This window comes from Rhizobium sp. SRDI943 (assembly GCF_057653695.1).
Map to the genome: position 1 here is coordinate 2,730,233 of NZ_CM172787.1, position 54,335 is coordinate 2,784,567.

Annotated in this window: 58 protein-coding genes, 1 tRNA gene and 1 pseudogene (1 of these 60 cut by a window edge); 29 read left to right on the plus strand and 31 right to left on the minus strand. The window is 61.5% G+C overall.

The features are described 5' to 3' along the window. Both AC245Y_RS14150 and AC245Y_RS14155 read right to left on the minus strand, forming a co-directional pair. Positions 1-338 carry the 5' portion of an ester cyclase gene (locus tag AC245Y_RS14150; RefSeq protein WP_026157420.1) on the minus strand. It extends 79 nt beyond the left edge of the window, so only the first 338 of its 417 coding nucleotides appear in the window; it begins with the start codon at positions 336-338; the stop codon falls past the left edge of the window. Positions 339-426: 88 nt separating this feature from the next. Next, positions 427-1,002: a transglutaminase-like cysteine peptidase gene (locus tag AC245Y_RS14155; protein WP_017994630.1), complete on the minus strand. Its 576-nt coding sequence runs from the start codon at positions 1,000-1,002 to the stop codon at positions 427-429. A 192-nt stretch (positions 1,003-1,194) separates the two neighbouring features. Here AC245Y_RS14155 and AC245Y_RS14160 point away from each other — a divergent pair, with 192 nt between their 5' ends. Continuing rightward, positions 1,195-2,253, plus strand: coding sequence for a hypothetical protein (locus AC245Y_RS14160; protein WP_222005051.1), 1,059 nt, complete (start codon positions 1,195-1,197; stop codon positions 2,251-2,253). Between the two features lie 156 nt (positions 2,254-2,409). Here the strand turns inward: AC245Y_RS14160 and AC245Y_RS14165 are convergent, their stop codons facing one another. The 3 genes from AC245Y_RS14165 to znuC are packed head-to-tail and all read right to left on the minus strand — an operon-like array spanning position 2,410 to position 4,527. After that, positions 2,410-2,808 (minus strand): Fur family transcriptional regulator, encoded by a 399-nt coding sequence (locus AC245Y_RS14165; protein WP_011652680.1) that lies wholly within the window; start codon positions 2,806-2,808, stop codon positions 2,410-2,412. Further along, positions 2,805-3,620 carry a zinc ABC transporter permease subunit ZnuB gene (znuB, locus tag AC245Y_RS14170; protein ID WP_012758157.1) on the minus strand — a complete coding sequence of 272 codons (816 nt, stop codon included), beginning with the start codon at positions 3,618-3,620 and terminating at the stop codon, positions 2,805-2,807. The genes AC245Y_RS14165 and znuB overlap by 4 nt, the downstream gene beginning before the upstream one ends. Then, positions 3,613-4,527: a zinc ABC transporter ATP-binding protein ZnuC gene (gene znuC / locus AC245Y_RS14175; RefSeq protein WP_017994632.1), complete on the minus strand. Its 915-nt coding sequence runs from the start codon at positions 4,525-4,527 to the stop codon at positions 3,613-3,615. The genes znuB and znuC overlap by 8 nt, the downstream gene beginning before the upstream one ends. Positions 4,528-4,629: 102 nt before the next feature. On the opposite strand from znuC, the gene AC245Y_RS14180 reads away from it, so the two are divergent. The 3 genes from AC245Y_RS14180 to AC245Y_RS14190 all read left to right on the plus strand — a co-directional run bounded on the left by AC245Y_RS14180 (position 4,630) and on the right by AC245Y_RS14190 (position 7,154). After that, positions 4,630-5,658 carry a zinc ABC transporter substrate-binding protein gene (locus AC245Y_RS14180; protein ID WP_017994633.1) on the plus strand — a complete coding sequence of 343 codons (1,029 nt, stop codon included), beginning with the start codon at positions 4,630-4,632 and terminating at the stop codon, positions 5,656-5,658. Between the two features lie 117 nt (positions 5,659-5,775). Next, positions 5,776-6,981, plus strand: a complete 1,206-nt coding sequence (gene zigA, locus AC245Y_RS14185) for a zinc metallochaperone GTPase ZigA (protein WP_017994634.1) — start codon at positions 5,776-5,778, stop codon at positions 6,979-6,981. Further along, the gene (locus AC245Y_RS14190; protein ID WP_012758161.1) at positions 6,978-7,154 is read left to right on the plus strand and encodes a hypothetical protein; all 177 of its coding nucleotides are present in this window, start codon (positions 6,978-6,980) and stop codon (positions 7,152-7,154) included. Before zigA ends, AC245Y_RS14190 begins: the two co-directional genes overlap by 4 nt. Before the next feature lie 275 nt (positions 7,155-7,429). On the opposite strand, the gene AC245Y_RS14195 is transcribed toward AC245Y_RS14190, so the two are convergent. After that, positions 7,430-7,738 carry an RcnB family protein gene (locus AC245Y_RS14195; RefSeq protein WP_012758162.1) on the minus strand — a complete coding sequence of 103 codons (309 nt, stop codon included), beginning with the start codon at positions 7,736-7,738 and terminating at the stop codon, positions 7,430-7,432. A 525-nt stretch (positions 7,739-8,263) separates the two neighbouring features. Here AC245Y_RS14195 and AC245Y_RS14200 point away from each other — a divergent pair. Then, entirely contained in the window at positions 8,264-8,647 is a 384-nt protein-coding gene (locus tag AC245Y_RS14200; protein WP_012758163.1) for a VOC family protein, read from the plus strand. Positions 8,648-8,825: 178 nt separating this feature from the next. Then, entirely contained in the window at positions 8,826-10,157 is a 1,332-nt protein-coding gene (locus AC245Y_RS14205; protein WP_012758164.1) for a hemolysin family protein, read from the plus strand. A 15-nt stretch (positions 10,158-10,172) separates the two neighbouring features. Here AC245Y_RS14205 and chrA read toward each other — a convergent pair whose 3' ends face one another. After that, entirely contained in the window at positions 10,173-11,594 is a 1,422-nt protein-coding gene (chrA, locus tag AC245Y_RS14210; RefSeq protein ID WP_012758165.1) for a chromate efflux transporter, read from the minus strand. Position 11,595: 1 nt separating this feature from the next. Beyond that, entirely contained in the window at positions 11,596-12,411 is an 816-nt protein-coding gene (locus AC245Y_RS14215) for a chromate resistance protein ChrB domain-containing protein (RefSeq protein ID WP_017994636.1), read from the minus strand. Between the two features lie 75 nt (positions 12,412-12,486). Here AC245Y_RS14215 and AC245Y_RS14220 point away from each other — a divergent pair, with 75 nt between their 5' ends. Both AC245Y_RS14220 and AC245Y_RS14225 read left to right on the plus strand, forming a co-directional pair. Then, entirely contained in the window at positions 12,487-12,681 is a 195-nt protein-coding gene (locus AC245Y_RS14220) for a hypothetical protein (protein WP_017994637.1), read from the plus strand. A gap of 108 nt (positions 12,682-12,789) precedes the next feature. Beyond that, positions 12,790-13,098, plus strand: coding sequence for a hypothetical protein (locus AC245Y_RS14225; protein WP_003541169.1), 309 nt, complete (start codon positions 12,790-12,792; stop codon positions 13,096-13,098). A 211-nt stretch (positions 13,099-13,309) separates the two neighbouring features. Here AC245Y_RS14225 and AC245Y_RS14230 read toward each other — a convergent pair whose 3' ends face one another. Then, positions 13,310-13,612 carry a hypothetical protein gene (locus AC245Y_RS14230; protein ID WP_017994638.1) on the minus strand — a complete coding sequence of 101 codons (303 nt, stop codon included), beginning with the start codon at positions 13,610-13,612 and terminating at the stop codon, positions 13,310-13,312. A 317-nt stretch (positions 13,613-13,929) separates the two neighbouring features. On the opposite strand from AC245Y_RS14230, the gene AC245Y_RS14235 reads away from it, so the two are divergent. Then, the gene (locus tag AC245Y_RS14235; protein WP_017994639.1) at positions 13,930-14,139 is read left to right on the plus strand and encodes a hypothetical protein; all 210 of its coding nucleotides are present in this window, start codon (positions 13,930-13,932) and stop codon (positions 14,137-14,139) included. A gap of 76 nt (positions 14,140-14,215) precedes the next feature. Here the strand turns inward: AC245Y_RS14235 and AC245Y_RS14240 are convergent, their stop codons facing one another. From AC245Y_RS14240 to AC245Y_RS14260, 5 genes are all read right to left on the minus strand, one after another. Then, positions 14,216-14,578, minus strand: coding sequence for a hypothetical protein (locus AC245Y_RS14240; RefSeq protein WP_128407907.1), 363 nt, complete (start codon positions 14,576-14,578; stop codon positions 14,216-14,218). Positions 14,579-14,667: 89 nt separating this feature from the next. Next, positions 14,668-14,743: transfer RNA gene (locus tag AC245Y_RS14245), tRNA-Lys, on the minus strand. A gap of 302 nt (positions 14,744-15,045) precedes the next feature. Next, complete coding sequence (locus AC245Y_RS14250; protein WP_011652693.1) at positions 15,046-15,957, minus strand: PhzF family phenazine biosynthesis protein; 912 nt, start codon at positions 15,955-15,957, stop codon at positions 15,046-15,048. 165 nt (positions 15,958-16,122) lie between these two features. Then, positions 16,123-16,896, minus strand: coding sequence for an NUDIX hydrolase (locus AC245Y_RS14255; protein WP_017994641.1), 774 nt, complete (start codon positions 16,894-16,896; stop codon positions 16,123-16,125). After that, entirely contained in the window at positions 16,893-18,002 is a 1,110-nt protein-coding gene (locus tag AC245Y_RS14260) for an endonuclease/exonuclease/phosphatase family protein (RefSeq protein ID WP_017994642.1), read from the minus strand. The genes AC245Y_RS14255 and AC245Y_RS14260 overlap by 4 nt, the downstream gene beginning before the upstream one ends. 198 nt (positions 18,003-18,200) lie before the next feature. Here AC245Y_RS14260 and AC245Y_RS14265 point away from each other — a divergent pair, with 198 nt between their 5' ends. Beyond that, positions 18,201-18,563, plus strand: coding sequence for a DUF4189 domain-containing protein (locus tag AC245Y_RS14265; RefSeq protein ID WP_012758174.1), 363 nt, complete (start codon positions 18,201-18,203; stop codon positions 18,561-18,563). A 707-nt stretch (positions 18,564-19,270) separates the two neighbouring features. Here the strand turns inward: AC245Y_RS14265 and AC245Y_RS14270 are convergent. The 4 genes from AC245Y_RS14270 to AC245Y_RS14285 form a co-directional block, all read right to left on the minus strand. Continuing rightward, complete coding sequence (locus AC245Y_RS14270; protein WP_017994643.1) at positions 19,271-20,290, minus strand: ABC transporter ATP-binding protein; 1,020 nt, start codon at positions 20,288-20,290, stop codon at positions 19,271-19,273. Further along, positions 20,278-21,972 carry an ABC transporter permease gene (locus AC245Y_RS14275; protein WP_017994644.1) on the minus strand — a complete coding sequence of 565 codons (1,695 nt, stop codon included), beginning with the start codon at positions 21,970-21,972 and terminating at the stop codon, positions 20,278-20,280. The genes AC245Y_RS14270 and AC245Y_RS14275 overlap by 13 nt, the downstream gene beginning before the upstream one ends. A 7-nt stretch (positions 21,973-21,979) precedes the next feature. After that, complete coding sequence (locus tag AC245Y_RS14280) at positions 21,980-22,957, minus strand: ABC transporter substrate-binding protein (protein WP_017994645.1); 978 nt, start codon at positions 22,955-22,957, stop codon at positions 21,980-21,982. Between the two features lie 289 nt (positions 22,958-23,246). Continuing rightward, on the minus strand, positions 23,247-24,014 hold the full coding sequence (locus tag AC245Y_RS14285; RefSeq protein ID WP_017994646.1) for an alpha/beta fold hydrolase: 768 nt from the start codon (positions 24,012-24,014) through the stop codon (positions 23,247-23,249). A gap of 228 nt (positions 24,015-24,242) precedes the next feature. Between AC245Y_RS14285 and AC245Y_RS14290 the strand changes: the two genes are divergently transcribed. From AC245Y_RS14290 to AC245Y_RS14300, 3 genes are all read left to right on the plus strand, one after another. Then, a complete protein-coding gene (locus AC245Y_RS14290) occupies positions 24,243-24,713 on the plus strand; it encodes a MarR family winged helix-turn-helix transcriptional regulator (protein ID WP_012758178.1) in 471 nt (156 codons plus the stop codon). Positions 24,714-24,936: 223 nt separating this feature from the next. Further along, complete coding sequence (locus tag AC245Y_RS14295; protein ID WP_012758179.1) at positions 24,937-25,995, plus strand: aldo/keto reductase; 1,059 nt, start codon at positions 24,937-24,939, stop codon at positions 25,993-25,995. Between the two features lie 203 nt (positions 25,996-26,198). After that, positions 26,199-27,230, plus strand: coding sequence for a DUF2278 family protein (locus AC245Y_RS14300; protein ID WP_017994647.1), 1,032 nt, complete (start codon positions 26,199-26,201; stop codon positions 27,228-27,230). A gap of 38 nt (positions 27,231-27,268) precedes the next feature. Here the strand turns inward: AC245Y_RS14300 and AC245Y_RS14305 are convergent, their stop codons facing one another. Continuing rightward, complete coding sequence (locus tag AC245Y_RS14305; protein ID WP_017994648.1) at positions 27,269-28,489, minus strand: aminotransferase-like domain-containing protein; 1,221 nt, start codon at positions 28,487-28,489, stop codon at positions 27,269-27,271. Between the two features lie 205 nt (positions 28,490-28,694). On the opposite strand from AC245Y_RS14305, the gene AC245Y_RS14310 reads away from it, so the two are divergent. The 6 genes from AC245Y_RS14310 to AC245Y_RS14335 all read left to right on the plus strand — a co-directional run bounded on the left by AC245Y_RS14310 (position 28,695) and on the right by AC245Y_RS14335 (position 31,988). Next, a complete protein-coding gene (locus AC245Y_RS14310) occupies positions 28,695-29,795 on the plus strand; it encodes a branched-chain amino acid aminotransferase (RefSeq protein WP_012758181.1) in 1,101 nt (366 codons plus the stop codon). 340 nt (positions 29,796-30,135) lie between these two features. Then, the gene (locus AC245Y_RS14315; protein ID WP_017994649.1) at positions 30,136-30,345 is read left to right on the plus strand and encodes an AbrB/MazE/SpoVT family DNA-binding domain-containing protein; all 210 of its coding nucleotides are present in this window, start codon (positions 30,136-30,138) and stop codon (positions 30,343-30,345) included. Then, positions 30,345-30,722 carry a type II toxin-antitoxin system VapC family toxin gene (locus AC245Y_RS14320; RefSeq protein WP_017994650.1) on the plus strand — a complete coding sequence of 126 codons (378 nt, stop codon included), beginning with the start codon at positions 30,345-30,347 and terminating at the stop codon, positions 30,720-30,722. Before AC245Y_RS14315 ends, AC245Y_RS14320 begins: the two co-directional genes overlap by 1 nt. A gap of 118 nt (positions 30,723-30,840) precedes the next feature. Beyond that, entirely contained in the window at positions 30,841-31,092 is a 252-nt protein-coding gene (locus AC245Y_RS14325) for a ribbon-helix-helix domain-containing protein (protein WP_026157421.1), read from the plus strand. After that, on the plus strand, positions 31,076-31,411 hold the full coding sequence (locus AC245Y_RS14330; RefSeq protein ID WP_017994652.1) for a type II toxin-antitoxin system RelE/ParE family toxin: 336 nt from the start codon (positions 31,076-31,078) through the stop codon (positions 31,409-31,411). The genes AC245Y_RS14325 and AC245Y_RS14330 overlap by 17 nt, the downstream gene beginning before the upstream one ends. Continuing rightward, positions 31,401-31,988, plus strand: coding sequence for a class I SAM-dependent methyltransferase (locus AC245Y_RS14335; RefSeq protein ID WP_017994653.1), 588 nt, complete (start codon positions 31,401-31,403; stop codon positions 31,986-31,988). Before AC245Y_RS14330 ends, AC245Y_RS14335 begins: the two co-directional genes overlap by 11 nt. A gap of 49 nt (positions 31,989-32,037) precedes the next feature. On the opposite strand, the gene ilvC is transcribed toward AC245Y_RS14335, so the two are convergent. Next, positions 32,038-33,057: a ketol-acid reductoisomerase gene (ilvC, locus tag AC245Y_RS14340; RefSeq protein WP_012758188.1), complete on the minus strand. Its 1,020-nt coding sequence runs from the start codon at positions 33,055-33,057 to the stop codon at positions 32,038-32,040. A 49-nt stretch (positions 33,058-33,106) separates the two neighbouring features. Further along, complete coding sequence (locus AC245Y_RS14345) at positions 33,107-33,772, minus strand: TetR/AcrR family transcriptional regulator (protein ID WP_017994655.1); 666 nt, start codon at positions 33,770-33,772, stop codon at positions 33,107-33,109. A gap of 141 nt (positions 33,773-33,913) precedes the next feature. Here AC245Y_RS14345 and AC245Y_RS14350 point away from each other — a divergent pair, with 141 nt between their 5' ends. Next, positions 33,914-34,393: a hypothetical protein gene (locus tag AC245Y_RS14350; protein WP_017994656.1), complete on the plus strand. Its 480-nt coding sequence runs from the start codon at positions 33,914-33,916 to the stop codon at positions 34,391-34,393. 22 nt (positions 34,394-34,415) lie between these two features. Then, on the plus strand, positions 34,416-34,781 hold the full coding sequence (locus tag AC245Y_RS14355) for a DUF4087 domain-containing protein (RefSeq protein ID WP_017994657.1): 366 nt from the start codon (positions 34,416-34,418) through the stop codon (positions 34,779-34,781). Positions 34,782-34,864: 83 nt separating this feature from the next. On the opposite strand, the gene AC245Y_RS14360 is transcribed toward AC245Y_RS14355, so the two are convergent. The 3 genes from AC245Y_RS14360 to AC245Y_RS14370 form a co-directional block, all read right to left on the minus strand. Continuing rightward, a complete protein-coding gene (locus tag AC245Y_RS14360; RefSeq protein WP_017994658.1) occupies positions 34,865-36,547 on the minus strand; it encodes a hypothetical protein in 1,683 nt (560 codons plus the stop codon). Then, on the minus strand, positions 36,547-37,605 hold the full coding sequence (locus AC245Y_RS14365; protein ID WP_017994659.1) for a glycosyltransferase family 2 protein: 1,059 nt from the start codon (positions 37,603-37,605) through the stop codon (positions 36,547-36,549). Before AC245Y_RS14365 ends, AC245Y_RS14360 begins: the two co-directional genes overlap by 1 nt. A 91-nt stretch (positions 37,606-37,696) precedes the next feature. Next, positions 37,697-38,605, minus strand: a complete 909-nt coding sequence (locus AC245Y_RS14370; RefSeq protein WP_003541220.1) for an AraC family transcriptional regulator — start codon at positions 38,603-38,605, stop codon at positions 37,697-37,699. A gap of 204 nt (positions 38,606-38,809) precedes the next feature. On the opposite strand from AC245Y_RS14370, the gene AC245Y_RS14375 reads away from it, so the two are divergent. Then, the gene (locus tag AC245Y_RS14375) at positions 38,810-39,856 is read left to right on the plus strand and encodes an NAD(P)-dependent alcohol dehydrogenase (RefSeq protein WP_017994660.1); all 1,047 of its coding nucleotides are present in this window, start codon (positions 38,810-38,812) and stop codon (positions 39,854-39,856) included. Positions 39,857-39,915: 59 nt separating this feature from the next. On the opposite strand, the gene AC245Y_RS14380 is transcribed toward AC245Y_RS14375, so the two are convergent. The 3 genes from AC245Y_RS14380 to AC245Y_RS14390 all read right to left on the minus strand — a co-directional run bounded on the left by AC245Y_RS14380 (position 39,916) and on the right by AC245Y_RS14390 (position 43,921). Continuing rightward, the gene (locus AC245Y_RS14380) at positions 39,916-41,871 is read right to left on the minus strand and encodes an elongation factor G (RefSeq protein ID WP_017994661.1); all 1,956 of its coding nucleotides are present in this window, start codon (positions 41,869-41,871) and stop codon (positions 39,916-39,918) included. Between the two features lie 210 nt (positions 41,872-42,081). Beyond that, entirely contained in the window at positions 42,082-43,347 is a 1,266-nt protein-coding gene (locus AC245Y_RS14385) for an NAD(P)/FAD-dependent oxidoreductase (protein WP_017994662.1), read from the minus strand. A 109-nt stretch (positions 43,348-43,456) separates the two neighbouring features. Next, on the minus strand, positions 43,457-43,921 hold the full coding sequence (locus tag AC245Y_RS14390; RefSeq protein ID WP_003541227.1) for an Lrp/AsnC family transcriptional regulator: 465 nt from the start codon (positions 43,919-43,921) through the stop codon (positions 43,457-43,459). A gap of 157 nt (positions 43,922-44,078) precedes the next feature. On the opposite strand from AC245Y_RS14390, the gene AC245Y_RS14395 reads away from it, so the two are divergent. The 5 genes from AC245Y_RS14395 to AC245Y_RS14415 all read left to right on the plus strand — a co-directional run bounded on the left by AC245Y_RS14395 (position 44,079) and on the right by AC245Y_RS14415 (position 48,316). Further along, complete coding sequence (locus AC245Y_RS14395; protein ID WP_017994663.1) at positions 44,079-44,798, plus strand: aspartate/glutamate racemase family protein; 720 nt, start codon at positions 44,079-44,081, stop codon at positions 44,796-44,798. Positions 44,799-45,030: 232 nt separating this feature from the next. Continuing rightward, positions 45,031-45,948 (plus strand): bifunctional helix-turn-helix transcriptional regulator/GNAT family N-acetyltransferase, encoded by a 918-nt coding sequence (locus AC245Y_RS14400; RefSeq protein ID WP_017994664.1) that lies wholly within the window; start codon positions 45,031-45,033, stop codon positions 45,946-45,948. Between the two features lie 61 nt (positions 45,949-46,009). Beyond that, positions 46,010-46,633 carry a TetR/AcrR family transcriptional regulator gene (locus tag AC245Y_RS14405; RefSeq protein WP_012758200.1) on the plus strand — a complete coding sequence of 208 codons (624 nt, stop codon included), beginning with the start codon at positions 46,010-46,012 and terminating at the stop codon, positions 46,631-46,633. Positions 46,634-46,743: 110 nt separating this feature from the next. Further along, positions 46,744-47,952, plus strand: coding sequence for an MFS transporter (locus tag AC245Y_RS14410; protein WP_012758201.1), 1,209 nt, complete (start codon positions 46,744-46,746; stop codon positions 47,950-47,952). 133 nt (positions 47,953-48,085) lie between these two features. Further along, a complete protein-coding gene (locus AC245Y_RS14415; protein ID WP_012758202.1) occupies positions 48,086-48,316 on the plus strand; it encodes a DUF6429 family protein in 231 nt (76 codons plus the stop codon). Positions 48,317-48,345: 29 nt separating this feature from the next. Here the strand turns inward: AC245Y_RS14415 and AC245Y_RS14420 are convergent, their stop codons facing one another. Further along, on the minus strand, positions 48,346-48,762 hold the full coding sequence (locus AC245Y_RS14420) for a winged helix-turn-helix transcriptional regulator (RefSeq protein ID WP_012758203.1): 417 nt from the start codon (positions 48,760-48,762) through the stop codon (positions 48,346-48,348). A gap of 123 nt (positions 48,763-48,885) precedes the next feature. Here AC245Y_RS14420 and AC245Y_RS14425 point away from each other — a divergent pair, with 123 nt between their 5' ends. Next, positions 48,886-49,791 (plus strand): SDR family oxidoreductase, encoded by a 906-nt coding sequence (locus AC245Y_RS14425; protein ID WP_017994665.1) that lies wholly within the window; start codon positions 48,886-48,888, stop codon positions 49,789-49,791. A 357-nt stretch (positions 49,792-50,148) separates the two neighbouring features. Here the strand turns inward: AC245Y_RS14425 and AC245Y_RS14430 are convergent, their stop codons facing one another. After that, entirely contained in the window at positions 50,149-50,901 is a 753-nt protein-coding gene (locus AC245Y_RS14430) for a pyridoxine 5'-phosphate synthase (protein ID WP_012758205.1), read from the minus strand. 450 nt (positions 50,902-51,351) lie between these two features. Between AC245Y_RS14430 and AC245Y_RS14435 the strand changes: the two are divergent. Next, positions 51,352-52,043 (plus strand): annotated as a pseudogene (locus AC245Y_RS14435) (MerR family transcriptional regulator). A gap of 104 nt (positions 52,044-52,147) precedes the next feature. On the opposite strand, the gene AC245Y_RS14440 reads toward AC245Y_RS14435, so the two are convergent. Then, complete coding sequence (locus AC245Y_RS14440; RefSeq protein WP_003560862.1) at positions 52,148-53,275, minus strand: ATP-dependent DNA helicase; 1,128 nt, start codon at positions 53,273-53,275, stop codon at positions 52,148-52,150. Between the two features lie 73 nt (positions 53,276-53,348). Further along, positions 53,349-54,272 carry a LysR family transcriptional regulator gene (locus tag AC245Y_RS14445; protein WP_012758207.1) on the minus strand — a complete coding sequence of 308 codons (924 nt, stop codon included), beginning with the start codon at positions 54,270-54,272 and terminating at the stop codon, positions 53,349-53,351. Between the last annotated feature and the right edge of the window lie 63 nt (positions 54,273-54,335).

A 54,335-nucleotide genomic window follows, 5' to 3' on the forward strand; every position in this document is an offset into this window, starting at 1 on the left:
ACGATCTTGCCGCCGCGAAATTCGTAGATGACGTTCTCGGTGAAGGAAAGGCGCCTGCCGTTCACATCGAGGCCGAGGAATTTTGCCTTCGGCCTGCAATCGAAGCCGAGCCGGCAGGCGATGTATGGCGGATCGCAAAGAAGCATCAGCACCTTGAAATAGAGATCGGGAATCTCATCGAAGTCCCGCTCGAGCATGGTGACGTAACCCGACAGCCCGAGGCGCCGACCGTTATGAACTGCATCGTCGCCGACGAACTGCCCGAGATTGGGCCAGTCCTGCCTGTTCAGGCAGGCGATGTAGCCGCGGTATATCTTCGCGAGTTCGGTTTTCGTCACGCGATCGTCCTGGCTTGGATTCTCAGGCAAAGATAGCGCCGGCATCTGCACTTGCCAGCGGCGAGCGCGCCGCCTCGAGACTTTCAGTTCAAGAGAACTCGCCTGCACGGGGACCAGCAAGTGTCACGCGCCAGCCCGTTCGCGATTGGAAATCCTGAGTGGCCAGAAACGTATAGCCCGTGGTGCGCCAGAGCCTGACGGCGCTGGTCAGATTGTCGAGCACATAATCGCCGCCGTCCGTCCGGGCAATGAGAACGACATGGTTTTGATCGTGCGGTCCAATCACCACGGAAAGCGCCAACCTGTTCGATGGAAAACCAGCTTCGATCAGGTCCTTCATCTTCTGGAGAGCGTAGTCCTCACAGTCCCCACGGCCGGCAACCGGCAGAGACCAAACATCCTTATTTCGGGAAAACGGGCGATCTTCCGCGGGAATGATACGTCCATTTACGGCACGATTGACCTTTTGAAGTAGCGCTGTTCCTGCCTGATCATTCAGCTGTTGCGCCGCCATCCTGCCGCACAGCCACTTGTACTTGGCGCAGGCTGCGGCGAATCCCACGGGTGCGCCGATGCTTCGCGTCACAGGAAGCGATGATCCCGCAACCGCTTGAAAATGCAGAAGAATGAATAAAAAGGCAGCGAGCGAAAAGAGGCGCTTCATAGCCGATTCCTTTTATTTGTTGCGAAACAATAACATAGGCACAATAAAAATTTAGTAAAATTTTATACTTGCGAATTTAACTGTATTAGATGAATTAGACAGATTAACCATCATCTATTCTTCGTGTTAATTTATTGTTAGTGTAAGAGTTCTCCCCATTAACATTCGGTTAACCTTGGGAGATGGATTGAAATGATCAGCAGAGCAGCGAAATTCAGCATCGCCGTTGCTTCCCTTCTGGCAAGCAGCAGCTTGGCAACGGCAGCGCCGGCAGTCGTTAATTGCAAGGCCGCAGTTCGCGGAACACTCGAATACAGGCTGTGCATGCCGACCAGAGCAATTCAGTCCGATAGCAGGTTCAATCCGAACGATAACGATCGCGGCAGCCAGAACATTGGCGGCGGCAAGAAGACATCCAGCACCGGCTCCGTCGCCAGCAATGGGAATAATGGCGATGATGGTAATGGCGACGGCGACGGCAGCGGCGACGGCGACGGCAATGGCGACGGCAGCGGCGACAATGGCGGAAAGGACGATCACGGCGGCAAGGGCCATGGTCATCACGGCGGCAAGGGCGGGAAAGATCACGGGCACGGCAAGGACGGTCCGGGCCACGGTGGAAAAGACCATCACGGCGGCAAGGACCGCGATCATCACGACCACGACAAGGGCGGAGAAGATCACGATCACGGCAAAGGTGGCAAAGACGGCCCAGGCAAGGGTGGTAACGACGGTCACGGCAAGGGCGGCAAAGACGGCCCCGGCAAGGGCGGCAACGACGGCCCAGGCAAGGGCGGCAACGACGGTCCGGGCAAGGGCGGCAATGACGGTCCCGGCAAGGGCGGCAATGACGGTCCCGGCAAGGGCGGCAATGACGGTCCGGGCAAGGGCGGCAATGACGGTCCCGGCAAGGGCGGCAATGACGGTCCGGGCAAGGGCGGCAATGACGGTCCGGGCAAGGGCGGCAATGACGGTCCCGGCAAGGGCGGCAACGACGGTCCCGGCAAGGGCGGCAATGACGGCCCCGGCAAGGGCGGCAATGACGGTCCCGGCAAGGGCGGCAACGACGGTCCCGGCAAGGGCGGCAATGACGGTCCCGGCAAGGGCGGCAATGACGGTCCCGGCAAGGGCGGCAACGACGGTCCCGGCAAGGGCGGCAATGACGGCCCCGGCAAGGGCGGCAACGACGGTCCCGGCAAGGGCGGCAATGACGGCCCCGGCAAGGGCGGCTCTGAATCTAAGCCGGACTAACCCGATCGGGGCAAAAGAAAGTGAGAGGCGAGGCCGGGTTACCGGCCTCGCCCTTTTTGATCGCCGCTTTGTGATCGGCGTCTAATAACGTCGGGATCTTACGGGTCTGCCATCGCAATAGCCCGCGAGGCGATCGTCTAGCGAAGGCGAGGAAGCTTATGCCGCACAGGCCTCGCACAACCCACGGATCTCGATCGTCGTCTTTTCAGGCTTGAACTTCTGCCCGCGCACCCATTCCATAAGTCGGTGATCGACCTCGTGGTCGTGGAACTCCGTCACCTGGCCACAGCTTTCGCAAATGGCGAAGGCGACGATGCCGTGGCTGTGGCAATCGTCGCCCGGATGGGCGCAGGCGACGAACGAGTTGATGCTTTCGAGCCGGTGCACCACGCCATATTCGAGCAGCTTCTCCAGCGCCCGGTAGACCTGCAGCGGCGCGCGAAAACCGTGGTCGCGCAGCTTATCGAGGATGGTGTAGGCGCTGAGCGGCCCTTCGGCCTTTTCGAGCACGTCGAAGACCAGCGACTGGTTCTTGGTCAATTGCGGTGTCGTCATGAGCCTTGTCCTTGCATGACCGCGCGGTGGCGCCTGACCGGAAGCAGGCTGAGAATGAAGAGGATCAGCGCCGCGACCACGATCGAGGGGCCCGAGGGCGTGTCGTAGGTGAGCGAGCCGAACAGCCCGCCGACGACGGCGACCGCTCCAATCAGCGAAGCGAGCACTGCCATGATTTCCGGTGTCGGCGAGAAGCGCCGCGCCGCAGCCGCCGGAATGATCAGCAGCGAGGTGATCAGCATGATGCCGACGATCTTCATGGCAATGGCAATGACGACGGCCATCAGCAGCATGAAGAACAGCCGCGCCCGCTCCGGCCTCAGCCCCTCGGCCTCGGCGAGCTCGGCATTGACGGTCGCAGCCAGGAGCGGCCGCCAGAGCCAGGCCATTGCCACGAGCACGAACAGCCCGCCACCCCAGATTAGCGCGATGTCGGTCGTGGAAACGGCAAGGATATCGCCGAACAGGAAGGCGATGAGATCGATCCTCACCCAGCTCATGAAGGCGACCATGACGAGGCCGATCGCCAGTGTGGCATGTGAGAGGATGCCAAGCAGCGCATCGGCTGACAGCGCTTGGCGCTTCTGCAGGAAGAGCAGCAGCACCGACACGAGCGCGGCAACGGCAAAGACAGCCAGCGTCAGGTTGAGTTCGAAGAGCAGCGACAGTGCGACGCCGAGCAGCGCCGAATGGGCGATCGTATCGCCAAAATAGGCCATGCGCCGCCAGATGATGAAGCAGCCGAGCGGCCCTGTCGTCAGCGCCAGACCAACGCCGGCAAGAATGGCGCGCACGAAGAAGTCGTCAAGCATGGCGGTCCTCCGTGGCATGGGTATGCGGATGGTCATGTTCGTGGTGGTGCCCATCATGACCATCGTCGTGCTCATGACTGTGGTCATGCGCGTGATGCCCGTCATCGGGATGGCAATGGTCGGTCACCGTGCCGTCGGCATGTTGCACGCGTCCATCAGGCAGATGCGTATGATCATGGTGATGGCTATAGACGGCAAGCGTCTGCGCCGCCCGGCTGCCGAACAACTGCACATATTCCGGGCTGCGGCTGACCGACTCGGGCGTACCGCGGCAGCAGACATGGCCGTTGAGGCAGATGACCGTGTCGGTCTCGGCCATGACGACGTGGAGATCGTGCGAAATCAGCAGGATGCCGCAGCCCGTCGCATTGCGGATCGATTTGATCAGATCGTAGAGGGCGATCTCACCGGAGAAATCGACCCCCTGCACCGGCTCGTCGAGCACCAGCAGATCGGGCTTGCGCGCTATCGCCCGGGCCATCAGCGCCCGCTGGAACTCGCCGCCGGAGAGATGCTGGACCTCGGCATCGAGCATATGGGCGATACCGGCGGATTCGAGCGCCGAGAGCATATCGCGCTCGGGCAGCGGTCCGGTCAGCGTCATCAGCCGGCGCACCGAAAGCGGCAGCGTCCAGTCGATCGTGAGCTTTTGCGGAACATAGCCGACCTTGAGGCCGGCCTTGCGCTCCACCCTGCCCTGATCAGGCTTCAACACACCGATCGCCGCCTTGGCGCTGGTCGACTTGCCCGAGCCGTTCGGCCCGATCAGCGTGACGATTTCGCCGCGCGAAACGGAAAAGTCAACGCCGCGCACCAGCCAGCGGCCATTGCGCAGAACGCCGACATTTTCAAGCGAAACCAGCGGTTCGGCCCTGATACCAGCGGGGGTCTTTGCGGGAGAGAGCATCAAATTTTCCGAAAGTGCTGTTGCGTCCTGCTATTGCACACGTTATAGCATAACGCAATTGATGTAATAACATAACAATTGCAATTCAAGGGAAGCATATTGATGAAACGCGCCTTGGGGCCTGCCCTTAAAATCTTGGCCCTCCGAATGCCGGCCTTCACAATCCCGGCCCTGGCGATCCCCGCCCTACTCTTTGCCGGCACCATGCGGGCAGCCGATGCGCCTGTCGTCGTCACCTCGATCAAACCGATCCATTCGCTGGTTTCGGCGATCATGCAGGGTGTCGGCGAACCCGAATTGATCGTCGATGGCGCGGCCTCCCCGCATACCTACAATCTGAAGCCATCGAATGCCCGCGCCCTGCAGGAGGCCAAGGTGATCTTCTGGGTCGGCCCCGGCCTCGAGGCCTTTCTCGAAAAGCCGCTGCAGGCGCTGGGTCGGAATGCCAGCATCGCCGAACTCGACAATGCCCCCGGCCTCGTCAAGCTGCCTTTCCGCGAAGGCGGCGCCTTCGAGCCGCATGACGACGGCGACGAGCACGACAGCGCTTCCGGTCATGAGCACGATAAGGCCGAAGCCACGCACGGCGCCGAAGCCGACCACGACCACGGTGCCTTCGACACACATCTCTGGCTCGACCCGATGAATGCCAAGGCCATGGCGACCATGATCACCACGACACTGGTTGCCGCCGATCCCGCCAATGCACTGACCTATCAGGGCAATGCCAAGGCGCTGGACGACAGGCTGGATGCACTCGATACCGAGATCAAGGGCATTGTCGCTCCCGTCAAGGGCAAGCCCTTCATCGTCTTCCATGATGCCTACCAGTATTTCGAGCACCGCTACGGCATCCGCGTCGCCGGCTCGATCACCGTCAGCCCGGAAACCATTCCGGGCGCCGAGCGTGTTTCGGAAATCCACCGCAAGGTCGGTGAACTCGGCGCCACCTGCGTCTTTGCCGAACCGCAGTTCGAGCCGCGCCTCGTCAATGTGGTCATCGAAGGCACGCGCGCCAAGTCAGGCGTACTCGATCCCGAAGCGGCAACACTGAAGGCCGGCTCCGATCTCTACTTCACCCTCATGCGCGGCATCGCCGACAGCATGAAGGACTGCCTCTCCAGCGCATGACTGTCATGCGCCGCTCCGGAGACAGCTGAGGCGGAAAGAGGCGGACAACCCCGTTCCGCCTTTTTTCAGCACACTGAACGTAATGATATAACATTATAATGATTTGATGAGGTTCCCATGGACAACAGACTTCCCGTCACGGTGCTCTCCGGCTTCCTCGGCGCCGGCAAGACGACGCTGCTCAACCATGTGCTGACCAATCGCGAGGGTTTGCGCGTCGCGGTTATCGTCAACGACATGAGCGAGGTGAATATAGATGCCGCGTTGGTGCGCGACGGCGGCGCCAACCTCTCCCGCACCGAAGAGCAACTGGTCGAGATGACCAATGGCTGCATCTGCTGCACGCTGCGCGACGACCTCTTGAAGGAAGTGCGCCAGCTCGCCGATCAGGGCCGCTTCGATTACCTCCTGATCGAATCGACCGGCATCGCCGAGCCCCTGCCCGTCGCCACCACCTTCGAATTCCGAGACGAGAACGGCCAAAGCCTCTCGGATGTGGCAAGGCTGGATACGATGGTGACCGTCGTCGACGCCGCACATCTGCTTGCCGATTATGCCTCGGCCGATTTCCTCGCCGACCGGGGAGAAACGGCCGGCGACGGCGACAACAGAACCATCGTCGACCTGCTGGTCGAGCAGATCGAATTCGCCGATGTCGTGGTGCTGAACAAGATCGGCACGGCAGCCGAGGAAGAGCGCGACGCCGCCCGCAAGATCGTCACCGGCCTCAACCCGGATGCACGGCTGATCGAGGTGGATTTCGGCAAGGTCGCCCTGAAAGACGTGCTCGGCACCGGCCGCTTCGATATCGACAAGGCCGAGACCCATCCACTCTGGTATAAGGAACTGCACGGCTTCCGCGACCACCTGCCGGAGACCGAAGAATACGGCATCCGCTCCTTCGTCTACCGCGAAAAACGCCCCTTTCATCCGGCTAAGCTGCAGGACTTCCTCGACAGGACATGGCCAGGCGTGGTGCGCGCCAAAGGCTTCTTCTGGCTGGCGACGCGCCCGCACCATGTCGGCGAGATCAGCCAGGCGGGCGCGATCGTGCGCACCGGCAAGATGGGTCTCTGGTGGGCGGCAGTGCCACGCGAACAATGGCCTGAGGAACCGGCCTTCATGCGCGCCATCGGCCCCTATCTCGACCCCGTCTGGGGCGACCGCCGCCAGGAAATCGTCTTCATCGGCACCGATCCGATGGACGAAGCCTGGATCAGGAAGGAACTCGACGCCTGTCTGGTCGACGCCACTGTGTTTACACCGGAACGCTGGCGCAACCTGCCCGACCCCTTCGCCAGCTGGAACAGGCAGGCGGCATGACAGCGAAGGCAATCAAACGCTATCTCTGCGTCTGCCAGGAATGCGATCCTTTGCCACCGATCGAAGGGCTGCATCCGCTGACGTATAAACCGGACACAGAGACTGAAGCCCGCAAACCGAAGGGACTTCTCGGCATCATCGCCGGCCGGGTAGCTTTGCGTCGGCAGGACTAAGCGATCACAACCGACGCAGCGAGTCTGGCGCGAACGCCGCCTCACCCTCCTTCATTCCTGTACTTGTCACAGGAATCTAGTGTGCCCAAGTCTTTGAGCACGCGAGACTTCCCTCCGAATGAGAGTCATTCACGGCGCAGACGCGCCGTGGCTGGATTCCTGTGACGAGCACAGGAATGAGGAAGGATAGAGAGAACGACGATCTTATCCGAGACGGAAGCGCTTGCCGCCGCAGAGTCAAAGCCGAAGCCGCCCTTTCCTGATCTATCGACCGATCAGCGACCGGCAATAATGCTGGAGATGATGCCGCTGGTGACGCCAATCAGCAGGTAGTCATTGTCGGCCCGCACCCAGCGATAACCGCGGGGCGGAGGCGCCAGCCGGTAGCGGCGGTAGTCGTTGACATCGGAGAACCGGCGACGTTCGCTGGCGTTGACGCGGTATCCCCTCTTCCAATGCGACCGGACGACCACCTTCTTCTGCTCGACGTGGGGACGGCGGTGATCGTCGGCGCTGGCTTGGGAAACAACCATCGGGGAAAGAAGGAAGGAGGCGGAAAGAAGAGCTGCAAAAATCTTTTTCATGTGGGGTTCCTCATGTTGGGCACGTGACCAAACTAGGGCCGAAAAGATGAACCGAAACTGAAATAAAAATTAAACTTTTGTAATCAAATCCAATAGCTACGGGTCGAAGTTTATATTTTAGATTAATCTTATACATGGTAACAAATATTCTATCGCCGCAGACGGGGCATCGGCGCGGCCGGCCAGTTCGTCCTTGGAAGCCCTTGGCAGCACATCGGGGCGGGATTGAAGAAAAGACAGTTGCGGGGCATCCGAGGATGAGCCTAGGGCGGCGCGCCCTTCCTGTGCCCATCGCCTGGAAGACGCCGCCGTGGAGGGTCGCTGCGGATGGCGGCCGACGGGCATGCCCTCGATTCGATATCTTGCCTATCGCCTAAAGGTGCTCGCGATTGGCATAGCGAGATGCATAAACTTGAAACGGGCGCATAATCGAGTTCGAAGCGACGCATTAGGAACAGGAGAATTCTGCATGTCCCGTGAGGGGACGATCAGATCAAGACAACGAAGACCACAATGGAGGAAAACATGCCCGGTATCAGCATGCGCTATATCGTCGACGACGTCGACGCCGCGGTGGAATTCTACACAAGACATCTCGGCTTCTCTGTCGCGCTTCGCCCCGCGCCGAGTTTCGCCATCCTGACCAGGGACGGTTTTCGTCTGTTCGTCAGCGGCATGACGGGACCGGGCGGAGCATCTCAAGCAATGCCCGACGGGCGAAAGCCGGAGCCTGGCGGATGGAATCGTATCCAGATCGAGGTCGGAGACCTGGAGGCGAAAGTCACCGCGCTGCGCCAAGCCGGTGCGCGCTTCCGCAACGAGATCGTGCAGGGCATCGGCGGCAAGCAGATCCTGCTCGATGATCCGGCCGGAAACCCGATCGAGCTCTTCGAAGCACCCAAGCGGTGAATGGCGCGACGCCGGTCATGCGGTTGCCACGCATTTGCAGTCATCAGCAAACCGACGCAGTATTTCGATCACGGCTGCCGGCGTTGGCATCTCTCGCCGCGAGGCTGGCCGGAACGCCTTGCCACCAGTGTGCGAGCGTGTAGTTTCGGATTCCTATCAATTCGAAGGCAGGGAAAACATGTCCGATTCCGCCGGCGGGCTCTCCGACTATATCGGGATACTAGCCGTGTTTCTTCTCGTCGCCGCCAATGGCTTCTTCGTTGCCGCCGAATTCGCCCTGGTGTCAGTCAGGCGTAGCCGCGTCGCCGAACTCGCTGCGGCAGGCCGCATGAACGCCTCGGCACTTCAGCGCGCCGTCGACAATCTCGACTCCAACCTTGCAGCCACCCAGCTTGGCATCACCATCTCGTCGCTCGCCCTCGGCTGGGTTGGCGAACCGGCGCTTGCCCACCTGATCGAGCCGCTGCTGTCCTGGCTGCCCGGGCAATGGGCGACGGCGGGCGCGCATACTGTTGCCGTCGTCATCGCCTTCGTCATCATCACGGCCCTGCATATCGTGCTCGGCGAGCTCGCGCCGAAGAGCCTGGCGCTTCAACGCAGCGAGGCCACTTCGCTTGCCGTGGTGCGCCCGCTCGGTCTGTTCCTGGTGCTGTTTAAGCCGGCGATCTTTGTCCTGAACGGCATGGGCAACATGGTGCTGCGGGGCGTCGGTCTTCGCGCCGGAACCGGGGAATCGTCGTTCCATTCGCCGCAGGAGCTCAAGCTGCTGGTCGCTGAGAGCCAGGAGGCCGGCCTTCTCAACCAGGTGCAGCAGCAGCTCGTCGAGCGGGTGTTCAACATCGGCGACAGACCGATCTCCGACATCATGACCCCGCGTCTCGACATCGAATGGTTCGACGCCGACGACAGCGAGGCCGAGATCCTGAAGACCATCCGCGAATGCAGCCACGAGCAATTACTGGTCGCCCGCGGCTCGATCGACGAGCCGATCGGCATGGTGTTGAAGAAGGACCTTCTCGATCAGGTTCTCGACGGCGGCAAGGTCCGGCCGATGGAGGTGATCAAGCAGCCGTTGGTGCTGCATGAGGGCACCTCGGTCGTCCGCGTGCTCGACAGTTTCAAGGCCTCACCCGTTCGCCTCGCCATCGTCATCGACGAATATGGCAGCCTCGAAGGCATCGTCACCCAGACCGACCTGCTCGAAGCCATCGCCGGCGACCTGCCGGGATCCAACGAAGAGCCCGACATCGTCGTCAGGGAAGACGGGTCGCTCTTGATCGATGCGATGATGCCGGCCTTCGACGCCTTCGAACGGCTGGGCCTGCGCGATCGTCCGGATGCCGATTTCCATACGCTGGCGGGCTTTGCGCTGCATCAGCTCCAGCACATCCCCGAAGCCGGCGAAACCTTCGTCTTCGACAACTGGCGCTTCGAAGTGCTCGACATGGACGGCATGCGTATCGACAAGATGCTCGCGACGCGCATTCCCGCGGATGGGGCGGAGGCCTAGGGCCAAAGAAAGGCTCTAGTTCACCGCCAGCGTCCAGAGCATTCCCGCGGCTGCGCAGGCTAGCAGCGTCGCGATGACGGAAGCCTTGAAGCGGAAGATCGCTATCGCCGCGGCGGCAGACAGCGCCATTGCCGCCGGCACGGCCGATTGCAGCACGGGAATATCGAGCCGCAAGCCGCCAAGCTGGACGGTCGCAACCTCTGCAAACAGCGTGTGCAGGGCAAACCAGATAGCGAGGTTGAGGATAACCCCGACCACCGCCGCTGTTATGGCCGACATCGCGCCGGCGAGCGCTATGTTGCCGCGCAGTTTTTCGATGAACGGCGCACCGAGGAAGATCCACAGGAAACAGGGCACGAAGGTGACCCAGCTCGTCAGTATCGCCGCAAGGGTCGCAGCAAGCATCGGGTTCAGCGCTCCCGAATCCCGGTAGGCGCCCATGAAGCCGACGAACTGGACGACCATGATCAGCGGCCCCGGCGTCGTCTCGGCCATGCCGAGACCATCCAACATCTCGCCGGGTTTCAGCCAGCCGAAATGCTGCACGGCCTCCTGTGCGACATAGGCAAGCACCGCATAGGCCCCGCCGAAGGTGACGACCGCCATTTTGCTGAAGAAAAGGCCGATTTCGGTAAAGACGTTGTCAGCACCGAAGGTTGCGTAGAGCGCCGCGAGCGGCGCGAGCCAGAGGGCAAGCAGCACGGCCGAGATGCGCAGCGACCAGGCGAGATTCGGGCGCGCATGCGCCGGTATGCCTTCGCCGAGCGCCGACTCCGCATCCGACAGCACCGGGCCGCTTCCGGCCTTATGGCCGCCGCCCGTCTGAAAGGCGGCAAGCCCGAACCTGCCGCCGAGGAAGCCGGCAATGCCGGCCGCGAGCACGATCAGCGGGAACGGCACATGGAGAAAGAAGATGGCGATGAAGGCCGCGGCCGCGATACCGACCATGACGCGATTCTTGAGCGCACGACCGCCGATGCGGATGACGGCCTGCACGACGACGGCAAGCACCGCCGCCTTCAGCCCGAAGAACAGGCCGGCGACGATGCCGACATTGCCGTAAGCCGCGTAGATATAGCTGAGACAGAGGATCGACAGGAACCCAGGCATTACGAACAGCAGGCCGGCGACGAGACCGCCTGCTGTCCGATGCATCAGCCAGCCGATATAGATGGCGAGCTGCTGCGCCTCGGGTCCGGGGAGCAGCATGCAATAGTTCAGCGCATGCAGAAAACGGTGCTCACCGATCCATCGCTTCTCGTCGACAATGATCCGGTGCATGACGGCGATCTGGCCGGCAGGGCCGCCGAAACTCAGGGCGGCGACGCGCAGCCACACCCTGAAGGCATCGCCAAACGAGACGCCGTGATGATGCCCCTCTCCGGTGTCTTCCTCCGCCATTTTGCCACTGGGCGCATTATCCGTCATCTCGACCATCTCATGCTCTCTTCTTCAGCGCCGGCCAGTTGTGGGTTTCCTCGGTCGCATCGCGGCACCAGCGGAAGAAGGCGTCGTAGAGAAGCATCCCGGCCTCGAGCTGTTCCAGATCGTCGGAATACATCCTGGAGAGGCCGAGCGAGGCGGCCAGCAGGCCCGCCGCCTCGGGCGCGAGATCGAGTCTTGCGGTATCCGCCGCCCTGACGATCCGCGCCAGGCGCAGGAGCGGCTCCGATGCCAGCCCGAACTCCTCGACCATGACATCAAAGGTGCAGAGTTCGCCGCGATGGCTCCAGAACACATCATCGATATCGAAGGGCGTAGCCGCGAAGCGCTCGCTGACGGCTAAAACCTCAGGCGCCGGCACGAACAGGAATACGGCGCTCGGATCGACGAAGCGCCGGATCAGCCAGGGACAGGCAATGCGGTCGATCTTCGGCCGCGCCCGCGTCACCCAGACGGTACGTCCCTCAGCGTCGCGGCGCGGCAGCTTTTCCTCGGGCACCGCCAGTCCACCTGTGATCCAGGCTTCGAAGCCGCCTTCGAGGCTCTCGGCGTCGATCCCGGCATGGCGCAGGTAGGCGGCGACGCCATGGCTGAGCTTGCTGCCCTTCTGGCAGACCACGACGACGGAATCGGCATCGACGCTGCCCGCCCAGGACCCGACCTCGGCATGGCTTCGCCGGATCGAGCCCGGCACCAGGCGCGGATCGAGCGCGAAGTCCTCCTCGGTGCGAACGTCGATAATGCAAGGCGCACCGGGGGTTCCAATGAGGCGGTTGAGCTTGTCGGGAGAAATTTCGAGAAATGACGGCATGTCGCGTCCCTCCGTTGATCGGTTTTACTGGACGCGATTCTTCAGCATGACGCCTCGTGGGGTGATCGCGACCCCATGCAGAAATCATTCGCAAACAGACTCCGTGGTGTCAAGCGCATTGCGCCCAGGCGGCTTGCCGTCCGCACCGGCGGGCCGCCATCCATCACCGCATCCGATCAGCCGGCAGCTCTACCACCGGGTCTTCTGCCGGTCGCCCGCAAGCATATGATGGGTGAGCGGCAAAGCCGCGAATGCGCGGAACGCCAGTAAAGCGCGAAAAGTGAGTACGAAAACCCAGTCAGCACAAGCGCTTCGGCCCAGAACGGAACAAAATGCCCACTTCTGCATTCTTCTGTCACCGAAAGAGGAGAAAGTACCATGACGTACGACCCCAATAATGCCAACGACCCGAACCGCCCGCTGAACCCAAATCTGGATCTGCGCACCACGCCGAGCGCGCGCAGCAGTAATACGTGGGTTGTCTGGGTCGCTGCATTGGCCGTGATCGCTGTCGCTGCATTCGCCTATTCGCAGTGGAGCACCCCCGGCACATCCCCGGACACGACAGCCTCCACGACCCAATCAGAGCCGGCGCCGGCCAAGCCGATCGCTCCGACCGACAACAGTGCAACGCCCGCACCGGCACCGGCACCGGCCACTCCGCCGGCTGCCCCTGCCCAGCAGTAACCGCTGTTCGGCCGAAAGAAGCCGGCCCAGTGCCGGCTTCCTTTCTGCCGCGAGTTCTTGAAGAACTATAAGCAAACCCTACTTAAGGGATATCATATCTGTCTCTGACGGCTGACCACGGAGGTACTGGCAGCCGTTATCGAGGAAGGTCGGCGCGAGTTTCGCCCGGCCTTTTTTCTTCACCGTATTTGGCAACGCCTGGATCGGGATATTATTTCGGGACCCTGTTATAAAAGGACTGCGGATCGTACACGCATTCGTAGTCGAGAAGGCAAAGTTTCCCGCTGGCGTCCCTTACCCTTGCGCTGTCGTATTTGTCGCCGAGATTGCACCTGGCCGGCGGATAACGGAAGCTGCGGCCGCCAAAACCCATACGCACAAAAACCGCCTTGTCCTTGCGAATGATCTGCGCAAGCTCCTCGCAACTGTGATCCCTTGCATTGACCTCCACCGCCTCGATGGCAAGAGCTGCGGACGGAAACAACAGTGCGACGGCCAGAACAACGCTTTTCATGGAAACTCCTGAATTTGAGAGAGCCAAGGTAGGGCATCCCACCGCGTGCCGCCAGTCCGGAAACCCTCCGAATTTTACGCTTGAGAAGTCAGCTAAGGCACGAGCTCTTTGAAGGCAGCAAGACCCAGGTAGACGGGCACTCCTTCGCTACTGCCCCGGCGAGGGCATCGCTACATCCCGATCCATTAAGATGTTTGGTCTACGCTGCCGGCCATGAAACCGACGTTTGGACGCAGACACCTTGCATTGGCAGAGCCGGAGCGGACCAGGGCCGTTCCAGCACGGAAGGTTGATGCGTCGCCCGCCGGAAGTTTCGATTGGCCGAAAATCAGGCGTTACACAAAAACGCGACCTTGGTCCTGTTGATTGCTACCAAACTTTCGGTTGCGACTATTTACGTCCTTAGGCTAAACGCCTCGCATTCCTTCCAGGAATACGCAGCGCCGATCGCAGTGATGGCGGCACTGTCGTTTTTCATCGTAGCAGCTCTCTGGCTCGCAGGCATGAAACTGAGCGGCGGCGATTGAGGCAACCTCGGTTGGCGCCGTCTGAAGTTGACCGCCACCCGCACTTCCCGCTCCCTCCCTCTCTCACCGGAAGCGTCTAGGGAAAGTTATAGGGCGACGCGGGGTCGAAAACGCAGGCATAATCAAGGATGCACTGCTTTCCACCTGCATCGCGCAAACTGGTCGTAGTGCGCTTATCGCCCATGCTGCATTGGGCGGGCGGATAACGGAAACTGCGGCCGCCGAAACCGACGCGGACAAAGACCTTTTTGTTCTGGCGGATCATCTGCGTAAGCTCGCTACAGCTATGCTCGCTCGCTTTGACGTTCATGACGGCTGCGGCAAAGGCAGGCAACGGCAGAGACAATGCGACGACAAAAATAACGCTTCTCATAGACCCCTCCCGATACGCGAGAGGGAGATAGGGCGCAGGGATCGGCGCGGCCAGTCCTGCGGACAACGCGAACCGTGCCGCTCGCTTCGAGAACAGTTTCCAGCAGGCCGGAAAATCCGGCCTGAGTTCAAATACATCAATCTTTTCAAGAAATTTGGTGGGTGATGTAGGGCTCGAACCTACGACCCGCTGATTAAGAGTCAGCTGCTCTACCAACTGAGCTAATCACCCGTCCGCGCTTGGCTGCGCGGTGTGACGGGGCGTATAAACAGGATCGGCAGGCTTGTCCAGCGCATAGGCGAAATTTCTTTGGTTAATCGCGAAGATTTTTCGGCATGGCCGAAATGCCGCGCATAACGCCGAAAATCGGAATCGATTTTCGGAAAGGATCATGCGCAGATTCAAAGTGATAGAGCGTCGCTTAGCGCGTCCTTGGGCGCGGCGCTCCAATGCATGTCGCCCAAAAGTGCGCAGCGGTTTTGGGATAACGCCTTGCATAAAACAAAGACTTAAAGCGCGTCGCATGAACGAAATCAAAGGTCGAGCGTGCCGCTGGCCAGCCGCACTGCCTGGCCGCCGATCCGCGCGTTGGAAATCGCCCCGCCGTCGACATCGATATGCAAATGGATGAAGGACGGCCGGCCCATCTCGACGCCCTGCTCGATCATGATCGGATGATGCCCGTCCGTCAGCCGGTCGAAATGGTGGATCGCGCCGGAGAGTGCGGCCGCCGCCGAGCCGGTGGCCGGATCTTCGACGATGCCCATGCCGCTTGCGAACATGCGCGCATGGAACTTTGCCACGTGGTTGACGCCGCCGCGGCAGTACACATAAGCCGAGGCAAGCGCGCCATCAACGAAGGGCACAATCTTTTCCCAGAGCTGCGGATCGAATTCTACCCGCTGCGTGGCTCCGACATCGTGCACCGGAATGAGCAGGAAGGGAACGCCGGCGCTCCAGATCGACGGGACGTGATTTTCGAAGCCGATCTCGGTCACCTTCAGCGATAGCGCGTCAGCGATGCCGAGCTTGTCGAGTGGCATGATGGCCGGCTGCGATTTGCGCGGCAGGTCGAATTCGGCGAAGCTCGCCTCGCCCTCCCTCAGCCGCACCGCGCACCGCACCGGCCCGACATTTTCCTCAAGCACCGTGACGAGATCGCGCGTCGCAGCACCGTGCGCCCGTTCGGCCAGCGCCACCGCCGTGCCGACCGTCGGATGGCCGGCAAAGGGCAGCTCGCGCCCAGGTGTGAATATCCTCAGACGCGCCGCATAGGCGGGATTGGTCGAAGGCTGCACGAAGACCGTCTCGGAGAGATTGATCTCCCGGGTGATCGCCTGCATCGCCTCGTCGCTGAGATCGTCTCCATCGAAGATCACCGCCAGCGGATTGCCCGCAAGCTTTCGATCGGTGAACACGTCATAGACGCTGTAGCTTCGCGCCACATCGGCCTCCCTGAATCGTCATCGGGCCGCCAACCTGCCCGACCGGGCGAGCGAGTGCAAGGCGCTAGAACGCGTCACGTCAACCGAATTCACACGACGCGCTTTCGATCGTTACCTGACGCGTGTCGTTATCCCGAAACGCTACATGGCTTTGGGCGGCATACATCAACTCCGCTCGGCCTTACCGAAATACCAGTCGATCACAGGCAACATGGCGATGTTATAGGCATGGGCGGAGGGATCGGCCGAGCGGATCGCCACCGCGCCCGCGATCTCCTGGTCCTCGGCGACGAGCATATGCCGCTCGATCCGCTCGATCATCTCGTCCGCCGTCATGTCGAAGCGGAATAGCCGCAGCAGCGTCACCGTGCGCTTGTTATGGGTGGCGAACAGCCCCTCACCCGCGACGGATTCGGCAAGATCGAGCCCGGTCTCCTCATGGACTTCGCGGCGCATGTTCGCCTCGATGTCGCAACGCCCGTCGACGACATCCTCCGGCTCTAGCGAGCCGGCGGCGAAATAGACCTGGCCGGGATTGGCGGTATGGGCGCCCATGCGGATCGCCACCAGTGCGCCATCGGAGGTCTCGAGCACCGGATAGGCAAAGATATGAATGCCGCCCTGACGCCGCGGCTGCCGGCGCCACCACATGAAGGCCGAAAAGGGAATGACGTGGCCCTCGCCGGCAATCCCGTCTTCACCGAGCGATACCAACCGCTGGAACACCATGCGCCCGTCGAATAGCGCCGGATTGGCAGCAGTCTCCCTGACCCAGTTCTCCCGGATCGCCGCTTCTTCGGCGGCGACGAGGGGATGGGGACCGGGCAGAATGCGCAGATCCACGCCGGCAATCGGGAAGACCGTCGCCTCCGGCGGCCAGCCGGCGAAATCATCGGAAAAATTGATGTTGGTGAAATTCGCGTTCAAATTTGCATTCATGGGAGATCCAGTGTCATGACGACGGGGCAGTGATCGGACGCCTTCGGCCTGTCCCAGCCGGTGCGCGGATAACGCTCCACCTCCTGCCCGGGCGGGAAGACGGTGCGGTAGGGCTGGCCGCTGCGGATGATTTCGGGCAGGCGCCCGGCATTATGGGCGGCGAGTGCTGGCGAAAGCCAGAGATAGTCGAGTTGGCAAAGCCACTGCTCCTGTGGGCCCCGCGCGTGATAGAGCGTCCAGCGGTCGAGGGGTTCGCGGCGGCGCACGACATTTTCGGCAAAGCCGTCGCTACTGAAAACGTCGAGCGCGCTTGCGGTCTCGTTCTGATGTTCGAATCGATAGCCGGTGCCCCGGCGGCCGATGACATCGACACGCTCCTGATAATCGTTCATGTCTCCGCAGATAGCGAAGCTCTTCGTGCCTGCTTGCTCCGCCCCGAAGCGATCCTCGATGATGCGGCGCACGGCGCGCGCCTCGGCGCGGCGGATCGGCATGGTCGATTGCCGCCCGTCCAACCCGTCGCGCGGATTGCCCATCGACTTGAAATGCACGACGTAGAGCGAAAACGGCCGTCCGCCGATCAGAAGGTCGAGCTCCAGGCAATCGCGCTTGAAGATCTTGTCGTCGATGCGGTTGGTGAGCGCCAGTTCCTCGTCGAAGAGATCGAGATCGCGATAGGTCGTCATCGCATGGCTTCTGATATCCCTGAGCTCGATCTTCTGGCCATCGCGCGTTTCCTCGCGCATCAGCACGGCAACATCGATGCCGCGGCTGTCATTGCCCTCGACCAGGTATTTCTGGCGGTAGCCGTTTCCGACCATGCGGAAGAGATAGCCGTATTCGAAGGCCTGAAGGGCAGCCATGTTGTCGATTTCCTGCAGGCAGAGGATATCGGCGTCAGCGTCGGCGATCGCAAGGGCCGACATCTGCCGCGTGTCGTCGGTCGCGGCAATCACCCGCGCCTGCTCAAGCTGCTGATAGACACCCTCGCTCGACACCTGGAAAAGCTTGATGACCCGGTCCTGGCGCAGCTGGTTGCGGAAGCCGGTGAAATCGAAACGGGTGAGAAGATTTTCGACATTGAAGGTGGCGAGGCGAAGTGACATGGGAAGGATCCGGTTGCGGGCAGTACCTTATCCGGCAATTGCCGCGGGAAAAGATGGCAGGGCCAAGAAATATGCGAATATTCACTCCTCTTGGAGCCCCAGAGGCGATTGCCTGTGACTTAGGCCGCAGACATTCCGCCGCAAGCCTCGGATAGTTCTCCGCAGAGGATAATCGCCGTTCCGGCGTGGGGGCATTTCATGAAGCGGGTTCTTGCATCGTTTGCGGTTCTGACGTCCCTCGCCGGCGCGGCCCTTGCCGACACCTATGGCGCCATCGCCTACTCGCCGTCGACCAGCGCCATCGGCTGGTCCTATGCTCATGCCAACCGCGGCGACGCCGAAACCGTTGCCCGGCGCAACTGCGACAGCAGCGCCAACGATTGTCGCATCGCTATCTGGTTCCGAAACGGCTGTGGCGCGGTGGCCGTCGGCCATCGCAGCGGCTGGGGCTCCGGCTGGGGTTATGATGGCCGCGAGGCCCAGCGCCAGGCGATCCGCAGCTGCAGAAAGCAAACCGGCAGCTGCCACGTCATCCGCTGGCAATGTTCCGGCAGCGAATGATACGGCTAAACCACAAGGCGATGCATGCCGGCGAACTGGCAATCGAAATTCCAGTTTTAAGCGCTTTTTAAGCGGGCGGCTTCTTCATCTCGGACAAGGCTGTTTTCTCGACGCCGGAAAACCGGAGCGACCGACCGACAGGCCGAATGAGGCAAAAGGCTTGACGAAGACCCGCCGTTTACCCGGGCAAGCCCGGAGGCGAGACGATCAAGCGAACCGACTGCCTAGACGCATTACTTAACGGCGTTGGCTTCAGATCCCGCCGGGCGGGCTTGAGGTGGCGCCATCGTGAGGTTGGCTATGCCCACCATCAGAACTGCTCGACGAACTCCCGTTGCTCGAACCGCCATGTAATTCACTTGGCCTAAATGTTCGGGTTTTCCATCCGTCGCCCCGTTTCTGCCGCTCTAAAGATGGGCATCCCTGAAGAACGCTCGCGGCACTTAAAAGAACAGCTGAAAGCACGAAAACGGATCGGATACGCCTTACTTGAATTGGCATGCGAGTATGGTCCCTCAATAAATTATTGTCGCGCGGGCTTTACTTGACCCATCGCGCGCGTAGTGATTTAGCCGTTTGCTTCCATCACGGATTACTAGACCGAAGATATTCAACTTTTTGGCGATTCGAAAGAAGGCACCGGCGACTTCAACCTCATATCGTCGGGCTTCGATTGGTGTCACCGTAGAAGTCTAGCCCCGCCTTCCTCAAAGCCGCCAGCCGGCGCGGATGACGACGCGCACCGTCTCGCCAGGCACGACAGCCACGCGGCTGAAGGCGCGCAGTGTCTGGCTGTTGCCGAGCGTCAGTTTCACAGCATAACGCTCGCCCTCGAAGAGCACGGATTCGACAGTTGCTGGAGCCCCCTCGCCGCCGATGACCACATCTTCCGGCCGCACCAGAACATCGGCGTCATCGCTATTGGCAGCATGAAGCGCATCCTGAAGCTCGTCCCACTCCAGATGGCGTTCACGGCCCATGAGCGGCAGCGTGAGAATGGCCCCTCGCCCGATGAGCCCACCGACGATGCGCCCTTCCGGCCGTGCATAGATTTCCGCCGGCGGCGCCACCTGCAGCAGCCGCCCTTCCGACATGACGGCGACGTCGGTCGCGAGCGCCATCGCCTCGCTCTGGTCGTGGGTAACATAGATCATCGTCGCGCCCGAGCGCTGGTGGAACTCGCGAAAAGTCTCCTCCATCTCCTGTTTCAGGTGCCGGTCGAGATTGGCAAGCGGCTCGTCGAGCAGCACGACGTCGGGCGATGTCACCAGGCAGCGGGCGAGCGCCACGCGCTGGCGCTGGCCACCGGAAAGATCGGACGGACGTCGTTCGGCGTAGTCGGCGAGCCGGACGGTGCCGAGCGCGTCGCGCACCTTCGCCCGGTAGGCTTCGCCCGAGATGCCGCGCACTTTGAGAGGATAGCCGACATTGTCGGCAACACTCATATGCGGCCACAGCGCGTAGGACTGAAAGACCATCGCCATGTTGCGCCTTTCCGGCGGCAGCGACTGCGCGGCATCGGCAAGCAATCTCTCGCCGAGATGGATCGAGCCGTCGCTCGGCGTCTCGAAACCGGCGATCATCCGCAGCACTGTCGTCTTGCCGCAACCCGAAGGCCCGAGCAACGCCAGGAAGCCGCCCTCGCGCACATCGAGCGAAAAGCCGCTGACGGCGGCGCGCCCGGTGCCGAAATCCTTGCCGAGCTGGTTGAGGATCAGCCTCGCCATGGGATCACTCCTTTCGGCAGTCGTTTCGCCAGAAGTTCGAGCAGCAGCATCAGCACGACGACCATGAGGACGACGAGCACCGAGAGCGCCGAAGCAAGGTCCGAGCTGCCGCTGTCGTCGAGATTGTAGATGGCAACGCCGAGCGTCTGGGTGCCGGCAGACCAGAGCAGCGCCGAGATCGTCAGCTCGTTGCAGGCAATCAGAAAGACTAGAATAACGGAGGCGCCGGCGGCCGGCGCAATCAGCGGCACGATGATATCGGCAAGCCGGCGGGAAAAGCCGGCGCCGGAAAGCCGTGCGGCCTCCTCCAGCGCTGGATCGAGCTGGTGGAAGGCGCTGACCACAGGTTTCAGGCTGACGGCGAAGAACGAGGAGAAATAGGCGATCAGGATGATCCAGATCGTGCCATAGAGCGACACGTGGAAGATCGGGATCGGTGCTGCGAACACCAGGATGAAGCAGACTGCCATGACGATGCCGGGCAGCGAATAGGGTATCTCGATCAGGCTGGAGATGATGCGGGAAGCCGCATCCTTGCGCCGCGTCAGCGTGTAGGCTGCGAGCACCGTCACCACAAGGAGACAAAGCGCGGTCGCGCCGGCGAGCGACGGCGAGTTGATAAAGGCGGTGCGCGTCACCGCCTGCCGGAACAGGATCTCCTCAAAGGCATGCAGCGACATCGTCTTGAAAGTGAGCGGCACGCCATAGGCCGGCACCAGCGCGCCGGCGACAAGCGCGAAGAAGGGTGCTGCCAGCATGAAGAACAGGATCGCCCAGACGAGCGGTGTGAAAACAAGGCGCCAGGCGCCGAGCTCGAAGGCCGCGCTCGCCCCGGATAGCCCGATGACGCGGTAGTCGCGGCCGCGCAACGCCCGGTCCTGGATCATCAGCCCGACGACCGAGATGATGGCGATGATTGCCGAGAGCACGGCGACATCACCGAAGGTGCGGCTGGTGAAAGCGGAGAACTTGGTGAAGATCAACGTCGGCAGCGTGAAGATCGAGGCCGGAATGCCGAGAATGGCGGGAATACCGAAATTGCCTGTGCAGGAAACGAAGGAAATCGCCGCACCCGCAATGATACCGGGCAGCGACAGCGGCAGGATGATATCGCGGAACACCCGCAAGCTGGAGGCGCCGGAAAGCCGTGCGGCCTCGACGCCGTCGCGCGGCAGCGTCATCAGCCCGGCCCGAAGCGCCAGATAGACCAGCGGCGCATGCTGCACGCCATAGAGCAGCGCAATGCCGCCCACCGAATAGAGCGGCTGCGGCGAGCCGAGCGGCGGAGCGATATGCAGCGCCTTCAACAGCGGGCTGGAGGGGCCTGACATCTGCACCCAGGCAAGCGCCGTCACCTGCGGCGGGATCATCATCGGCAGCACAAAGAAGAAGCTGAGCGGCCCCTTGGCGCGGATATCGGTCAGCGTCAGCAGGAAGGCAAAGAGGCAGCCGATGACGAGCGAGATGATCGTGCCCAGAATGGCGGTGACGACGGTGTAATAGGTCGCCGACCAGAGCGAGGTTTCGCCGAGAACCGTCATCACGCCGCCATCAGCAAAGGCCGCTATTCCGACCATGGCAAGGCGGGCGAGCGGCAGCACGCTGAGGATCAGGACGATGATGACGACAAAAGGAAACAGCCAGGCGGGCTGGCTGTTTCCGGTTTTGATGTATCCGTGCATGAAAGGATCAGTTCGAGCCGTAGATGCCCGAGAAGGTCTTGAGATCCTGATCGGTATTCTTCAATGCTTCGGCCGCCTTGATCGGCAGGACCTTGATGGTGTCGCGCGCCGGAAAGCCTTCCGGCAGCTTCATGCCGTTGCGGGCCGGGATGTAGCCGAGCTTCAGGAAGCCTTCCTGGCCCTTTTCGGAGAGCACGTAATCGACGAACTTCTTGGCGGCATCGGCATTTTTGCTGCTGGCGAGGATGCCGACCGGCTCGGTGACGGCCGAAACGCCTTCGCTCGGGAAGACGAATTCGACGGGAGCGGCCTTGGCCTTCTCGCGGATCGGCAGGTAATCGACAACCATGCCATAAGCCTTTTCGCCCGAGGCGACGGACTTCAGCACGGCGCCGTTGCCGCCGGCAGCAATCGCGCCGTTTTCCGCAAGCGACTTGTAGAAGTCCCAGCCGAGGCCGGGAACGGCGGCCAGCGTCTGGGCATGGATGAGGGCCGCACCCGAGGCAAGCGGGCTCGGCATGGTGACGAGGCCCTTGGCTTCCGGCTTCGTCAGGTCCTTCCAGCTCGTCGGCTTCATCGCAGCCGAGGTATTGTACATGATGCCGGTGGTGATCAGTTTGGTGGAATAGTAATAGCCTTCGGCGTCATAGAGGGCGGCGTCATACTGGGCGGCTTCCGGAGACTTGTAGGCCAGGAGCTTGCCGTCTTCCTTGAGGCGCTCCAGCGTCACCACGTCGGCAATCAGCAGAACGTCGGCAACCGGGTTGCCGGCCTGGATCTCGGCCTGGAGTTTCGCCATGATCTTCGGCGTGCCGTCGCGCACCCAGTCGACCTTGATATCGGGATTGGCGGCCATGAAGCCGTCGACCGTCGCCTGCGCATCCTCGTTCGGCTGGCTGGTGTAGAGAACGAGGTTTGCGGCCGAAGCCGGAATGGCAAAGAGGCTCGCTGCGACAAGTGCTGCGGCAGAAACGATCGTTTTCATGGGAGGATCCTCGATTTCGATACCCCTCCCTTATTAGGGGTCGTTGACAGAGATGTGACAGGGCACGGCGGTTGGTCCACGCCCTGCGCCACAGCTTTCCCATCGACCAGTCGTGACCTCGCCACGCTCGCCTCGATCAGTTCACTGAGGATCAACTGCAGCAGATGGTTGACCAGCGGGGCCTGCCCCGCCGATACGTCGCGCAGGCAGAGCCGGTCATGGCCCGCGGACAAAACCTCCGCGGCGGCCGGCCACGGCGCTCACGCGCCTGGGCCCCTCGGATCGAGTACTACTTTGCAGCTTCTTCGATCAGTTCAGCCACCTTCTCGGGATGCGACACCATCACGACGTGGGAGGCGCCATCGACCACCACGGTCCGCTTGGAGCCTGCCCGCTCGGCCATAAAGCCAAGGGCTGCGGCCGGGATGTTCTTGTCGCCGGTGCCGTAGACAAACCACGACGGCAGCTTCTTCCAGGCGGGCTCGCCGGATTTTTCGGTCAGGGCAGCCTCGGTGACCGGACGTTGGGCAGCCGCCATCAAGGCCGCCTGTTCGGCCGGCACGTCGCTGGCGAACTGATCATGGAACTTGGCCTGATCGATATAGAGATCGACACCGCCGGCGCTGAGCTTCACCGGGGCCGCAAGCGCTCCGCTCAGCGTACCGCCCGGAAACTTGCCGGCGAGATCTGCGACCGATTCTCCGGCATCCGGCGCGAAGGCCGCGACATAGACCAGCGACCTGACGTTGTCGTGGCCGTTGGCCGCGGTCGAAATGACCTGGCCGCCATAGGAGTGACCGACAAGGACCACAGGGCCGGCGATGCTGCCAACCACGTCGGAGACATAGGCAGCGTCGTTAGAAACGCTGCGCAGCGGATTGGCGGCTGCCACGACAGAAAAACCGTCCTTGCGCAGGATTTCGACGACGCCGTTCCAGCTGGATGAATCGGCAAAGGCGCCATGGACGAGGACAACGGTCGGCTTGGCCGGTTGGGCAACGGCAGCACAGGAAAGAAGAGCCCCCGCCAGGGCGACGGCAGCAGCAAACTTGAACATTGGTCATTTCCTTTCATCGGTTGAGTTTCAAAGGAGCAATTGGGAGCCACAAGGGAATTCCCCTGCTTGCGCATCTATTGACGCAGCAAGCCTCTGCAGCTTTCCGTGTTGGGTTTATATTTTGTCAGCGATTTCTTTGTGCACGATCTAAATAGGTGGTCTCGTCTGCCGAGTCAATAGCTTGCAAACAGATCGCGCACAAATTATATTGAGATCAAGGAGAGCGTGATGAAAGACACCACATCAAATGATCTCATTGACGTGCCCAAGATCGATGAAATGCTTTGCTTTTCGATCTATTCGGCAAGCCACGCCTTTAACCAGCTTTACCGTCCCCTGCTCGACGAACTGGAACTTACCTATCCGCAATTCCTTGTCATGACCGCCTTGTGGGCGCGCGACGACCGCACGGTGAAGGATCTCGGCGAGACGCTTTTTCTCGACTCCAGCACCCTCACTCCGCTGCTAAAGCGGCTGGAAAATGTCGGTCTCGTCACCCGCAACCGAAATCCTGCCGATGAGCGCCAGGTGCTCTTGCGCCTGACGGAGAAGGGACTGGCCCTCAAGAGCCGTGCCTCCCATGTGTTCGACTGCATCGGCAAGGCTGTCGGTCTCGACGCCCAGGCTGTCAGCAAGATTCGGGACACAATCGCTTCGCTTCGCGACAATATTCACAAGAAGGACAAACACGAGAGCTGACGTGGCCTCCACCACGTCGACGCTGCGCCAAGACAATTTCCGTCGACAAGCCGATGACATATTGTACGATCTGCCGCTCGGCTCGGGTCGGCCATAGCCGCCGCATGGCCGGAAGATGCCGGCGCTCAGAATCTTGCCTAAGCCTCACGCAGCCGTGAACGCGCACCCATTGCCATCTCGGAGCGTTGAGGTACGTCAGTCTTGTTTAAAGGGAGGAGCTTCAATGGAATATCGTTTGCTCGGCCGTTCCGGCCTGAAGATTTCGACTTTGACCATGGGCACGATGACCTTCGGCGGCGTCGGTTGGGCGAAGATGGTCGGCGATCTCGGCGTCTCCGAGGCGAAAAAGATGATCGATATGTGCATCGATGCCGGCATCAACCTGATCGACACCGCCAACGCCTATTCATCAGGCGAATGCGAAAACATCATCGGTGACGTGCTCTCCGGCAAGCGGCCGCAGGGCGTGCTGCTCGCCACCAAGGCCCGCTTCAGCATGGGCGACGGCCCGAACGACCAGGGCCTGTCGCGCTACCACCTGATCCGCGAATGCGAGGCGAGCCTCAAGCGTCTGAAGACCGATGTCATCGACCTCTACCAGGTGCATGAATGGGACGGCCAGACGCCGCTGGAAGAGACGATGGAAGCCCTCGACACACTGATCAGGCAGGGCAAGGTGCGTTACGTCGGCTGCTCGAATTATTCCGGCTGGCACATCATGAAGGCGCTTGGGCTCGCCAACGAGCACAGGTACCAGCGCTTCGTCAGCCAGCAGATCCACTATACGCTGGAAGCCCGCGACGCCGAATACGAGTTGCTGCCGATCTCGATCGATCAGGGCCTCGGCGTGCTGGTCTGGAGCCCACTCGCCGGCGGCCTGCTCTCCGGCAAGCATCGCCGCAACCAGGCGGCCCCCGAAGGCACACGCCAGTTCGCCGGCTGGACCGAACCGCCGATCCGCGATGAGAACCGCCTTTGGAACATCGTCGAGACATTGGTCGCAATCGGCGACGAGCGCGGCGTTTCGGCGGCACAGGTGGCGCTCGCCTGGCTGATCGGCCGCAAGGCGGTGACCTCGGTCATCATCGGCGGCCGCACCGAAGCCCAGTTCCGCGACAACATCGCCGCCGCCGAGCTGAAACTCACGGACGCGGAACGCAAGCGCCTCGACGCGGTCAGCCTGCCGCCGGTGATCTATCCTTATTGGCACCAGCTGAACACGGTTAGCGACAGGCTTGGTGAAGCCGATCTCGAGCTTTTCGGTCCGCATCTCCAGCAATAGGCGATAGCGGATCAAGCATTGCACGGCGGAAGACAAAGCATGTCGCGCAAAAGTGTGCAGCGGTTTTGCGACCACGACATGCTCAAATCAAAGACCTAAAGTGTGGCAGGCGAATCTGAAGGATCGCGTCATACTTTAGCCGTCACAAAAGATGCACTTTCGCCGTGTTACCGTAAGATCCCGCCACCCCCGCGAGGTTCTCCATGCTGAAGAATTACAAGGTCCTGAAGGGTACGGCGAGCGCACTCGCCCTCGACGACGACAACGATCCCCATATCGAGATCCGCATCGAGGCGAACGGCGTCAGCTACCGCATCGCGCTCAACGTCCGCTCCAAGGAATCGCCGCACGACCTGCTCTACGCCAATATCGTCGATTTCAAGCACCCGGCGTTGACGGAGGCGCTCGAAGCCCTGCCGATGGGCCTGACCGATATCCGCAAGGAACGGCCGGAGCTTGCGATCGACTATGTCCGCGGCGGACTGATCGAACGCGAGGACATGAATGTCGCGCCCTTCCAGCTATCCGGCCCGAAGAACGACCTGCGCGATTTCATCGAGCCGATCGTCCAGGAGGGCATTGCCGATTCCGACGTGCATTTCTACGCCTTCGGCGAGGCCTGGGGGCCAGAGAACAACAAGCCGGACCAATATTTCGACTTCGAACCGGGCAACGGTATCCACGACATCCACATGAACCAGGGCGACGGCGGCAGCTTCAAGGCCACCAACGGGCCGAACCAGGACGGCGCGCTGCTCGTCCATTTCAACGATACCGATGAATGGGCGGCGATCTTCCTCTGCTTTCAGTCGCAGAACTGGAACACCGATGCGACGACCGGCCATCCGGTTTCCGACAGCCGTGGCGGCCAGGGCCGCGGCGAAGGCACACGCCGGCCGCAGCCGATCGTCGCCTCGTCGCTGCGCATCGTCGCCGCGCTGATCAACCCGGTCAACGGCGAAGGCGGCACCGAGGCCGAAACGGTGACGATCATCAACCGCTCCGACATGGAGGCATCGCTCGAAGGCTGGAAGCTGGAGGACGAAAACGGCAGGACCCAGACGCTGTCGGGATCGCTTAGCGCAGGCGAGCTGCGCACCATAGATGCCGCAGCCAGCGGCCCGCAGCTTGCCAACCGGGGCGGTGACATCATCCTGCGCAATGCCGCCGTCGCCGATCGGGTCGGCTACGGCAAGAGCGAGACGGCGAACGAAGGCTGGACGACGATCTTCTGATCGGCGCCCTGCCCTTCCCAGCCGGCCGGGCGACTGGATCAGCTGCCGATCTCGGCCGAGATCAGTGCGCTCAGGCGGCCGATGCCATCTTCGATCATCTGCTCGTTGGCGCAGGAGAAGCTGAGGCGGATGGTGTTGGCGCCGGAACCGTCGGCGAAGAAAGCCTTGCCGGGTACGAAGGCGACCTTGGCGGTTTCGAGCGATTTCGCCAGCAGCTTGGCGCCGTCCATGCCCTCCGGCAGCGTGATCCATATGAACATGCCGCCCTCCGGCTTCGTCCAGCTGGTGCCTTCAGGCATGTATTTATCGAGAGCTGTCAGCATACAGTCGCGGCGTTGGCTGTAGGCGGCCTTGATCTTGGCGACCTGCGCGTCGAAGCCGCGCTCGGCGACATCTGATATCGCCATCTGGTTGATCGTCGAAGAATGCAGGTCGGCCGCCTGCTTCATCAGCACGAGCTTGCGGATGACGGGCGCATTGGCGACGATGAAGCCGACGCGCAGGCCGGGCGCCAGCGTCTTCGAGAAGCTGCCGCAATAGATCGTGCGCGTATCGTTGATATGGCCCTTCTCGGCGATTTCGAGCGCCAGGATCGGCGGGATCGGATCGCCGTCGTAACGCAGCGACTGGTAGGCCGCATCCTCGATGACGGCGATGTCGAGATCTTCCGCTAGCGCCAGGACCTTCTTGCGGCCGTCAAGGTCGACGGTCTCGCCGGTCGGATTGGAGAAATCGGCGGAGAGATAGGCGAACTTCACCTTGCCGCCGGCAGCGGAAGCGGCCGCGCGGTAGGACTCGGGCGTCCGATTGCCATTCGGCGTCAGCTGATCGTAGGCCGGTTCATAGGCGTTGAAGGCCTGCAGCGCGCCGAGATAGGTCGGCCACGTCACGAGCGCGGTGTCATCAGGCGACAGGAAGAGCTTGCCGAGATAATCGAGGCCCTGCTGCGAACCGGACACGATGAAGACATTGTCGAGCTCGCAAGGGATGCCGAGAGCCGCCATCTGCCCGACCAGCCATTCGCGCAGCGGCTTGTAGCCTTCACTGACCGAATATTGCAGCGCCGAATTGACGGCGGCGCCGTCGAAGATATCGGCATAGGCCTGCTTGAATTCCCGATCAGGAAACAGCGCCGGATCGGGAATGCCGCCGGCAAAGGAGATGATGTCGGGCCGATCGAGAAGCTTCAAGAGCTCGCGGATCTCGGATGCGCGCATGCGCGACGAGCGCGACGCAAACATGGTGTCCCAGTTCAGCATGGGGTTTCCTCGTATTTTCTATTCCCCCAGCAGACCATGCTGGAGAATTTATGTCAATAATACTGACCTATTTTCTTGTCCCTGTGACAAGAAAGCGATTATTCCTCTGATCGATGCCGAAACCGGCTGATTCAGGCCTTTCCAAGACCAGCCCGGCGGCAGTAGTGTCGCCGCCACTATTCAATGTACTATCAAGGTGCCAGCAATGACCGCGACGACGACCTCTCCTGAAATCAAAATCGAATTGCACAAGTCTCCTGTCTCCGACGCCGACCGCATCCAGGCACTGGAGACGCCCGGCTTCGGCAAGGTCTTCACGGATCATATGGTCCTGGCACGATGGACTGCCGACAAGGGCTGGCACGATGCGAAGGTCACACCGAGGCGTCCTCTGGAGCTCGATCCTGCCAGCGCCGTGCTGCACTATGCTCAGGAAATCTTCGAGGGCATGAAAGCCTACAAGGCAGACGATGGCCGGATTCTGCTCTTTCGGCCCGAAGAGAACGCCCGCCGCTTCGCGCAATCGGCGACCCGCATGGCTATGCCTCCTGTGCCCGAAGAACTCTTCCTGAAGGCGGTCGAAGAACTGGTCCGCGTTGACAAGGCCTGGATTCCATCCGGCGACGCCAGTCTCTACCTTCGCCCCTTCATGTTCGCCAACGAGGCGTTCCTGGGCGTTCGTCCGGCTCAGGAATATGTCTTCTGCATCATCGCCTCTCCGGTCGGCGCCTACTTCAAAGGCGGAGCGAAGGCGGTCTCCCTATGGGTCGAGACCGAATATACCCGTGCTGCCGCTGGCGGCACCGGGGCGGCAAAATGCGGCGGAAACTACGCAGCCAGCCTCGTGGCGCAAGCCGAGGCGGCGAAGAAGGATTGCGATCAGGTCGTCTTCCTGGACGCAGCAGAGCATCGCTGGGTCGAGGAACTCGGCGGCATGAACGTCTTCTTCGTCATGAATGACGGATCGGTGGTGACGCCGCCTCTTGGCGGCACGATCCTGCCGGGTATCACCCGGGCCTCGGTGATCGTACTCGCTGGAGAAAAGGGCCTCCGCGTCGAGCAGCGTCCCTACTCCTTCGCGGAATGGCAGCAGGACGCAACCAGCGGCAAGCTCGTCGAAGCCTTCGCTTGCGGCACTGCCGCGGTCCTGGCGGGCATCGGCCTGGTTCGACATGCGGGCGGCGAGTTTCTGGTCGGAGACGGGCAGACCGGCAAGTTGACAAGCGAACTGCGCCAGCAGCTCGTCAGTCTGCAGAAAGGCGTAACCAACGATGAGCGCGGCTGGACGCGCCTTATCCCGGCCTAAACTCCGCACGTTCCACACGAACGGCGGCGTTAACACCGACATGGTGGGCGCCGCTCTCCGCCTCGCCCGCCACGCCGCCGGAGCTGGCGATCTATTACGCCCTGGAGTTCGTTTCCATCTGCACGATACGATGTTCTTCGAGCCGACAGCCATTGAGAAATGCGCGGATCTCTTTCGAAACCGGGCGTCGCCCGGTTTTTTTGTGGCCGAGTCAGCCGGAAGAAACCATCGTCAACGTCCCATTTGGCGACCAAAATAGCACCAACGCCAAAAACGGTTCGCCATTGACCGACGCGAAGTGAATTCTTACTATCTCCTAATCGATAGAGGAAAGGTAAGAATGGCAACCGCAACCCTCTCTACAAAATTCCAGATCTCCATTCCCAAGGAAGTGCGCGAACAACAGCACTGGTCGGCGGGACAGGAATTCGTGTTCATACCCAAAGGCAAAGGCGTTTTGCTGATGCCCGTCCCGACGCTTGCCGATCTTGGCGGCCTCGCCGAAGGCGCAGACAACAAAAACTACCGCGACCGGAACGACCGTTTCTGATGCGCGTGATCGACAGCTCCGCATGGATAGGATGGCTGACGAAAAGTGCTGCCGGAACCAAGCTGCAGGCCGAAATCCCGGAACGCGATCAATGCATCGTTCCGACGATCGTGCAGCTTGAGCTTTCCAAATGGCTGGCACGCGAAAAGGACGAGGAAGCCGTCGACAGCTTCATCGCTTACACCGCGACATGCATAGTTGTTTCTCTCGACACGACGCTTGCTCGCCGTGCTGCCGAAATATCGGCAGCCCATAAACTCGCCACCGCCGATGCGATCATTTATGCGACCGCGGAGCGCCACGATGCCGACATCCTGACCTGCGATGCCCATTTTAAGGATCTCGAACGCGTCATCTATATCGATAAAAAAGACTGATCCGCATGTGACCCAAGCCCTCGACGGCGCGGCACAACGCTTCTATCACAAACTGGGAAATGATAATCTGGCATCTGGAATGGCTGAAAACCGGCATGTGCAGGCGGCACCGAATCCAATGGCGAAAATGACGATCTCGCTTCCGGATAATCTGGCGGAATACGTCGAAAACCGTGTCGCAAGCGGCAGATACAGCAGTGCCAGCGCTTTCCTGATGGAGCTTATTCTGAAGGATCAGCTCCATCACAAGCTTGACGACGAAGAACTGCGCAACATCCTGAGGCAGGCTGAGGAAAGCGGCCCGAGCGGTCGACGCATTCCCGACATCCTGTCGGAAACGAAGGCAAAGCTGCGTGACAACAACCTATAGGCTGACCCGAACCGCAGACTCCGTGCTATCAGGCATCGACGAATATGCTTGCCTCAACTTCGGCGAGGCGCAGGCAGACGCCTATCTTCTCGACTGGGACAGGATTTTCGTGCTTCTTTCGCACGCTCCCTCGATGGGAGAAGAGTGCGACGAACTCGGCGCCGGCCTTCGCCGCCTCCTCCACATGCGCCACGTCGCCTTCTACCGGGTGGCATCGGAAGGGATTGTCGTCATTGACATCATCGACGCCGACCGGCTCCCCGAAAGACATCTTCAATCCAACCGACGCCCGCGATCGGCCGAACAACATGCCTCTTGACTGCACCTCCGCCTTCTATGAGGAAAATGCCGAGACATACGCCAAGCGGGCGCGCAGCCTGCCGAAGCAGCAGGTCGATGCCTTCCTCGCCGGGCTTGTGCCGGGTGCGGCAATCCTCGAACTCGGCTGCGGCGGCGGACAGGACAGCACCTACATGCTGGCGCAGGGTTTCGACGTGACGCCGACGGATGGCTCGACCGAGCTTGCAAGACAAGCACAAGTGCTGATCGGCCGGCCGGTCAGGGTCATGCTGTTTCAAGAACTCGACGCCGACAGCGCCTTCGACGGCGTCTGGGCGCAGGCAAGCCTTCTCCACGTCCCGAGGCCCGAGCTGCCCGATATCTTCGCCCGCATCCGGCGCGCCCTGAGGACAGGCGGCATCATTCATGCGACCTTCAAAGCCGGCGATGCGGAAGGCCATGACGGCTTCGGACGGTATTACAACTATCCCTCCGCCGAATGGCTTTCGGAGCTTTTGACGAAAGGCGGCTGGCGGAACATCGCCATCAGCGAGAGCGACGGCGGCGGCTACGACGGCAAGCCAACCCGCTGGCTGACCGTCAGCGCAGAACGGTAAAGGCCGGAGCTTTCGCCCCGGCCTAAAACTGCAACAGCACAAAAAGTGCTTAGTTGACCGACTTGTCGACCAGCTTGTTCTTGCCGATCCAGGGCATCATGCCGCGCAGCTTGGCGCCGACTTCTTCGATCGGGTGGCTGTCGTTCAGGCGGCGGATGCCCTTGAAGCGCGAGCCGCCGGCGCGGTATTCCTGCATCCAATCGGACGTGAACTTGCCGGTCTGGATGTCCTTGAGGACGCGCTTCATCTCGGCCTTGGTCTCGGCAGTGATGATGCGCGGACCGGAGACATATTCGCCCCACTCGGCCGTGTTGGAGATCGAGTAGTTCATGTTGGCGATGCCGCCTTCATAAATCAGGTCGACGATCAGCTTCACTTCGTGCAGGCACTCGAAATAGGCCATTTCAGGCGCGTATCCGGCTTCGGTGAGCGTTTCGAAACCGGCGCGGATGAGCTCGACGAGACCGCCGCAGAGAACAACCTGTTCGCCGAAGAGGTCGGTTTCGCATTCTTCGCGGAAGTTGGTTTCGATGATGCCCGAACGGCCGCCGCCGACGCCGCAGGCGTAGGAGAGAGCGAGTTCAAGGGCGTTGCCCGACGGATTCTGGTGAACGGCCACGAGGCAGGGAACGCCGCCGCCCTTCTGGTATTCGCCGCGAACCGTATGGCCCGGGCCCTTCGGCGCGATCATCACGACGTCGACCGAAGCCTTCGCCTCGATGAGGCCGAAGTGGATGTTGAGGCCGTGGGCGAAAGCGATCGCGGCGCCATCGCGGATATTAGGCGCGATGTCGGCCTTGTAGATGTCGGCCTGCAGTTCGTCCGGGGTCGCCATCATCATCAGGTCCGCCCAGGCGGCAGCTTCGGCAACCGTCATCACCTTGAAGCCATCGGCTTCGGCCTTCTTGACGGTCGGCGAACCGGCCTTGAGTGCGATGACGACGTTCTGGGCGCCGCTGTCCTTGAGGTTCAGTGCATGGGCACGGCCCTGCGAACCATAGCCGATGACGGCGACCTTCTTGGCCTTGATGAGGTTGAGATCGGCATCACGATCGTAATAGACGCGCATTTGAAGTTCCTTCCCTTTGCTTGTCTTGTTGACTGTCATTAAAGCGGAATCAGCCGAGAACCGGCATCTCCGCCAGAACCTTGTCCGTGCCATAGAGCCTGAGGAAGGCGGTGACCGCCCTCTCCGCCTGGCGCGCGGTATCCTTGAGGCCTGGCTCGCCGAGCAGCATGCGCACATGCAGGTCGGAAACAACAAGGCCGTAAAGCGTATGATAAGCCTCGTCGGCATCGGAAAAACGCAGGAGCCCTGCCCTTTTGCCGGCATCGATCAGCGCCATGGCCCGCCGGTCGATCTGGCGGCGGCCGCGCTCCAGCAGCAGTTTGCCGAGTTTCGAGCCGTCGCGGTTCGACTGGCCGATCGCCAGCCGGTTCAGCGCCAGCGAGACGTCGCCGGCGAGCACCTCCAGCAAGTCACGCGCAAAAATGACCACATGGTCGTGCAGGCTGGCCGCCGTCAGTCGCTCGCCGTTGCGCTCGAAGGTGCGCACCTTGCTGGCCTGATAGGCGATCATCGCCGATAGCAGCCCGTCGCGATCGCCGAACCACTTGTAGAGGCTTTCCTTCGAGCAATTGGCGGCGCGCGCCACGCCCGAGGTCGTTAGCGCCTTCTCGCCGCCATCGACGAGCAACTGCAGCGCCTGCTCCAGAACGGCGTTCTGGCGCGGCGAAAATTCGCTCGGCTCTGCGGTATCGACGGACACGGTCATGGCTCCCATATACGTACCGTACGGTACGGTTCGTGAGGTTTATGCGATAAACCGATCAGGTCGTCAAGAAGCCTGGATAGATTTTTTTAATACGTGAAACCGCGATGAAACACCAGAATTGGATAGGCGCAAATCCTCGGCCATCGCATAATGTCGCGCTACGCCATTTGCCCGGAGGTTCCGATGTCACGCCTTGCTGCAGCTCTTCTCCTGCTCGGAGCAATCCTCCTTGGCGGCTCAAGCGCTCTCGCGCAGTCCGACAGCGACGTCTATAACCGCATCAAAGAACTGCACGGCGGTGCCGCGGGCTTCGACAGACCGCTGCGCCAGCTTGTCAAAGCGATGCGCTCGGGCGAAGCCGAGACCATCGCCGGCCTTGCCGAATACCCGCTGACGGTCAAGGCCAATGGCGAGAGCTACGACGTCGAGAGCGCTGAGGATTTCATCGACAATTTCGATGATCTCGTGACGCCGGAAACGCGCCGCGCCGTCGGACGCCAGCAATACGAGGATCTATTCGTCAACAGCGACGGCGTCATGCTGGCCGGCGGCGCCGTTTGGATGGGCGCGATCTGCGAGGACAACGCCTGCGAGGCGAGCCATTGGGCGATCATCGCGATCAACAATTGATATTTGTCGGGGGGAAAAGGCAATGAGATACCGGATAGCCGCCGCGGTCATGATCGCAGCTCTTGTTGTCGCAGCCAATGCGCGGGCCGCCGAAACGCGCTGCGGCTGGATCGAGAATCCGACGCCCGCCAACTGGTGGCTGGAGGACGCGGAGAACACCTGGACGATCATGACCCAGGGCGACGATGCCGGCGAGGTGGAAGGCATGGAGCTGATCTCCGACATCTCCGAACATGATTATGTCAGAACCAACGGCAATTACGGCTATGCCTGCGCCTGCATGAGTGTGGAGACTGATGGCAAGGACCGCATCACCCGCATCCTCTCCTTCCGTCAGCTAAAGCTCGCCAAATGCCGTGCCGACAAGGCGCTGAAATTCCCCGGCTGACCAGCGCCTCACCCGAATACCGGATGGCGGCCGCGATCATCACCCAATCGTCCAGAGGCAATCGGTCCACGAAGAGCCCTGACCTATGACGCCCTGGCGCAGCCGGTGGGGATTGAGAGAGGCTCTACCGGCATCGTCTTATCGATTGCGTAAAGCCTTGCGAAACCGGCATCGTCGAGCAGCGTCAGGCCCGCCGGCATCAAGGTGCCGACATAGCGGTCGGGGATGTCGGCATTGGCGACCAGGACGAAATCGAAACGCCTGCGCCAATCCGACAGATAAGGCGTAAAGTTTCTATATTCCTGCATCATTGCCGGGCATGAAAGCACGCCGATCGACAGCAGATTGCCCTCGGGAACTGCGATCTCAGACCATGGCGGCAGGACGGATAACGGCTGCTTGCCTTTTGCAGTGAAGAGCGTCGGCACGAAAGCATGCGAGAAGGGCACGGCAAGCGTCGGCAGGTGCCGGAAAGTATCCAACCCCCAGGCAAAATGCCGGTTGGAGTGGGCAAGACCGCTCACTGTCTCGGGTTCATGTCCCAGAGGCAGCACGGCTGCACCGGCCGGCACCTTTTTCAGCACAGTCTCGACGGCAGCGACGTCCTTCTGTGCCAGCCACCAGTTCCAGCCGACCCAGCCGGTGCGACCGAAGACTGCGAAATTGATGATGAGCGCCAGCAACAGCGCTTGCCGGCGCGTCAGATTGGCGAAAGGGCACACCATCGCCATGGCGACGAACGCCGTCATGATCGGAAAGCGCCAACTGATCCATCCGGTGCCGAGCATGTGGCGAGGCGAAACACAGGACAGAAGCAGCAGGCCGCAGGCGGCGACGGCAAGCCCCGCATGCATGCGGATATCGCCCGCGCGGACGGCACGCGTGCAGATGAGGATCAGCGGCAGAACCAGCACGACATCCACCACCGGGACATAGGTCGTGATGGCGGAGAGCAGATTCAGGACGATCAGGACGATGCCGTCGTTCCAGGCAAGACCGAGGCCGTTGCCGCCGGCGTTGGGCAAAGCCGCCGTATGGAGATAGAGCGCGAGCGGCGGCAGGACGCAGGCGCTGAGCGCCAGCGCCAACCGGCGGGCGAGCCTCATCAGAGCCGCCTTCGATCGCACTATATCGATGCGCCAGGAAAATTCGAGGCCGCAGACGATCGCCATATAGAAGCCAAGCGCGAAGAGATGCATCACCGTCAACAGCAGTGCGGCGGCGAGGCGCCAGGCAAAAACCAGGGCGGGATTTCTGCGCTGCAGCCGCAGATCGACGCAGGCGAAGGCGAGTGCCATGCCGAGGCCGATCTGGAAGTTGATGAAGCCGCCGATCATGGTGGCGCACCAGCTAAGCGACAGCATGGCGGTCTGCCAGTGGTGCCGGCCGCTGAAAAGCGCGCGGTGCAGGCCGATTGCCCCGAGCGGCGGCAGCACGATCGCCAGGAAAAGCAAAGCCCGCGCAAGCCTGTCTGCGCCGACGAGCGGCCCCAGCCAGGTGGCTAGAACGTCGATCCCGACATTGGTGAAGGTGCGGTTCCAATCGACCGCATAGATCTCAGGAAACGGTTGCTCGCCGATCCCGCCCGAAAGGAGCCAGATACGGGCGTAATGATTGGCGTAATCGAGAACTGGCGGAAAGGGAAACAGGAGAACCAGAGCCGCGGCAAGTCCGACGAATGCGACGATCGCAACGGTGGAATCCTGCCTGGCGATCGATTCCTCAGGCCCGGCTGCGGCCACAGCAGGCGCGGCAATCCGGTCCATTATCCGATCCGGCTGTTCTTTTGCGAGCGCGGCGGCTCTTCGGATGCAAAGGCCGCATCCAGCGCGGCGCGCTTGTCGCTGGCGCTCATCTCCGAGAATGCGATCGACAATTCTGCATGTTCACTGCCGCGCACGATCGTCTCGACCATGAACATCGGCCGCCTTTTGCTCTCCTGGACGAGGCGACCAAGATACTCGCCGATGATGCCGATGCAGATCAGCTGGATAGCGCTGAAGGCGCTGACCGCGGCCATGATCGACGACCAGCCGGTGACCGTCTCGCCCTGCAGCCAGCGAACGAAGGTGTAGACGAGCAACACGATCGCGACGCCCGCACTCATCATGCCAAGCCAAGTGCTGATGCGCAGCGGCGTCGTCGAAAAGCTGGTGATCGCATCGAGAGCGAAATTGATCATCTTTCGCAGAGGATATTTCGTCGTACCGGCAAAACGGGCGTCACGCTCATAGGGGAGCGCCACCTGCCTGCCACCGATCCAGCTGACCATGCCGCGGATGAAGCGATCGCGCTCCGGCATCGCCAGCAGGATATCGACGACGCGGCGCCGCATCAGCCGGAAATCACCGGTATCGCGCGGGATGGTCACGGAAGCGAGCTTGGAGAGAGCCCGATAGAAAAGCGAAGCGGAGGCGAGTTTGAACCAGCTTTCGCCCTGGCGGCGCGTGCGCTGACCGTAAACGACGTCGGCGCCGCGCTCCATGATCGGCATCATCATCAAAAGCAGCTCGGGCGGATCCTGAAGATCGGCATCGATCAAAAGCACGCGCTCGCCCCGCGAGGCGGAAAGACCCGCCGTCGATGCCAGCTGGTGACCGTGATTGCGCAGAAGACGAACACCGAGCACCTGCGGCACATCTGCCGCCAGATCCGAAATGATATCCCAGGTACGGTCGGACGAGCCGTCGTCAATGAGAATGAGCTCGAAGGTATCGCCGGCAACGCTATGAGCAGCAGCGGCGGCGCGGCGGCAGAACTCGCGCAGCCCTTCTTCCTCGTTATGACAAGGCGCGACGATGGAAAGAAATGGGATTTGCGCCATGCTGACGTCGGTGCCTGCTTGATGTTTGGCGCCAGACTAGCGATGAAACGTCAAACATCCTTTAACGATTGGCTGCCGGTCGCAAGGCCGATTATTCCGCCGCCATGACCTCGCGGGCGCCGTCGATATCGCGGGCCGGCGAGGCGCCATAGAGGCGGCTGTATTCGCGGCTGAATTGCGACGGGCTTTGATAACCGACGCGGTGACCGGCCGTGCCCGCATCGAGCCGCTCCACGAGCATCAGCCGGCGCGCCTCGTGCAGGCGAAGCTGCTTCTGATACTGCACCGGCGTCATCGCCGTGACCGACTTGAAGTGATGATGAAAGGACGACACGCTCATGCTGACGCGGTCGGCAAGGTCTTCGATGCGCAATGGCCGCGCGAAATTCTCCTTCAGCCATGCGACGGCGCGCGCGACCCTGTTGCTGTGGCTGTCTGCAGTGGCGATGTTGATCAGCCGCGCGCCATCCGGCCCGGTCAGCACCCGGTAGAGGATTTCCTGTTCGATCAGCGGCGCCATGGCAGGAATGTCGCCTGGACGATCGAGCAAGCGCAGCAGGCGGACGGCAGCATCCAGGAGCTCCGGCGGAGCGACGTTCACCGCCATCCCGCGCTGCCCGTCAGTATGGGCGGCCGGGCTCGGAATATCGATGCGGCTGAGCAACTCCAGCAGCTTTTCCGAGTCGATTGCCAGTCCCAGGCAGAGATGCGGAACCTCAGGGCTTGCCTCCGTGACGCGCCAGGCGACCGGCAGGTCGAGCGAGGTCAGCAGATAGTCCCCGGTCCCGTAGCTGATAAGTTCCGTACCGAGGCGCAGGCTCTTGGCTCCCTGCAGTACAAAGGCAAAACAAGGCCGGTAGCTGCTGTGCAGCGGATCGCTGGGCTTGGACCGACGGCTGATGTGAAGATTGCCGATATCAGTCGCGAACTCGCCGTCACCAGCCGCGAAGCGCATCGCGATATCGACAATCTCCTGATAGGGGCTGAAGGGCAAAGTCATGCGGCAACTCTTTCTGTCAACTGTCTGACGCCGGCGATACCGCTCTTATCTAGAGTGCCTTGGCCATTTCGCAAACAGCCCGGCGCCTCACTTTTGCAGGATCGTGCAAAAAGCTGAGAGGATCGCTCTAACCCTCTGACGCAGTTCCGGGCAATAGTCCACCATCTCTTTCAACCCCCACCACAATCGAAAAGGATGGTTCCCATGCCTATTGCAAGAGGCTACGCCGCGACCGACGCTTCCAAGCCGCTGACCCCTTTCACCTTCGAACGCCGCAACCCGAACCCCGATGACGTCGTTATCGACATCAAGTTTGCCGGCATCTGCCATTCGGACATCCACACTGTCCGCAACGAATGGAAGAACGCCGTCTATCCGATCGTGCCGGGCCATGAGATCGCCGGCATTGTCTCGTCCGTCGGTTCCGATGTGACCAAATTCAAGGTCGGCGATCGCGTCGGCGTCGGCTGCTTCGTCGATTCCTGCATCGGCTGCGCCGAGCGCGACCTCGATCGCGAACAGTATATGCCGGGGCTCGCCGGCACCTACAACGACTTCGAAGCCGACCGCAAGACACGGACCCAGGGCGGCTATTCCGACTCGATCGTCGTTAGGGAAGGCTATGTCATGTCCATTCCGGACAATCTGCCGCTCGATGCCTCCGCGCCGCTGCTCTGCGCCGGCATCACGCTCTACTCGCCGCTGCGCCACTGGAATGCCGGCCCCGGCAAGAAGGTCGCGATCGTCGGCATGGGCGGTCTCGGCCACATGGGCGTCAAGCTCGGCGCCGCCATGGGCGCCGATATCACCGTTCTCTCCCAGAGCCTTTCCAAGAAAGAAGATGGGTTGAAGCTCGGCGCCAAGGAATATTACGCCACCAACGACCCGGAAACCTTCACGAAACTCGCCGGCACGTTCGACCTGATCATCTGCACCGTCAGCGCCGAGATCGACTGGAATGCCTATCTCGGCCTCCTGAAGGTGGATGGTTCCTTCGTGGTGGTCGGCGCCCCGGAAAACCCGATCCCCGTGCATGCCTTCTCGATCATCCCCGGCCGCAAGAGCATATCAGGCTCGATGATCGGCTCGATCAAGGAAACCCAGGAAATGCTCGACTTCTGCGGCGAGCACAACATCGTCTCCGAGATCGAGAAGATCAACATCCAGCAGGTCAACGAAGCCTATGAACGCGTCCTGAAAAGTGACGTCCGCTACCGCTTCGTCATCGACATCGCCTCGCTGGCAGCTTGAGAAAACGAGAGGCGGCTCGCGAGAGCCGCCTTTTTGATAACGGCATCCTCCATCCGTCCTCATGCTGAGGCTCTCGTGGACTGCAGCCGCAGCAGATATTCGACTGGTTTGAACGGATCGGGGCCTGAACGCTGGCGCGAACGTGGCGGGCCGGCCATCGGGGCATAATGGTCGAAAGAGGTTTCCATGGTCCCCGCCCCGCTTGTCAGGCCCGGCAATTGCTGCTGGACGCTCTGGATTATCGCGGACGCCATGGTGCCTTCCAGCTGGGCCATGCCGTCGGCAATCACGGAACCCGTCATCGTCGCGGCAGATTTCGCAAGCAGGGTCAGCAAGCCGCTCAAGCTCTCCGCGGGCGCTTCGAGATGAAAGCGGTCGATCGGTTCGCATAGGACGGTTTGTGCGGCCGACAGTGAATCTGCCAGCACCCAAGGCGTCAGCTGCCGGAAATCGGCGGCGGTGCTTGCAGGCGAGCTGTGCCGGGCTGCCGTCATCGCGACGTGGCAATCGATGACCTGCCAGCCGAAAACGCCCTGTTTCAGCGTTTCGAACACGGTTTCTTCGACTGCCCTGTAAAAGCTGGCGGGCATCTGGCCCACCTCCACATCAAGTGCAAAGCTGTTGCCTGCCCCTTCTGGACGCGGTTCGACGCGTAGACCGACGGTGGCGAGAAATGGATTGGGCTCCTTGAAGAGGATCTGCAGGCCTTCCCCGGTTCCCATAAGCCTTTCCACCAAAATGACCGTGCTTTCCTCGAACCCAGCCTCGAGACCGAAATCCGTCAGCAGGGTCGATTGAACGACTTCCTTCTGCACCTCGCCATAGAGCGATACGAAGATTTCGTCGGCATCATCGTTCCGGCGCAGATTGATCAACGGATCCTGCTCGCCCATCTGGTTCAGCGCCAGCCAGAGGGCCGCCTTGTCGGAGGGCCGCCGGGCAAGGACGCGGGTTTCGAGGCTGGGCGGGGCAAACTGCGCCTGCCCGCCCGCGAGCAGGTCGGTGCCCACCACATCCCCGATGCGAGCGCCGGCAAGGCCGCTTACGCGCGCGATCTGCCCGGCGCAAAAGATTGCGGCGCCATGAACCCGGCCGGCCCCGAAAACCTCGATCGCCGTCACTCTTTCCGGGCCTTTGGGCAAATCCAGATGTTGCCGCAGCCGGACTGTGCCTGACGTCAGATACATATAGGCGAGCTTTTCACCGCCCCAGCCGCGTTCGATCTTGAAGATTGTTCCGGCAATCGGCCCGTCCGCATCGAGGCGCCGGCCGGGCAATATCGTCGCAATGGCCGATGTCAGGGCCGACACGCCGACGCCGGTCGTTGCCGCACCTGCAAAGACTGGATGCACCAGGCCGCTCGCGACCTGATCGCTCAGGCAGCGTCCAAGCCTATCCGCCGTCAGGCGATCGGGCGCCAAGACGTAATCGTCCAGCAGCGCCTCGTCGTTCTCCGCGAGAGCTTCGCAGAGCGGCGTGAAAAGCGGTTCGCATCCGGGAGCCAAAGCCTCCACCCTGGCAAGCCTGCTGCCGGCATCGATGACGGAAGACATGGCGATGGGGCGAACGAGCAATTGGCTGGCAATAGCCTTCAGCACGTCCTCAAGTTGCGCACCGAGACGATCGACCTTGTTGACGAAGAAGATGAAGGGAACGCCAAGCCGCCGCAGCGCCCGCACCAGCACCCGTGTCTGGGCCTGCACACCTTCGACCGCCGAAACGACGACGACCGCGGCATCCAGCAATCCGAGCACCCGCTCGACCTCGGCGATGAAATCCGGATGACCGGGCGTGTCGATGAGATTGACGATCCTGTCGCCGATGGTGAACGACACCACCGCGGCTCTGATCGTGATGCCGCGTTGCCGTTCGAGCTCGAGAGTGTCCGTCTGTGTATTGCCGGTATCGACGCTGCCAAGCTTGTCGATGACGCCGGCGTCAAAAAGCAGTCTTTCAGTAAGGCTAGTCTTGCCTGCATCCACGTGGGCGAGGATGCCCAGATTCAAAGTGCGCATGAACCACCAACTTCTCAGAATTTCGAATGTGATTTTCGTGAGAAGTGAATCGGCGCATTGGAACCTCTACTCGCTGTAGCTACGGCTGGATGCGTAACCCCCGGTGGTATCCGGAAGCCGCCGGGCAAATCCTAAAGGCGGATCCGAAGATATGTCAAGTTTGCCTATATCGCTGCTTCGAGGCTTAGGCTCTGGTGGACCGAGAAGAGCCTACCCCTCCTCCCGCATCGTCTCGCGCTGGGTGATCAGCCGGGCGCTGTGCTGGCCGCTCAGATAGATCCACAGCCAGCTCCAGGCGACGGAGAAGCGCGAGCGGGTGCCGATCAGGAAGTAGATATGGGCAAGACCCCAGATCCACCAGGCGAGCCAGCCCTTCAGCTTGATCCGGCCGAAATCGATGATCGCAGCGCTCTTGCCGATCGTCGCCAAGCTGCCCTGATGCCAGTAGCGGAAGGGCGCCGGCGCCGGTTTGCCGGATATGCGGGCGCGGATCACCTTGGCGACGTATCCGCCCTGCTGCTTGGCGGCGGGCGCAATGCCTGGCACCGGCTTGCCGGTCTCGCGCATGACCGATGCGGTATCGCCGACGACGAAGACCTCGGGCAGCCCCGGCGCGCTCAGATCCTTCTCGACCACGACGCGGCCCGCTCGGTCCGCCGCAACGCCGAGCCACCTTGCCGCCGGCGAGGCGGTGACGCCGGCTGCCCAGACGATCGTCCGGCTGGCAACGAAGGTCTCGCCGATCTTCACGCCGTCGGCGTTGCATTCGGTCACCGGCTTGCCGAGATGGATCTCGACCCCGAGCTTCTCCAGCGCCTTCTGCGCATAGGCCGAAAGCTCCTCGGCGAAGGTCGGCAACACCCGCGGGCCGGCCTCGACCAGCACGACGCGGGTCTTGCGCGTGTCGATGTTGCGGAACTCCTTGGGCAGCGTGAAATGCGCGAGCTCGGCAATGATGCCGGCCAACTCGACGCCGGTCGGCCCGGCCCCGACGATAGTGAAGGTCAGCAGCGCGTCGCGCACGGCAGGATCGCTCTCCATTTCCGCCTTCTCGAAGGCGAGCAGCAGGCGCCGGCGGATCGTCGTCGCGTCCTCCAGCGTCTTCAGGCCCGGCGCCACCGGCTCCCATTCGTCATGGCCGAAATAAGCATGCGTCGCCCCGGTCGCCAGCACCAGCGTGTCATAACTGAGAGTCATGCCGTTGCGTAGGGAAACCGTCTTGGCGCCACTATCGACGCCCGTGACCTCGCCGAGCAGCACCGTTACGTCAGGCCGGTCGGCATAGAGGCGCCGGATCGGCCAGGCGATCTCGGAGGTGGAGAGAATGGTGGTCGCCACCTGATAGAGCAGCGGCTGGAAGAGATGGTGATTGCGCCGGTCGACCAGCGTGATCTTGACGCCGGCACATCTCAAGCCGTTGACGAGCTGCAGCCCGCCGAAACCGCCGCCGACAACGACGACATGATGATCGCTCATGACCTACCCCTTTTGCGCCATTTCGCTCAAAGCCAATGTGGCCTTCGCCGCGATGGTTGCAACTGCCGTTTCGGCATAGCTCCCCTGCATCCCGGTCGGTGGAGCTGGCTCAATCGGCATACCCAACGGGAATTGCCGTGCCGCCTTTCAGAAGCTCCATCGAGATCGAGGCCGAGACGTCGAAGAGTTCGATCTTGCGCACGATCTGCTTGTAGATCACATCGTAATGCTCGACGCGCGGCAGCACGATCTTCAGGATATAATCGTGGTTGCCGGTCAGCCGGTGCGCTTCGACGATCTCCGGAATGTCGCTGATGATCCGGCGGAAGGTCTCCGTCCATTCGTCGGAATGGTGCGCCGTCTTGACCAGCGCGAAGACCGTCGTCGGCACGCCCATCTTTTCCCGGTCGAGCACGACGATGCGCCGGGCGATATGGCCGCTCTCCTCAAGCCGCTGGATACGCCGCGAGCAGGCCGATATCGAAAGTGCCACGCGCTCGGCAAGATCGGTCACGGATATGCCCGCATCCTTCTGCAGCATGTCCAGAATGCGTCTGTCGCGATCATCAAGCATGCGTCGACATAAACCTCTCGCCTATTTTTTGCATGATTTCATAAAATGATGCAAAATTCTATCACAGATCTGACGCAAGAGACAAACAAAGCAAACACGTCGCGTCGGGATTGCGGCATCATTTTCGAAAGTTCAGAAGCATGGAGAGCATGAAGAAATGGAAACGATCGGCCTTATCGGCGGCATGAGTTTCGAAAGTTCGGCGGTCTATTACCGTGTCGTCAACGAGATGGTGCGTGATCGCAAGGGTGGCCTCGCCTCGGCCGAACTCATCCTGCATTCTGTCAATTTCGAGGAGATCGTCGCGCTTCAGAAGGCCGGCGACTGGGATATGGCCGCCCGTCGCCTCGCCGACATGGCTCTGCGCCTGCAGATCGCCGGCGCCGGCTGCATCCTGATCTGCACCAACACCATGCATCTGATCGCCGACAAGGTCGCGGAGAAGATCTCCGTGCCGCTGATCCACATCATCGACGAGACGGCGAAATCGCTGCATGCGGCCGGCCGGAAGCGCCCGCTGCTGCTTGCTACCCGCTACACGATGGAGCACGGCTTCTATAGCGACCGCATGAAGAGCCTCGGCCTCGACATCATGGTTCCCGATGCCGGCGACCGCACCACCGTGCACGACATCATCTTCGACGAACTCTGCGCCGGCAAGGTGCTGGACAGCTCGCGCGACAAGCTGATGGCGGTAATATCACGCGCCATCGACAACGGCGCCGATAGCATCATCCTCGGCTGCACCGAGATCTGCCTAATCCTCGACCCCAACCACCTGCCGCTGCCGGGCTTCGACACCACAGCGATCCATGCGCGGGCGGCGGTCGATTTCGCGCTGGGAATGGACGAGGCAGCAGAAGAGGAAGCCGCCTGATATTGCCACGTTAGTTGACTCAGTCCACTAAATGCAGGACAAGATTTCCATCTGGAGATCTTTGCCGGACTGCTGACAACGTCGGCCAACTCCTCTTTCGTCATGCTCGGGCTTGTCCCGAACATCTGCAACCGGTGCAGCAGATCCTCGGCACAAAGGCCGAGGATGACGCCGAGTAAAGAGCGAGGTTTGTCAACAAACTGGCAAAGATCTCCATCTGGAGATCTTTGCCATGCCCGATATCGCCCTCATCGAAACCGCCCGCGATTTCAACCGCTTCTATACGAACTTCCTCGGCCTGCTGAACAAGGCCTATCTCGACACGCCCTTCACGCTGACCGATGCCCGCATCCTCTTCGAGGTCGGCTCGCATGAGGGCATCAGCGCTGTAGCGCTTGCCCGCGACCTGCAGCTCGACCCGGCCTATCTCAGCCGCATCCTCAAGCGTTTCCGCGCCGAAGGGCTGATCGAAACCAGCCCCGATCCGGCAGATCTTCGCAGCCAGGTCATCATTGTCACCGATCGGGGACGAGAGACGTTCGAGGAACTCGGCCGACGCTCCAATGCGCAGATCGCCGCCCATTTCGATCGCTTGGCGACTGGCGAACCGGAGGCAGCGGTCTCCGCCATGCACACGATCCGCGCCCTGCTCGACCCGGCGGCAAAGCCCGCACCGGCCATCATCCGCGCCCACCGCGCCGGCGATATCGGCTGGATCGTTCAGAGCCAGGGCCGCTTCTATGCCGAGGAATATGGCTGGGACCTGCGCTTCGAGGCGCTGGTCGCCGAGGTCGCCGGAAAATTCCTCGCCAATTTCGATCCGGCCAAGGAATATTGCTGGATCGCCGAACGCGGCGGCGTCAATGTCGGCTCCGTCCTCGTCACCAATGGCGGCGACGGCATCGCCAAGCTCCGCCTGCTCTATGTCGACAAATCAGCCCGCGGCCTCGGGCTCGGCAAACTGCTGGTCGACGAATGCATCCGCTTCTCCAGAGAGAAGGGTTATCGCGAACTCTCGCTCTGGACCAACGACATGCTGGAGACCGCCCGCGCCATCTACGTCAAGACAGGATTTCGCCTTGTCTCCGAGGAGAGACATCGCATGTTCGGCCCCGAGGCGAACGGCCAGAACTGGGTGCTCGATCTCTGAATTTGTTGCGTCGCAGAAATTTCACTTGATTTGGAAACGGTCATTCCCTAATTAGGGCGCCATGACCGACGCCACCCTCACATCCGAAGCAAAGACCCGCAGCCGCGGCCGTCCGCGCGAGTTCGATATGGACGCAGCACTCGATGCGGCGCTGCGCGTCTTTTCCGAACGCGGCTACCACGCCGCCGCCATCAGCGAATTGACCGAAGCAATGGGCCTTGCTTCGGGGAGCATCTACAAGGCATTCAAGGACAAGCGCGGGATCTTCCTCGCTGCTTTCGCCCATTATCGAAAACTCGGCCGACGGCGGCTGGAAGCGATGATCGCGTCTGCGAAGACCGGTCGCGAGAAGGTCTTCCAGATGGTGATGTATTATACCGAGCTCTCCTATGGCGAAGCCGGCCGCAAAGGCTGTCTCGTCGTTGGCGGCGCCAACGACTTCGCCCTGCTCGACGAGGAAGCCGCTGCCCACGTCGTGACTGCCTTTGCCGCGGACGAAAAGCTGATGGCTGATCTTATCCGCATCGGCCAGGCAGACGGCACCATTCCGAAGACGGTAGACCCGGATACCGCCGCCCTCGCCTTCCTCTGCTTTACCAAGGGCCTACGCGTCATCGGCAAAACAGGACGCAGCAGGGAAGAGATGCTGTCCGCGGCCGAGGCCGCGATGAAGCTCGTGACCTGAAAAGTCCGCACCGTGGACGAGAGAAATACCGGCATTCGGTCAAGGATCGGGTGGCCGCAGCCAGCTTTTTTGCATTCAATTCTTTCAATCTTTGAATACCGGAGCTTCTGATGAGCATTTCAGCCACCACGCCGGACGAGGCCATTCCCAGGGCGCTATCTCCCTGGCTCACCTTCCTTTTCGCCGCCGCCTGCGGGCTGGTGGCCGCCAATCTCTATTACGGCCAGCCGCTCGCCGGCCCGATCAGCGCCGATCTCGGCTTCACGCCTGCCGCCACCGGCCTGATCGTCACACTGACGCAGATCGGCTACGGCCTCGGCCTGCTGCTGATCGTGCCGCTCGGCGACCTCACCGAAAACCGCCGTCTGGTGTTGATGCTGATCGCCGTCTCCGCCGTCGCGCTCATCGGCGCGGCGCTGTCTTCGACGCCCACAACCTTCCTCGTCGCCTCGCTCTCTATCGGTCTTTCATCGGTCGCAGTTCAGGTCCTGGTTCCCTTTGCCGCCAACATGGCGCCTGATGCCACCCGTGGCCAGGTCGTCGGCAACGTCATGAGCGGCCTGCTCTGCGGCATCATGCTCGCCCGCCCCTTCGCAAGCTTCGTCGCCGAGGCCTCTTCCTGGCATGTGGTCTACTACGTCACTGCTGGCGTCATGCTCGTGCTCGCCGTCGTGCTCCGCGCTAACCTGCCGGTCCGCCGGCCGACGACCAGGCTACGCTACGGCGAACTGCTCGCCTCCATGGGCCACCTGGCACTGACCTCGCGGGTGCTGCAGCGCCGGGCGCTCTATCAGGCCGGCATGTTCGGCGCCTTCAGCCTGTTCTGGACGACGACGCCGCTGCTGCTCGCAAGTCCCGCCTTCGGCCTGACACAGAACGGCATCGCCCTCTTCGCCCTCGCAGGTGCTGCCGGCGCCATCGCCTCGCCGATTGCCGGCCGGCTTGCCGATCGCGGTATGACGAAGATCGCCTCGACGCTTGCCATGCTGCTCGGCATGGCTGCCTTCCTGATCGGCCATTTCGCCGGCGACGGCTCGCTTGGCGCTTTGCTGCTCTTGACGGCGGCAGCGATCCTTCTCGATTTCGGCGTGACGACCAATCTCGTCTGCGGCCAGCGCGCCATCTATGCGCTGAACCCGGAACATCGCAGCCGGCTCAACGGCCTGTTCATGGCGACCTTCTTTGCCGGCGGCGCACTGGGCTCAGCACTCGGCGGCTGGGCCTATGCGACCGGCGGCTGGACGATGACGGCGTGGATCGGCTTCTGCTTCCCTGCGCTGGCCTTCCTGCTGTTCCTGACGGAAGGACGCGGCAAGTAAGGCAACATCAGAATTCAGGATTGAACGTCTAAAACCTTGACAGAGCCAACTTTTGGATGCCCACCTCCAGGAGGCAGCGTATTCATCCGTTTGAGAGCTGCAGAATTTTCGCCTTTTTGCATGGGATTCCGGCATGGAGATAGACGAAGAGAAAATCGACGATGCTGTGCTTGCATTGTTATGGCTGACGCTGCATGACGGAGACCGTGCCTGGAAAGGTTTTGACTGGGGCGTGATGGACCGTTTGCATCAGAAAGGTCTGATTGCAAATCCCGCGGGCAAGGCCAAGTCTGTGGTTCTGAGCGACGAAGGTTTGCGACGATCGGAGGAATTATTCCGCGCTCTGTTTATGCGATCGACGTGATGATCGCTCTTCCTGATTTATCAGCGGCCCTAGCTGTTGTGAGAATCGAACTGAGAACGGGCGGCGCGAACGGCATCATGGTTTGCTTCCGCCCAGTTCAACAGTTGCGCCAGCGTCTGGTAAAGCGAGCGGCCGAGTTCGGTCATCGAATATTCCACACTCGGCGGCTTGGTCGGGAACACCTCGCGGTGGATGTAACCGTCCCTCTGCAGGTCGCGCAGCGTCTGCGTCAGCATGCGCTGCGAAATATCAGGGATCATCCGCCGCAGCTCGCCGAACCGATAGGGCCGATCCGCCAGCACATCGAGGAGCAGCGTCGACCATTTGCCGCCGATCTGCTGCATCATGTCCCTGACCGGGCAGTTGCCGAAATCGAGGCCGGCAAGATCGATCTCGCGCCGCGTCCCCGGCATCCTGTTCTTCAAACTGAGGACTGCACCGCTCATCTGCTGGTTCCCTTTTGGTAACGTACAGCCGAAAAACTGCCTCCTTTACACCGTCAAGTCAATTCCTATTCTAGTGTTACTCTCTTTTTGAGACCACCAGCACAACACAGAAGGAAACGACGTATGAGCGAAACCATCCTGGTCACCGGCGCTGCTGGGCAGCTCGGACAGCGTGTCATCCATCACCTCATCGAGACCTACAAGATCGCCCCCGGCAGCATTGTCGCGGCAACGCGCAGCCCCGAAAAGCTCTCCGAACTCGAAAAGAAGGGTGTGGTCACCCGCAAGGCCGATTTCGATGACGCGGCCGGTCTGGAGGAGGCTTTCGCCGGCATCGACCGGTTGCTGATCATCAGCACCGATGCGCTCGACACCCCCGGCAAGCGCCTTGCCCAGCACCAGGGTGCTGTCGCGGCGGCAGTCAAAGCAGGCGTCAAGCACATCGCCTACACCTCGATGCCGGCGCCGGACAATTCGCTCGTCACCTTCGCGCCCGATCATCTCGGCAGCGAAAACGCCATCAAGTCAAGCGGCATCGCCCATACGATCATCCGCGATGCCTGGTACCACGACAACTATCTGCACGGGATGCCGCACAATCTGCAGGGCGGCAAATGGTACAGCGCCACCGGCGACGGCAAGATCTCCACCATCTCGCGTGACGACTGCGCGTTGGCGATCGCCGCAGCCCTTGCCTCCGGCACATCCGAGAGCGCCACCTATACGCTGACCGGCGCGCAATCGCTGAACAACCGGCAGATCGCCGCCATCGTCTCCGACGTCGCCGGCAAGCCGCTCGCGGTCGTCGACGTCAATGATGAGCAGCTCGGTCAGGGTATGCTCGGCGCCGGCCTCCCCGGTTTTGTCGCCGACATGCTGGTCTCTGCCGACGCCAACACCCGCGCCGGCAAGTTCGACATCGTCACCGAAGACTTCACCAAGCTGACCGGCAAACAGCCGCAGCCGCTGAAGGATTTCTTCGTGGAGCACAAGGCGGCGCTGACGACTTCAGGCAATGCTGCGCATTGAAGCCTTTCGCTGTGTCCCTGCGCTAGTCGCAGGGATGAGCGAACTCCGATTCTGGATCCCTCATCAGGTCAGATGAGTCGCTCACGGCGCAGCCGCGCCGTGGCTGGATTCCTGTGACAGGCACAGGAATGAGGGAGGGTGAATTAAACGCCTTCGCCAAAATTTCCCGTCGACATTGAGACAACGGTTGATGGGAAGCGCTACCTCTCCCATCCTCATTCCTGTGCCTGTCATAGGAATCCAGCGCGCCCAAGTCCTTGGGCGCGGGAGACTCTTCCTTCAAGACGCACTGTCTGACTCAGGGCCCAAAACGTAATAACCCGCTTCCAGTCAAAGCGTTGAAGAAAACGACCTTCCTCAAACCACCTGCCCGCAAGCCCGGCAGAAGCGCCGCACCGTTTCCGCCATGCCGTATTCCAGCGCATCGGCGGTCAACCCATGACCGATCGAGACCTCGGCAAGCTGGGGAATGCGCCTGACCAGCGCCGGCAGGTTTTCGACCGTCAGATCGTGGCCGGCATTGACGGCGAGGCCGATTTCAAGGGCCGCATCCGCCGTCCGTCCAAGCGCTTCAAGGATCGGGCCTGCCCGCTCCGGTGCGTCGAAGCAACCGCCATAGGGGCCGGTATAGAGTTCGATCCGATCGGCGCCGACCGCCTTGGCGATCTCAACCGCCTGTGCGTCCCCGTCACCATCGGCAAACAGCGACACCCGGCATCCCATCGTCTTCAGCCGCGCGACGGCATCGGTCAGGAACGCCTGGTGCTTGCGGAAATCCCAGCCGTGATCGGAGGTCGCCTGGGCGGGATCGTCAGGCACCAGCGTCACCTGCTCGGGTGCCGCGCCGGCGCAGAGTTCGAAGAATTCCTCTGTGGGATAACCCTCGATATTGAACTCGGTCTTGGGGAATTCGTCGTCGATCAGGTTGCGGATCACAGGCAGGTCGGAAAAGCGGATGTGCCGCTGGTCGGGGCGCGGATGCACCGTCAGCCCGCTCGCACCGGATTTCAGCGCGATACGCCCGAGCGCTTCGACGCTCGGCCAGGGCAGGTCGCGCCGGTTGCGCAGCATCGCGACGGCGTTGAGGTTCACGGAGAGCTTGGCGGGCATGGCGAGATCCATCGGTCACGGAAATGGGAGGCCTGCTTTTAAGCCAAGTGCTCCGCGATGGCCAACGAGATTCACAAATGGATGCGATGCCAATCGCTGATGGGCACCGAAATTACGCTGAGCATTTGCCGCACGCGTACCGCAGATAGTAAATCCCGTCACCTTTGAAGAGAACCGCGAGATCCCGCAGTGCAGCACAGGTTTTTGTGCAACACACCCAAGGACCCGGCAAAATATGCCGGTAAAGTTGCTATCCCATTTAAAAGAGATTATTTTTAGCACTTATAAAAAAGATCGTTCACGCATAACGTGGAGATCGTATTGCGTAGAGTACGCCGCGTACTGCTTCTTTCCCAATGAGAAGAACGCCTAGAGGAAACCCCACTCGCCGCGCATGGGAAGCAACTGGCAAAGCCGCATGAGGTGCAACAACATGCCCCAGGAGGGTTCATGCCAGACGGTTCCAAACGCCTGTTTGCCACCGCCGGTATCGCTTCGGAGGCCCGATCGAGATATCGGTTCCTGCCTTCAGCCGCGCTGCCGCCGGATCTACCTGATGGTCCGGTGCCTATTGCCGACATGGCAAACGCATTCGGCGTCACACACAGGACACTGCATTTCTATGAAGAGAAAGGTTGATTTCAGCCAACCGCATCGGCCTGATGCGGGTCTACGGCCAGGACGATGTGATGCGCATGGCCGTGATCACGGTCTGCCGCGATACAGGTATGCCGATCGCCGTCATCCAGGAACTGATGGGCGAACTCCGCAACGCTGATTCGCAGGAGACGGCCGAGGCAATGTTCCGCGAGGCCCTGCAGGTGCGCAAGCGCGAACTGACGGCAGAGATGTCGACGCTGCACCGCCAGCTCCAGCAGGTCGGCGACCTCCTGGACTACGACGGCAGCATCGAGGAGCCGCCGTTAAACGACAACCAGGACAGTGCAAGCCTGACCGCACAGGAGCGGCGTTGCCTGGAACTGATGGCCGAGGGTTATTCCACCCAGCGCATCGCCCGGGCGCTCGACCTGAAGCATGACGAAACCCGTGACCTGGAGGCCGGAATCATCCTGAAATTCCGCGCCAACAACCGCTTCCAGGCCATCGCCAAGGCAGTTCTGCTCGGCATCGTGCAGGCTTAGTACCATCCGCCCAAGATACGGCCGCCACCGTTTCTTCCTCACCACTCCAGATGGCGAATGAGACCTGGTCGCAGGTGCGACCGGGATCACGAGTGTGATCGAGATCAGCGGACGATCGTCAGCGTCTCTGCCGCGCGCGTGATTGCTGTATAGAGCCAGCGTTCCCGGGTATCGCGAAACGCCCAGCTCTCGTCGAAGAGCACGACATCGTTCCATTGCGAACCCTGCGCCTTGTGAACGGTCAGCGCGTAGCCGAAGTCGAACTCGTCGTAGCGTTTGCGGGTGTTCCAGGGAATCTCGCCCTCGACATCCTCAAAGGCCTGCTTCAGCAGTTTGATCTTGGCCGCTCCCCGGTCCATGTCGTCATCCTCAGGGCGGACGAGCAGATTGATGCCGGGCTTCGTCGTTTCCTTGGACGAGGTCATCACCTGCCAGAGCGAACCGTTGAGCAGGCCCTTGGCCGGATCGTTCCGCAGGCAGACGAGCTTGTCGCCGGTCTGCGGATAATCGGCATTGAAGCCTTTCAACTCACGCAGGCGCTGATTGTAGCGCCGCCGCGTGCGATTGGTGCCGACGAGCACCTGATCGGCATCGAGCACCAGCTGCTGCGTCACCTCGTTCTTCGAGATCACCTTGGCCGTGCCGTAATCGCCGTACATCACCTCATTGCCTTCGCGCACCTGCATGGCGAGCTTGATGATCGGATTGTCGCGCGCCTGCCGGTGGATATCGGTGAGCAGGTAGTCCGGATCCTGATTGGTGAAGTAGCCGCCGCCTGTGACCGGCGGCAGCTGGCCGGGATCGCCGAGCACCAGGATCGGCGTGCCGAAGCTCATCAGATCCTTGCCGAGCGCCTCGTCCACCATCGAGCATTCGTCGACGATGATCAGCGCCGCCTTGGCGACCGGGCTTTGCCGGTTGATCGAAAACATCGGCGCGATCGAGGTCTTGCCTGTTTCCTCGTCTTCCACGGCCTCCTCGCCGCGCGGCCGATAGATCAGCGAATGGATCGTCCGGGCGTTGGAGGCGCCGCGCGAGCGCAGCACCTGCGCCGCCTTGCCGGTGAATGCGGCAAACAGCACGTCGCCGTCGACATTTTCGGCAAAATGCTTGGCAAGCGTCGTCTTTCCCGTTCCGGCGTAGCCGAACAGGCGAAAGAGCGGCGAGCGCCCTTCCTTCAGCCATTTCGAAACAGCCTTCAGGGCTTCATCTTGTTGCGGCGCAAATTGCATGATCGCAGGACTTGGCAGGATTCGCGGGATTTAGGCAAGGCGGAAAACGGCAAATCGCCCGGCCGGACGATCATCAGTTCCACTGCCGGTCCGCGCCGCTGGCGCACATCGACGGGTCCTGCCCCATAGCTCCGGTGAGAAAATCCAGAACCGTCTTGACGCGCAGCGGCATGTTGCGCCGCGAGGGATAGACGACGGTAACCGGCAGCCGGCTCGGCTGGAAATCCTTCATCACGGGGACCAGCCGGCCGGCGGCGATATCGGGCATCGCGATGATGTGCGAAAGCACCGCAAGACCCGCGCCGGCAAGGGCTGCCCGGTGAATGGCGACGGCATTGCAGGCGGTCAGCCGCGGCGAGATCCGGACCGATATGTCTTCCGAACCGTTCGAGAAGGACCAGGTATTGGCCTCGCCTGCCCTGTTGTAGCACAGGCATTCATGGTCCTTGATCTCCTTCGGTGCGCGGGGAGCCGCCCTGCGTGCGAGATAGGCGGGAGATGCAACGAGGAAGGCGGTCGTCCAGCCGATCCGCCGGCAGACGAGGCTGCTGTCGGCGACCTGGCCCAAGCGCACTTCGAGATCCAGGCGCTCCTCGATCATATCCGAGCCCTGCTCCCTGAAGATGAGTTCGACCGAGAGCTTCGGATGGGCGGCGAGAAGATCGCCGAGCCGCTCGCTGAGATAGAGGCCGAGTGGTGCTGGAACGCTGAGCCTGACCTTTCCCGAGGCCGTGGTTCCGTCAGATCCGGCCGCATCGCCGAGCTCCTCAACCGCTTCGAGAATCCGCAGCGCCATCGGCAGCATCCGCTCCCCCTCTGCCGTCAGCGACAGGCCGCTCGTCGTGCGATGCAGGAGGCGGGTGTTGAAATGGCCCTCGAGGGCTGCAACCTGTCGCGAGACCGCCGGCTGCGTCACGTCGAGATCGTGCGCCGCCGCCGAAAACGAACCCGTCTCCACAACGCGCTGAAAGGTCCGCAATGCCGAAACGATATCCATCCCCTGTCCCTCATACTTTTGCGCATAGGCTTTATGCAGCCAGACTAAGCGAGAATGGCTTTA

What these genes read in the sequence shown, in the direction of transcription:
- AC245Y_RS14155 (WP_017994630.1), bottom strand. Translation starts at nt 1,002, where the DNA reads ATGAAGCGCCTCTTTTCGCTCGCTGCCTTTTTATTCATTCTTCTGCAT.
- AC245Y_RS14160 (WP_222005051.1), top strand. Translation starts at nt 1,195, where the DNA reads ATGATCAGCAGAGCAGCGAAATTCAGCATCGCCGTTGCTTCCCTTCTG.
- AC245Y_RS14165 (WP_011652680.1), bottom strand. Translation starts at nt 2,808, where the DNA reads ATGACGACACCGCAATTGACCAAGAACCAGTCGCTGGTCTTCGACGTG.
- znuB (WP_012758157.1), bottom strand. Translation starts at nt 3,620, where the DNA reads ATGCTTGACGACTTCTTCGTGCGCGCCATTCTTGCCGGCGTTGGTCTG.
- znuC (WP_017994632.1), bottom strand. Translation starts at nt 4,527, where the DNA reads ATGCTCTCTCCCGCAAAGACCCCCGCTGGTATCAGGGCCGAACCGCTG.
- AC245Y_RS14180 (WP_017994633.1), top strand. Translation starts at nt 4,630, where the DNA reads ATGAAACGCGCCTTGGGGCCTGCCCTTAAAATCTTGGCCCTCCGAATG.
- zigA (WP_017994634.1), top strand. Translation starts at nt 5,776, where the DNA reads ATGGACAACAGACTTCCCGTCACGGTGCTCTCCGGCTTCCTCGGCGCC.
- AC245Y_RS14190 (WP_012758161.1), top strand. Translation starts at nt 6,978, where the DNA reads ATGACAGCGAAGGCAATCAAACGCTATCTCTGCGTCTGCCAGGAATGC.
- AC245Y_RS14195 (WP_012758162.1), bottom strand. Translation starts at nt 7,738, where the DNA reads ATGAAAAAGATTTTTGCAGCTCTTCTTTCCGCCTCCTTCCTTCTTTCC.
- AC245Y_RS14200 (WP_012758163.1), top strand. Translation starts at nt 8,264, where the DNA reads ATGCCCGGTATCAGCATGCGCTATATCGTCGACGACGTCGACGCCGCG.
- AC245Y_RS14205 (WP_012758164.1), top strand. Translation starts at nt 8,826, where the DNA reads ATGTCCGATTCCGCCGGCGGGCTCTCCGACTATATCGGGATACTAGCC.
- chrA (WP_012758165.1), bottom strand. Translation starts at nt 11,594, where the DNA reads ATGGTCGAGATGACGGATAATGCGCCCAGTGGCAAAATGGCGGAGGAA.
- AC245Y_RS14215 (WP_017994636.1), bottom strand. Translation starts at nt 12,411, where the DNA reads ATGCCGTCATTTCTCGAAATTTCTCCCGACAAGCTCAACCGCCTCATT.
- AC245Y_RS14220 (WP_017994637.1), top strand. Translation starts at nt 12,487, where the DNA reads ATGCAGAAATCATTCGCAAACAGACTCCGTGGTGTCAAGCGCATTGCG.
- AC245Y_RS14225 (WP_003541169.1), top strand. Translation starts at nt 12,790, where the DNA reads ATGACGTACGACCCCAATAATGCCAACGACCCGAACCGCCCGCTGAAC.
- AC245Y_RS14230 (WP_017994638.1), bottom strand. Translation starts at nt 13,612, where the DNA reads ATGAAAAGCGTTGTTCTGGCCGTCGCACTGTTGTTTCCGTCCGCAGCT.
- AC245Y_RS14255 (WP_017994641.1), bottom strand. Translation starts at nt 16,896, where the DNA reads ATGAATGCAAATTTGAACGCGAATTTCACCAACATCAATTTTTCCGAT.
- AC245Y_RS14260 (WP_017994642.1), bottom strand. Translation starts at nt 18,002, where the DNA reads ATGTCACTTCGCCTCGCCACCTTCAATGTCGAAAATCTTCTCACCCGT.
- AC245Y_RS14265 (WP_012758174.1), top strand. Translation starts at nt 18,201, where the DNA reads ATGAAGCGGGTTCTTGCATCGTTTGCGGTTCTGACGTCCCTCGCCGGC.
- AC245Y_RS14270 (WP_017994643.1), bottom strand. Translation starts at nt 20,290, where the DNA reads ATGGCGAGGCTGATCCTCAACCAGCTCGGCAAGGATTTCGGCACCGGG.
- AC245Y_RS14275 (WP_017994644.1), bottom strand. Translation starts at nt 21,972, where the DNA reads ATGCACGGATACATCAAAACCGGAAACAGCCAGCCCGCCTGGCTGTTT.
- AC245Y_RS14280 (WP_017994645.1), bottom strand. Translation starts at nt 22,957, where the DNA reads ATGAAAACGATCGTTTCTGCCGCAGCACTTGTCGCAGCGAGCCTCTTT.
- AC245Y_RS14285 (WP_017994646.1), bottom strand. Translation starts at nt 24,014, where the DNA reads ATGTTCAAGTTTGCTGCTGCCGTCGCCCTGGCGGGGGCTCTTCTTTCC.
- AC245Y_RS14290 (WP_012758178.1), top strand. Translation starts at nt 24,243, where the DNA reads ATGAAAGACACCACATCAAATGATCTCATTGACGTGCCCAAGATCGAT.
- AC245Y_RS14295 (WP_012758179.1), top strand. Translation starts at nt 24,937, where the DNA reads ATGGAATATCGTTTGCTCGGCCGTTCCGGCCTGAAGATTTCGACTTTG.
- AC245Y_RS14300 (WP_017994647.1), top strand. Translation starts at nt 26,199, where the DNA reads ATGCTGAAGAATTACAAGGTCCTGAAGGGTACGGCGAGCGCACTCGCC.
- AC245Y_RS14305 (WP_017994648.1), bottom strand. Translation starts at nt 28,489, where the DNA reads ATGCTGAACTGGGACACCATGTTTGCGTCGCGCTCGTCGCGCATGCGC.
- AC245Y_RS14310 (WP_012758181.1), top strand. Translation starts at nt 28,695, where the DNA reads ATGACCGCGACGACGACCTCTCCTGAAATCAAAATCGAATTGCACAAG.
- AC245Y_RS14315 (WP_017994649.1), top strand. Translation starts at nt 30,136, where the DNA reads ATGGCAACCGCAACCCTCTCTACAAAATTCCAGATCTCCATTCCCAAG.
- AC245Y_RS14320 (WP_017994650.1), top strand. Translation starts at nt 30,345, where the DNA reads ATGCGCGTGATCGACAGCTCCGCATGGATAGGATGGCTGACGAAAAGT.
- AC245Y_RS14325 (WP_026157421.1), top strand. Translation starts at nt 30,841, where the DNA reads ATGGCGAAAATGACGATCTCGCTTCCGGATAATCTGGCGGAATACGTC.
- AC245Y_RS14335 (WP_017994653.1), top strand. Translation starts at nt 31,401, where the DNA reads ATGCCTCTTGACTGCACCTCCGCCTTCTATGAGGAAAATGCCGAGACA.
- ilvC (WP_012758188.1), bottom strand. Translation starts at nt 33,057, where the DNA reads ATGCGCGTCTATTACGATCGTGATGCCGATCTCAACCTCATCAAGGCC.
- AC245Y_RS14345 (WP_017994655.1), bottom strand. Translation starts at nt 33,772, where the DNA reads ATGGGAGCCATGACCGTGTCCGTCGATACCGCAGAGCCGAGCGAATTT.
- AC245Y_RS14350 (WP_017994656.1), top strand. Translation starts at nt 33,914, where the DNA reads ATGTCGCGCTACGCCATTTGCCCGGAGGTTCCGATGTCACGCCTTGCT.
- AC245Y_RS14355 (WP_017994657.1), top strand. Translation starts at nt 34,416, where the DNA reads ATGAGATACCGGATAGCCGCCGCGGTCATGATCGCAGCTCTTGTTGTC.
- AC245Y_RS14360 (WP_017994658.1), bottom strand. Translation starts at nt 36,547, where the DNA reads ATGGACCGGATTGCCGCGCCTGCTGTGGCCGCAGCCGGGCCTGAGGAA.
- AC245Y_RS14365 (WP_017994659.1), bottom strand. Translation starts at nt 37,605, where the DNA reads ATGGCGCAAATCCCATTTCTTTCCATCGTCGCGCCTTGTCATAACGAG.
- AC245Y_RS14370 (WP_003541220.1), bottom strand. Translation starts at nt 38,605, where the DNA reads ATGACTTTGCCCTTCAGCCCCTATCAGGAGATTGTCGATATCGCGATG.
- AC245Y_RS14375 (WP_017994660.1), top strand. Translation starts at nt 38,810, where the DNA reads ATGCCTATTGCAAGAGGCTACGCCGCGACCGACGCTTCCAAGCCGCTG.
- AC245Y_RS14380 (WP_017994661.1), bottom strand. Translation starts at nt 41,871, where the DNA reads ATGCGCACTTTGAATCTGGGCATCCTCGCCCACGTGGATGCAGGCAAG.
- AC245Y_RS14385 (WP_017994662.1), bottom strand. Translation starts at nt 43,347, where the DNA reads ATGAGCGATCATCATGTCGTCGTTGTCGGCGGCGGTTTCGGCGGGCTG.
- AC245Y_RS14390 (WP_003541227.1), bottom strand. Translation starts at nt 43,921, where the DNA reads ATGCTTGATGATCGCGACAGACGCATTCTGGACATGCTGCAGAAGGAT.
- AC245Y_RS14395 (WP_017994663.1), top strand. Translation starts at nt 44,079, where the DNA reads ATGGAAACGATCGGCCTTATCGGCGGCATGAGTTTCGAAAGTTCGGCG.
- AC245Y_RS14400 (WP_017994664.1), top strand. Translation starts at nt 45,031, where the DNA reads ATGCCCGATATCGCCCTCATCGAAACCGCCCGCGATTTCAACCGCTTC.
- AC245Y_RS14405 (WP_012758200.1), top strand. Translation starts at nt 46,010, where the DNA reads ATGACCGACGCCACCCTCACATCCGAAGCAAAGACCCGCAGCCGCGGC.
- AC245Y_RS14410 (WP_012758201.1), top strand. Translation starts at nt 46,744, where the DNA reads ATGAGCATTTCAGCCACCACGCCGGACGAGGCCATTCCCAGGGCGCTA.
- AC245Y_RS14415 (WP_012758202.1), top strand. Translation starts at nt 48,086, where the DNA reads ATGGAGATAGACGAAGAGAAAATCGACGATGCTGTGCTTGCATTGTTA.
- AC245Y_RS14420 (WP_012758203.1), bottom strand. Translation starts at nt 48,762, where the DNA reads ATGAGCGGTGCAGTCCTCAGTTTGAAGAACAGGATGCCGGGGACGCGG.
- AC245Y_RS14425 (WP_017994665.1), top strand. Translation starts at nt 48,886, where the DNA reads ATGAGCGAAACCATCCTGGTCACCGGCGCTGCTGGGCAGCTCGGACAG.
- AC245Y_RS14430 (WP_012758205.1), bottom strand. Translation starts at nt 50,901, where the DNA reads ATGCCCGCCAAGCTCTCCGTGAACCTCAACGCCGTCGCGATGCTGCGC.
- AC245Y_RS14440 (WP_003560862.1), bottom strand. Translation starts at nt 53,275, where the DNA reads ATGCAATTTGCGCCGCAACAAGATGAAGCCCTGAAGGCTGTTTCGAAA.
- AC245Y_RS14445 (WP_012758207.1), bottom strand. Translation starts at nt 54,272, where the DNA reads ATGGATATCGTTTCGGCATTGCGGACCTTTCAGCGCGTTGTGGAGACG.